This window comes from Psychrobacillus sp. FJAT-21963, from assembly GCF_001420585.1.
Lineage (GTDB): Bacteria > Bacillota > Bacilli > Bacillales_A > Planococcaceae > Psychrobacillus.
In genome coordinates, this window is sequence record NZ_LJIY01000001.1 from 746,556 (window position 1) to 802,835 (window position 56,280).

The 56,280-nt window shown below is 36.4% G+C and carries 76 protein-coding genes and 1 pseudogene (1 of these 77 cut by a window edge); 10 read left to right on the forward strand and 67 right to left on the reverse strand.

Features of this window, described 5'->3' with window-relative positions:
- From AN959_RS03490 to AN959_RS03765, 60 genes are all read right to left on the reverse strand, one after another.
- Positions 1-141 carry the 5' portion of a hemolysin XhlA family protein gene (locus AN959_RS03490; RefSeq protein WP_056828301.1) on the reverse strand. It extends 111 nt beyond the left edge of the window, so the window shows 141 of its 252 coding nt (coding positions 1-141); the start codon lies at positions 139-141; the stop codon falls past the left edge of the window.
- A gap of 69 nt (positions 142-210) precedes the next feature.
- A complete protein-coding gene (locus tag AN959_RS03495) occupies positions 211-678 on the reverse strand; it encodes a hypothetical protein (protein ID WP_056828303.1) in 468 nt (155 codons plus the stop codon).
- A 106-nt stretch (positions 679-784) separates the two neighbouring features.
- A complete protein-coding gene (locus AN959_RS03500) occupies positions 785-1,384 on the reverse strand; it encodes a hypothetical protein (protein ID WP_056828305.1) in 600 nt (199 codons plus the stop codon).
- A 277-nt stretch (positions 1,385-1,661) separates the two neighbouring features.
- Positions 1,662-1,826: a hypothetical protein gene (locus tag AN959_RS21230; RefSeq protein WP_216598627.1), complete on the reverse strand. Its 165-nt coding sequence runs from the start codon at positions 1,824-1,826 to the stop codon at positions 1,662-1,664.
- 42 nt (positions 1,827-1,868) lie between these two features.
- Positions 1,869-2,009: a hypothetical protein gene (locus AN959_RS21235; RefSeq protein WP_172794307.1), complete on the reverse strand. Its 141-nt coding sequence runs from the start codon at positions 2,007-2,009 to the stop codon at positions 1,869-1,871.
- Positions 2,010-2,459 carry a hypothetical protein gene (locus tag AN959_RS03505; RefSeq protein ID WP_082460739.1) on the reverse strand — a complete coding sequence of 150 codons (450 nt, stop codon included), beginning with the start codon at positions 2,457-2,459 and terminating at the stop codon, positions 2,010-2,012. It lies immediately after the preceding gene.
- Positions 2,460-2,470: 11 nt separating this feature from the next.
- On the reverse strand, positions 2,471-3,634 hold the full coding sequence (locus AN959_RS03510) for a hypothetical protein (protein ID WP_056828307.1): 1,164 nt from the start codon (positions 3,632-3,634) through the stop codon (positions 2,471-2,473).
- Between the two features lies 1 nt (position 3,635).
- Positions 3,636-4,187, reverse strand: a complete 552-nt coding sequence (locus AN959_RS03515) for a putative phage tail protein (protein WP_056828309.1) — start codon at positions 4,185-4,187, stop codon at positions 3,636-3,638.
- Positions 4,184-5,239, reverse strand: coding sequence for a baseplate J/gp47 family protein (locus tag AN959_RS03520; protein WP_056828311.1), 1,056 nt, complete (start codon positions 5,237-5,239; stop codon positions 4,184-4,186). The genes AN959_RS03515 and AN959_RS03520 overlap by 4 nt, the downstream gene beginning before the upstream one ends.
- Positions 5,226-5,648, reverse strand: coding sequence for a DUF2634 domain-containing protein (locus AN959_RS03525; protein WP_056828313.1), 423 nt, complete (start codon positions 5,646-5,648; stop codon positions 5,226-5,228). The genes AN959_RS03520 and AN959_RS03525 overlap by 14 nt, the downstream gene beginning before the upstream one ends.
- A complete protein-coding gene (locus AN959_RS03530) occupies positions 5,648-6,010 on the reverse strand; it encodes a DUF2577 domain-containing protein (protein ID WP_056828314.1) in 363 nt (120 codons plus the stop codon). Before AN959_RS03530 ends, AN959_RS03525 begins: the two co-directional genes overlap by 1 nt.
- Position 6,011: 1 nt before the next feature.
- Positions 6,012-6,971, reverse strand: coding sequence for a hypothetical protein (locus AN959_RS03535; RefSeq protein ID WP_056828316.1), 960 nt, complete (start codon positions 6,969-6,971; stop codon positions 6,012-6,014).
- A gap of 10 nt (positions 6,972-6,981) precedes the next feature.
- The gene (locus tag AN959_RS03540; protein ID WP_056828318.1) at positions 6,982-7,665 is read right to left on the reverse strand and encodes a LysM peptidoglycan-binding domain-containing protein; all 684 of its coding nucleotides are present in this window, start codon (positions 7,663-7,665) and stop codon (positions 6,982-6,984) included.
- Positions 7,662-9,965, reverse strand: a complete 2,304-nt coding sequence (locus AN959_RS03545; protein ID WP_056828321.1) for a tape measure protein — start codon at positions 9,963-9,965, stop codon at positions 7,662-7,664. Before AN959_RS03545 ends, AN959_RS03540 begins: the two co-directional genes overlap by 4 nt.
- A 209-nt stretch (positions 9,966-10,174) precedes the next feature.
- The gene (locus tag AN959_RS03550) at positions 10,175-10,576 is read right to left on the reverse strand and encodes a phage portal protein (RefSeq protein ID WP_056828323.1); all 402 of its coding nucleotides are present in this window, start codon (positions 10,574-10,576) and stop codon (positions 10,175-10,177) included.
- A 17-nt stretch (positions 10,577-10,593) separates the two neighbouring features.
- Entirely contained in the window at positions 10,594-11,058 is a 465-nt protein-coding gene (locus AN959_RS03555; RefSeq protein ID WP_056828324.1) for a phage tail tube protein, read from the reverse strand.
- A gap of 14 nt (positions 11,059-11,072) precedes the next feature.
- Complete coding sequence (locus AN959_RS03560) at positions 11,073-12,389, reverse strand: phage tail sheath subtilisin-like domain-containing protein (RefSeq protein ID WP_056828326.1); 1,317 nt, start codon at positions 12,387-12,389, stop codon at positions 11,073-11,075.
- Entirely contained in the window at positions 12,389-12,595 is a 207-nt protein-coding gene (locus tag AN959_RS03565) for a hypothetical protein (RefSeq protein ID WP_056828328.1), read from the reverse strand. Before AN959_RS03565 ends, AN959_RS03560 begins: the two co-directional genes overlap by 1 nt.
- Positions 12,588-12,998 carry a DUF6838 family protein gene (locus AN959_RS03570; RefSeq protein WP_056828329.1) on the reverse strand — a complete coding sequence of 137 codons (411 nt, stop codon included), beginning with the start codon at positions 12,996-12,998 and terminating at the stop codon, positions 12,588-12,590. The genes AN959_RS03565 and AN959_RS03570 overlap by 8 nt, the downstream gene beginning before the upstream one ends.
- Positions 12,991-13,386: an HK97 gp10 family phage protein gene (locus AN959_RS03575; RefSeq protein ID WP_056828331.1), complete on the reverse strand. Its 396-nt coding sequence runs from the start codon at positions 13,384-13,386 to the stop codon at positions 12,991-12,993. The genes AN959_RS03570 and AN959_RS03575 overlap by 8 nt, the downstream gene beginning before the upstream one ends.
- Positions 13,386-13,778: a hypothetical protein gene (locus AN959_RS03580; RefSeq protein ID WP_056828333.1), complete on the reverse strand. Its 393-nt coding sequence runs from the start codon at positions 13,776-13,778 to the stop codon at positions 13,386-13,388. The genes AN959_RS03575 and AN959_RS03580 overlap by 1 nt, the downstream gene beginning before the upstream one ends.
- Before the next feature lies 1 nt (position 13,779).
- On the reverse strand, positions 13,780-14,130 hold the full coding sequence (locus AN959_RS03585) for a hypothetical protein (protein ID WP_056828335.1): 351 nt from the start codon (positions 14,128-14,130) through the stop codon (positions 13,780-13,782).
- Between the two features lie 11 nt (positions 14,131-14,141).
- Positions 14,142-14,483 (reverse strand): hypothetical protein, encoded by a 342-nt coding sequence (locus AN959_RS03590; protein WP_056828337.1) that lies wholly within the window; start codon positions 14,481-14,483, stop codon positions 14,142-14,144.
- 16 nt (positions 14,484-14,499) lie between these two features.
- The gene (locus AN959_RS03595) at positions 14,500-15,543 is read right to left on the reverse strand and encodes a major capsid protein (protein ID WP_056828339.1); all 1,044 of its coding nucleotides are present in this window, start codon (positions 15,541-15,543) and stop codon (positions 14,500-14,502) included.
- 16 nt (positions 15,544-15,559) lie between these two features.
- Positions 15,560-15,919 carry a hypothetical protein gene (locus AN959_RS03600; protein ID WP_056828341.1) on the reverse strand — a complete coding sequence of 120 codons (360 nt, stop codon included), beginning with the start codon at positions 15,917-15,919 and terminating at the stop codon, positions 15,560-15,562.
- Positions 15,920-15,932: 13 nt separating this feature from the next.
- Positions 15,933-16,538 (reverse strand): phage scaffolding protein, encoded by a 606-nt coding sequence (locus AN959_RS03605; protein WP_056828343.1) that lies wholly within the window; start codon positions 16,536-16,538, stop codon positions 15,933-15,935.
- Positions 16,539-16,637: 99 nt separating this feature from the next.
- On the reverse strand, positions 16,638-16,949 hold the full coding sequence (locus AN959_RS03610; RefSeq protein ID WP_056828345.1) for a hypothetical protein: 312 nt from the start codon (positions 16,947-16,949) through the stop codon (positions 16,638-16,640).
- Positions 16,950-17,271: 322 nt separating this feature from the next.
- A complete protein-coding gene (locus tag AN959_RS03615) occupies positions 17,272-17,490 on the reverse strand; it encodes a hypothetical protein (RefSeq protein ID WP_056828347.1) in 219 nt (72 codons plus the stop codon).
- A gap of 17 nt (positions 17,491-17,507) precedes the next feature.
- Positions 17,508-19,280 (reverse strand): minor capsid protein, encoded by a 1,773-nt coding sequence (locus tag AN959_RS03620; protein ID WP_056828349.1) that lies wholly within the window; start codon positions 19,278-19,280, stop codon positions 17,508-17,510.
- Positions 19,273-20,703, reverse strand: coding sequence for a phage portal protein (locus AN959_RS03625; RefSeq protein WP_056828351.1), 1,431 nt, complete (start codon positions 20,701-20,703; stop codon positions 19,273-19,275). Before AN959_RS03625 ends, AN959_RS03620 begins: the two co-directional genes overlap by 8 nt.
- Before the next feature lie 9 nt (positions 20,704-20,712).
- Positions 20,713-21,987 carry a PBSX family phage terminase large subunit gene (locus AN959_RS03630; RefSeq protein WP_082460820.1) on the reverse strand — a complete coding sequence of 425 codons (1,275 nt, stop codon included), beginning with the start codon at positions 21,985-21,987 and terminating at the stop codon, positions 20,713-20,715.
- 224 nt (positions 21,988-22,211) lie between these two features.
- Entirely contained in the window at positions 22,212-23,069 is an 858-nt protein-coding gene (locus AN959_RS03635; RefSeq protein WP_056828355.1) for a terminase small subunit, read from the reverse strand.
- 109 nt (positions 23,070-23,178) lie between these two features.
- Entirely contained in the window at positions 23,179-23,643 is a 465-nt protein-coding gene (locus tag AN959_RS03640; RefSeq protein WP_056828357.1) for a hypothetical protein, read from the reverse strand.
- Between the two features lie 230 nt (positions 23,644-23,873).
- Complete coding sequence (locus AN959_RS03645; protein ID WP_056828359.1) at positions 23,874-24,365, reverse strand: hypothetical protein; 492 nt, start codon at positions 24,363-24,365, stop codon at positions 23,874-23,876.
- A gap of 36 nt (positions 24,366-24,401) precedes the next feature.
- Complete coding sequence (locus tag AN959_RS03650) at positions 24,402-25,160, reverse strand: hypothetical protein (RefSeq protein ID WP_056828361.1); 759 nt, start codon at positions 25,158-25,160, stop codon at positions 24,402-24,404.
- 120 nt (positions 25,161-25,280) lie between these two features.
- A complete protein-coding gene (locus tag AN959_RS03655; protein ID WP_056828363.1) occupies positions 25,281-25,703 on the reverse strand; it encodes a hypothetical protein in 423 nt (140 codons plus the stop codon).
- Between the two features lie 5 nt (positions 25,704-25,708).
- Positions 25,709-25,870, reverse strand: coding sequence for a hypothetical protein (locus tag AN959_RS20930; protein WP_156350718.1), 162 nt, complete (start codon positions 25,868-25,870; stop codon positions 25,709-25,711).
- Between the two features lie 19 nt (positions 25,871-25,889).
- A complete protein-coding gene (gene ssb / locus AN959_RS03660; protein WP_056828365.1) occupies positions 25,890-26,336 on the reverse strand; it encodes a single-stranded DNA-binding protein in 447 nt (148 codons plus the stop codon).
- A gap of 797 nt (positions 26,337-27,133) precedes the next feature.
- Positions 27,134-27,904 (reverse strand): hypothetical protein, encoded by a 771-nt coding sequence (locus tag AN959_RS03670; RefSeq protein WP_056828369.1) that lies wholly within the window; start codon positions 27,902-27,904, stop codon positions 27,134-27,136.
- A 34-nt stretch (positions 27,905-27,938) separates the two neighbouring features.
- Positions 27,939-28,259, reverse strand: coding sequence for a MarR family transcriptional regulator (locus AN959_RS03675; RefSeq protein WP_056828371.1), 321 nt, complete (start codon positions 28,257-28,259; stop codon positions 27,939-27,941).
- 107 nt (positions 28,260-28,366) lie between these two features.
- The gene (locus tag AN959_RS03680) at positions 28,367-28,882 is read right to left on the reverse strand and encodes a Holliday junction resolvase RecU (protein ID WP_056828373.1); all 516 of its coding nucleotides are present in this window, start codon (positions 28,880-28,882) and stop codon (positions 28,367-28,369) included.
- A 45-nt stretch (positions 28,883-28,927) separates the two neighbouring features.
- A complete protein-coding gene (locus tag AN959_RS03685) occupies positions 28,928-29,638 on the reverse strand; it encodes a hypothetical protein (RefSeq protein ID WP_056828376.1) in 711 nt (236 codons plus the stop codon).
- Between the two features lie 51 nt (positions 29,639-29,689).
- Complete coding sequence (locus AN959_RS03690) at positions 29,690-30,085, reverse strand: hypothetical protein (protein ID WP_056828378.1); 396 nt, start codon at positions 30,083-30,085, stop codon at positions 29,690-29,692.
- Positions 30,069-30,257 (reverse strand): hypothetical protein, encoded by a 189-nt coding sequence (locus tag AN959_RS03695; protein WP_056828380.1) that lies wholly within the window; start codon positions 30,255-30,257, stop codon positions 30,069-30,071. The genes AN959_RS03690 and AN959_RS03695 overlap by 17 nt, the downstream gene beginning before the upstream one ends.
- A 13-nt stretch (positions 30,258-30,270) precedes the next feature.
- On the reverse strand, positions 30,271-31,269 hold the full coding sequence (locus AN959_RS03700; protein ID WP_056828382.1) for a hypothetical protein: 999 nt from the start codon (positions 31,267-31,269) through the stop codon (positions 30,271-30,273).
- Complete coding sequence (locus tag AN959_RS03705; RefSeq protein WP_056828384.1) at positions 31,269-31,535, reverse strand: hypothetical protein; 267 nt, start codon at positions 31,533-31,535, stop codon at positions 31,269-31,271. Before AN959_RS03705 ends, AN959_RS03700 begins: the two co-directional genes overlap by 1 nt.
- Positions 31,532-31,972 carry a YopX family protein gene (locus AN959_RS03710; RefSeq protein WP_056828386.1) on the reverse strand — a complete coding sequence of 147 codons (441 nt, stop codon included), beginning with the start codon at positions 31,970-31,972 and terminating at the stop codon, positions 31,532-31,534. The genes AN959_RS03705 and AN959_RS03710 overlap by 4 nt, the downstream gene beginning before the upstream one ends.
- 160 nt (positions 31,973-32,132) lie before the next feature.
- On the reverse strand, positions 32,133-32,357 hold the full coding sequence (locus tag AN959_RS03715) for a hypothetical protein (RefSeq protein ID WP_056828389.1): 225 nt from the start codon (positions 32,355-32,357) through the stop codon (positions 32,133-32,135).
- A complete protein-coding gene (locus AN959_RS20935; protein WP_156350719.1) occupies positions 32,354-32,494 on the reverse strand; it encodes a hypothetical protein in 141 nt (46 codons plus the stop codon). The genes AN959_RS03715 and AN959_RS20935 overlap by 4 nt, the downstream gene beginning before the upstream one ends.
- A gap of 12 nt (positions 32,495-32,506) precedes the next feature.
- The gene (locus AN959_RS03720; protein ID WP_082460741.1) at positions 32,507-33,421 is read right to left on the reverse strand and encodes an ATP-binding protein; all 915 of its coding nucleotides are present in this window, start codon (positions 33,419-33,421) and stop codon (positions 32,507-32,509) included.
- A complete protein-coding gene (locus tag AN959_RS03725) occupies positions 33,318-34,220 on the reverse strand; it encodes a DnaD domain protein (RefSeq protein WP_056828393.1) in 903 nt (300 codons plus the stop codon). Before AN959_RS03725 ends, AN959_RS03720 begins: the two co-directional genes overlap by 104 nt.
- Positions 34,221-34,250: 30 nt before the next feature.
- Entirely contained in the window at positions 34,251-34,952 is a 702-nt protein-coding gene (locus tag AN959_RS03730; RefSeq protein ID WP_056828396.1) for an MBL fold metallo-hydrolase, read from the reverse strand.
- Positions 34,952-35,674, reverse strand: coding sequence for a phage recombination protein Bet (bet, locus tag AN959_RS03735; protein ID WP_056828399.1), 723 nt, complete (start codon positions 35,672-35,674; stop codon positions 34,952-34,954). The genes AN959_RS03730 and bet overlap by 1 nt, the downstream gene beginning before the upstream one ends.
- 46 nt (positions 35,675-35,720) lie before the next feature.
- Positions 35,721-36,029, reverse strand: a complete 309-nt coding sequence (locus tag AN959_RS03740) for a hypothetical protein (protein WP_056828401.1) — start codon at positions 36,027-36,029, stop codon at positions 35,721-35,723.
- A 3-nt stretch (positions 36,030-36,032) separates the two neighbouring features.
- Positions 36,033-37,985: an AAA family ATPase gene (locus AN959_RS03745; RefSeq protein WP_056828403.1), complete on the reverse strand. Its 1,953-nt coding sequence runs from the start codon at positions 37,983-37,985 to the stop codon at positions 36,033-36,035.
- Positions 37,986-38,078: 93 nt separating this feature from the next.
- The gene (locus AN959_RS03750) at positions 38,079-38,300 is read right to left on the reverse strand and encodes a hypothetical protein (RefSeq protein WP_056828406.1); all 222 of its coding nucleotides are present in this window, start codon (positions 38,298-38,300) and stop codon (positions 38,079-38,081) included.
- A complete protein-coding gene (locus tag AN959_RS03755) occupies positions 38,297-38,512 on the reverse strand; it encodes a hypothetical protein (RefSeq protein WP_056828408.1) in 216 nt (71 codons plus the stop codon). The genes AN959_RS03750 and AN959_RS03755 overlap by 4 nt, the downstream gene beginning before the upstream one ends.
- A complete protein-coding gene (locus AN959_RS03760; RefSeq protein WP_056828410.1) occupies positions 38,505-39,233 on the reverse strand; it encodes an antA/AntB antirepressor family protein in 729 nt (242 codons plus the stop codon). The genes AN959_RS03755 and AN959_RS03760 overlap by 8 nt, the downstream gene beginning before the upstream one ends.
- Before the next feature lie 162 nt (positions 39,234-39,395).
- On the reverse strand, positions 39,396-39,560 hold the full coding sequence (locus AN959_RS21240; protein ID WP_172794309.1) for a hypothetical protein: 165 nt from the start codon (positions 39,558-39,560) through the stop codon (positions 39,396-39,398).
- An 89-nt stretch (positions 39,561-39,649) separates the two neighbouring features.
- Complete coding sequence (locus tag AN959_RS03765; RefSeq protein ID WP_056828412.1) at positions 39,650-39,865, reverse strand: helix-turn-helix transcriptional regulator; 216 nt, start codon at positions 39,863-39,865, stop codon at positions 39,650-39,652.
- Positions 39,866-40,055: 190 nt separating this feature from the next.
- On the opposite strand from AN959_RS03765, the gene AN959_RS03770 reads away from it, so the two are divergent.
- The 3 genes and pseudogenes from AN959_RS03770 to AN959_RS20940 all read left to right on the forward strand — a co-directional run.
- On the forward strand, positions 40,056-40,691 hold the full coding sequence (locus tag AN959_RS03770; RefSeq protein ID WP_056828414.1) for a LexA family transcriptional regulator: 636 nt from the start codon (positions 40,056-40,058) through the stop codon (positions 40,689-40,691).
- 43 nt (positions 40,692-40,734) lie between these two features.
- Positions 40,735-42,171 carry a recombinase family protein gene (locus tag AN959_RS03775; protein WP_056828416.1) on the forward strand — a complete coding sequence of 479 codons (1,437 nt, stop codon included), beginning with the start codon at positions 40,735-40,737 and terminating at the stop codon, positions 42,169-42,171.
- Positions 42,172-42,180: 9 nt separating this feature from the next.
- Positions 42,181-42,399 (forward strand): annotated as a pseudogene (locus AN959_RS20940) (manganese catalase family protein); the annotation flags it as partial.
- Between the two features lie 54 nt (positions 42,400-42,453).
- Here AN959_RS20940 and AN959_RS03785 read toward each other — a convergent pair.
- The 4 genes from AN959_RS03785 to dacB all read right to left on the reverse strand — a co-directional run bounded on the left by AN959_RS03785 (position 42,454) and on the right by dacB (position 48,595).
- On the reverse strand, positions 42,454-44,010 hold the full coding sequence (locus tag AN959_RS03785; RefSeq protein WP_253278863.1) for a histidine kinase N-terminal 7TM domain-containing protein: 1,557 nt from the start codon (positions 44,008-44,010) through the stop codon (positions 42,454-42,456).
- 185 nt (positions 44,011-44,195) lie between these two features.
- Positions 44,196-46,289, reverse strand: a complete 2,094-nt coding sequence (locus AN959_RS03790) for an MMPL family transporter (RefSeq protein WP_056828419.1) — start codon at positions 46,287-46,289, stop codon at positions 44,196-44,198.
- A gap of 100 nt (positions 46,290-46,389) precedes the next feature.
- Positions 46,390-46,965 (reverse strand): TetR/AcrR family transcriptional regulator, encoded by a 576-nt coding sequence (locus AN959_RS03795; protein ID WP_056828421.1) that lies wholly within the window; start codon positions 46,963-46,965, stop codon positions 46,390-46,392.
- A 142-nt stretch (positions 46,966-47,107) separates the two neighbouring features.
- The gene (gene dacB / locus AN959_RS03800; protein ID WP_082460743.1) at positions 47,108-48,595 is read right to left on the reverse strand and encodes a D-alanyl-D-alanine carboxypeptidase/D-alanyl-D-alanine-endopeptidase; all 1,488 of its coding nucleotides are present in this window, start codon (positions 48,593-48,595) and stop codon (positions 47,108-47,110) included.
- A 311-nt stretch (positions 48,596-48,906) separates the two neighbouring features.
- On the opposite strand from dacB, the gene AN959_RS03805 reads away from it, so the two are divergent.
- Both AN959_RS03805 and AN959_RS03810 read left to right on the forward strand, forming a co-directional pair.
- Complete coding sequence (locus AN959_RS03805; RefSeq protein WP_056828423.1) at positions 48,907-49,251, forward strand: PadR family transcriptional regulator; 345 nt, start codon at positions 48,907-48,909, stop codon at positions 49,249-49,251.
- Positions 49,163-49,903, forward strand: coding sequence for a DUF1129 family protein (locus AN959_RS03810; protein WP_216598628.1), 741 nt, complete (start codon positions 49,163-49,165; stop codon positions 49,901-49,903). The genes AN959_RS03805 and AN959_RS03810 overlap by 89 nt, the downstream gene beginning before the upstream one ends.
- 10 nt (positions 49,904-49,913) lie before the next feature.
- Here AN959_RS03810 and AN959_RS03815 read toward each other — a convergent pair whose 3' ends face one another.
- Positions 49,914-51,194, reverse strand: a complete 1,281-nt coding sequence (locus AN959_RS03815) for an erythromycin esterase family protein (protein WP_056828427.1) — start codon at positions 51,192-51,194, stop codon at positions 49,914-49,916.
- Between the two features lie 131 nt (positions 51,195-51,325).
- Between AN959_RS03815 and AN959_RS03820 the strand changes: the two genes are divergently transcribed.
- The gene (locus AN959_RS03820; RefSeq protein ID WP_056828429.1) at positions 51,326-51,811 is read left to right on the forward strand and encodes a hypothetical protein; all 486 of its coding nucleotides are present in this window, start codon (positions 51,326-51,328) and stop codon (positions 51,809-51,811) included.
- Between the two features lie 42 nt (positions 51,812-51,853).
- Here the strand turns inward: AN959_RS03820 and AN959_RS03825 are convergent, their stop codons facing one another.
- Both AN959_RS03825 and AN959_RS03830 read right to left on the reverse strand, forming a co-directional pair.
- A complete protein-coding gene (locus AN959_RS03825; RefSeq protein WP_056828431.1) occupies positions 51,854-52,585 on the reverse strand; it encodes a bifunctional 2-polyprenyl-6-hydroxyphenol methylase/3-demethylubiquinol 3-O-methyltransferase UbiG in 732 nt (243 codons plus the stop codon).
- Positions 52,585-52,899 carry a YdeI/OmpD-associated family protein gene (locus tag AN959_RS03830; protein ID WP_253278864.1) on the reverse strand — a complete coding sequence of 105 codons (315 nt, stop codon included), beginning with the start codon at positions 52,897-52,899 and terminating at the stop codon, positions 52,585-52,587. The genes AN959_RS03825 and AN959_RS03830 overlap by 1 nt, the downstream gene beginning before the upstream one ends.
- Positions 52,900-53,125: 226 nt before the next feature.
- Here AN959_RS03830 and AN959_RS03835 point away from each other — a divergent pair, with 226 nt between their 5' ends.
- From AN959_RS03835 to AN959_RS03850, 4 genes are all read left to right on the forward strand, one after another.
- On the forward strand, positions 53,126-53,815 hold the full coding sequence (locus AN959_RS03835; protein WP_056828433.1) for a TVP38/TMEM64 family protein: 690 nt from the start codon (positions 53,126-53,128) through the stop codon (positions 53,813-53,815).
- Positions 53,816-53,937: 122 nt separating this feature from the next.
- Positions 53,938-54,684, forward strand: a complete 747-nt coding sequence (locus AN959_RS03840) for an SDR family NAD(P)-dependent oxidoreductase (protein ID WP_056828435.1) — start codon at positions 53,938-53,940, stop codon at positions 54,682-54,684.
- Positions 54,685-54,818: 134 nt separating this feature from the next.
- Entirely contained in the window at positions 54,819-55,556 is a 738-nt protein-coding gene (locus AN959_RS03845; protein WP_056828437.1) for a metallophosphoesterase, read from the forward strand.
- A 172-nt stretch (positions 55,557-55,728) separates the two neighbouring features.
- Complete coding sequence (locus AN959_RS03850) at positions 55,729-56,238, forward strand: hypothetical protein (protein ID WP_056828439.1); 510 nt, start codon at positions 55,729-55,731, stop codon at positions 56,236-56,238.
- Positions 56,239-56,280 lie beyond the last annotated feature (42 nt).

A 56,280-nucleotide genomic window follows, 5' to 3' on the forward strand; every position in this document is an offset into this window, starting at 1 on the left:
GATATCTTCTTTTAAATTCTTGATATCGTGCCCATCCAATAGCTGTTGGTCACGAATTTGTTGTATAAGAACATCATGACCATCAAGTCTTTTATTTACTGCATCTTGCCAAATATCCATTGAGTTCCCCTCCGATGTCATTGACACATCCCCCTAGTATCTCTATATCTAGCAAAAATAAAAAGAACGCCCGGTGTGGACGTTCTTATATTAATGTCTTTCTTTTAATATACTTTTATAATCAACATGCTTAGCCAATCCTTGTAACAGAGTTATATCTAAACTACGTTTCTTAAAAGCATATTCTTTATATTCCATTACACTTTGAATTAATTCTTCGGCTATCTTTTCATTACTCTTATTTATTATAGATATCTCTATCCCACTAGCTTTGTAGTTATCGCGAAAGACAGGTTTAAAACCCCTTACAAATCGCTTTTTATCAGCAATGAATACTCTACCCTTGACCTTATTAAAATCTAAGTGTAGTTCAAGCCAAGCAACTACATCATTATATTTATAATGATAAAGTTCTCTGTTCCTATACCGCTCTTTTCCTCTTTCTAACGATATATTATCATCGTATAAAGGACTAAGTTCAGCATGCATTTTATTCTCAAATTCTTTTTCCCACTCGAAAGCGGAAACACGATATATCGGTAAAACAAAAAGCAACATATTTAGTTCCTCCCTCTTTCATTCACAATTCGGCAAAAGAGGAGGGAATCCTTCTAGACTTATAATAATCTTCAAGACGCTTGGTCCCTCTGTGAATAAAAAATAATTAAATTCTCTCTATTTCTTTTTGCCAAATTAATGCCCATTCAATGATATTTCCGTGCAGTGCAGGGCTATAATTAATAACTTCCACTGTAACCCCTTCAGATCCTTCTCCAACAACTTTATGCAAAAGTTCAATACCATCTTTGGTTGTAATGGAAATTTTTGTGGTTGGAATACTCCAATTAACTTGGTCTTCTCCTACATGAATTTTTAAGTACTTTCCTTTATCTAAATAAATGCCTGAAATTGCACCTTTTGCCCACCTTATCGGATAATTCTCTTTAATTAGTTTTATTACCTTTTCATCTAAATCAGACATAAATCTACTATTCTCTGATTTGATTGACTCGATTTCCTTTCTTACTGTTCCTTCGATGTCATTTATTCCTTTTTCAATACCTTTACCTACTGCAGTCTTTACTAAAAAATACAACGCAACTCCGACAGCTCCTAATAGTGCTACAAATATACCAATTACTGAATAAAACCAATAAATATTATTATTAATATTGTCTTGGAATATAGACATTGAATCTTTTAAGCCTTCAAACCTTAGTTCCAATTCACTTATTTTTGTTGAAAGTTCCTCTATTTTGTTCATATATTCCCCTGCCTTTTGATTTATAAGGCGAGTATATCATTTTGACTAGAAAATAAATAGTTGGGGAAAAACACAACATCATATATAGAAACATTACCACGAGCGAAATACCAAAATAATTATTTAATAAATTCATTTTGTGCCTCCTTTATCATCTATAGCATCCTATCTAAAAAAGACATAAAAAATACACCTATTGAGGTGCTTTGATGTTATATATTCATTTCTTTTTGGCGACGCATTAGGTTACTCATACGATTTAAACCAAAAAAACACCTTACTGTGCAGGTGCTGGCTCTGTAATATCGTATCCCATATCAGTTAATTTCTTACCCACTTCTTCACGAAGATTTGATAATGCTGGTACCTGGGCATAAGTGTATGTCCCGTTTAAAACTGCACCAAACCAAATTTTTACTAATCCACTATTTTCATTAAACATAAATATCCTCCTAATTGTATTGTTTATTAAATGCCACATGACTTATGCTTCTCTGTCTAAAATAGCGAATACAACTTCACGTAAGTTCGATAAAGCTGGAACTTGTTCGCGAGTATATCCGCTATTTGGATCATTCACATTCTTTACCCATAATTGAACTAACCCACTTTTTTCATTGAACATTTACATACCTCCTGCAATTAACATTGATAGTTCCATAACTGCATTTTCTTGTACTTGTAGTCTTTCATCTTGCGAAGCTGCATATGATGATAACTCCATGACACTCATTTGCAACATTGCATTTTCTTGCTCGAGCAAAGAAACAGATTTGCTCAAGGGAGCTTGATATATAGGTGGTGCTTCTGGCTCACTTGGATCAGGGTAGCTAAATTCTAGCCCTTTTGTTACTAAATTCACTCTAACGCCATTCGATTCCATAAAATCTTGAGCAAATTCGCCAAACTCTAATTCTATTACCCCTAAAAGAGAGGGTACTCTATCCTTTAATGCGGTATAACTTTCGTAGTCTTGTTCTATCGTTGTCGGAACAACTGAACCTTCTTTCTCCCCTGTATCTAAAATTAAATTTCCAGTACTAGCATCATAGTAAATTCTACGACCTATTTGCATAAAAGTACCCCCTATCCGAATGCAATCCAGTTATATTGTGAATTATAATAAACCAAAAACTTAAACCCCGAAGGACCTACATAGTGACCTATTTGAGGAATATCCGCAAACGGTCTATTCCAAAAAGACGTACTTTGTGATGTATCAATTTGTATATAATTAGCGGGGTTCCAATCACTATTGTAATAATGCAATACAACATAAGAAGTCCCTGCAACCCAAGTCATAATATATTTAGGCGCAAAGCCTAACCCTGTAACTTCTATAGTGCGATACGAACCACTTAAAATACCGGATACAGTACCTGTTGCGAACTTTTTACCACCTAAAGAGGCTATGTCAAGTGTACCGGAAAGACCTATTTCCGGGATTGTTACTCCGGCTCTAAAATTAGAAGGTATAAGGTTTGTTAATACTTGATGGATTTTTGAGTTTAAATCATAATATCCGACTACTGGAGGGATAACATCATATTCAAACTTACCGGGATTAGTCATGCCGTTAGCAGTACCGCCTGCACCTACATTTAAACCGGATCTATTAGGCATTGTTCCAGTTACTTTACTCTTTGCATTTGTGTTATAAAATGTTTTCCCGGCCAATACTTGTGAGGCTATAGCATCACCTGTAAGTGCTAATGTTCCGGGAATAACGCCGTTTTCTGTTCCTATCGTTGTTCCACTGAGTACATCCCCGGCGGTCGCGGTTCCATATTCCCCCCCTTCACCCTGTAAGATAAAAGCCGTTCCATCATAAGTTAACGTGTAGATACTTCCTGCCTTAAGATTACCTGCAGCAACGTCGTTTCCGTTCGACTTCTTGATAGACTTGGCACCCAGCCCATTCACATTTAAGGTAGAAGCCCCTGTATTTGTGGCACTTATTTTCACACGTATTGAAACACCCTCGGCATATGTTGTGAGTGGGGGATTTAAGTTTGCTATTAATACATTTGCTGATCCTGTTGTAACCGCATATCCAGTACTGTTCAAATAACTTGAGTCAACCTCAACTTGATCAGCAGGTATTTTGCCAGTCAATGGATCCAGTAGCGCTACTTTTTCATCTATTTTGTCCCAGTTCTCATTTAGCATTGTTTGGATATTAAAAGTATCATTTCCGTCTAGTATTGGATCTTTCTTTAATAATCCTAATTTCGGTGTGTTACTTGCCACATCATGCACCTCCTGCAAATTTATTCAAAGTTAAGGTTCCCATTTCGTTTAATGTTTTCACTGCATGAATCTCTTTAATTAGCAAGTAAGTGAAAAGATATTCAATCATTAAATGCGCAGGTATAATCTCTCTCAAAGCTTTTTGTACATCCACTAAATTAGAAGGAACTCCATAGTTTGAATTAAATTTAATACCAACTTTTTCTGGCTGTTCTAACACTTCAATTTCTCCGTTATACCACGATTCAGCAACTTCCTTTACAAGTGCTGCAGTAGTCACTCCTGCACCTCTTACTTTTGATTTTAAAACGGAGCGCCTTTGTTCGATCGGTTTAGACAGATCCGTTGAAATACCAAAAATCTTCTCCCATCTTGCTAATCCCCATGTAGCAGTCTCAATGTATAACTGATCAACGATTTCGTCCAAAAGGTTATCAAGTTCTGCAAATATTTTAGCCTCTGCATTAATCAACTCATTGAAATCTTTTATCTTGTCATAATAGCGCGGTAACTCTTTCTTTAACTCCGCTTTCATGTCCTCAACTGTCTTCATGTGAAAATCACCGTCCCCGCTATTCCTACTTGTTCTGCTGTTGGCTGGATATTAGCTGTAGATCCATTAACAAGTAAATTAGAATAATCTATAATAGGTGGGATATCTAACAAGACATTCGCTATTCGGTTATACCGAATTATTTCAGGCTCGTTTGTGATCTCGTTAGTTTTAAAAGCAATCGATTCTAAATATTCTTCTAGCCCTATTTTAAATTGAGCCTCTACTTCTTCTATTGTTGTACCTGCCGCTAAGGTTAAGGTAGCAGTCACATTAATAGGAAGCTCTGTAGCAGAAACAACAGTTAAAATTGCCCCTATAGGTCTTTCTTTTTCAATAAACTCAAACACTGCATCTACGACTCCAGGGGTTACTGGAGTTTTTTCGTTGCTTACTAAGATAACCTTGACGGTATTTGGGCCATCCCAAACAGGAATAACTTTTACCGCGCCAACTCCTGGAACTGATAACGCCCATTGCTCATAATGATAAGCATTTCCACTAGTTGCTTGTTTTTGAACACGAATAGCAAGACGATCACGTAAGTTATCATCAACTTCATCATCTGTTCCAGCAGTAAGAACTTCGGTTATTTCAGCCGAGCCTAAATTGTTTATAGGTTCAATTGGTAGGATAGTGCCGATTCCCATATTTCCTATTGTTCCTGGCGTTTCAGATGCAATCTTATATTCACCTAAGGAAATCTTCTCAGTAGTCACGAATGTTAGATTTTCAAAAGAAAAACGGCTACCAATTGGAATGTCCATCAAGGCGCCATTTGTATCACGAAATATTCCTTTTCTTACAGAAGGAGTAGCATATTTTTTGTATACTCCAAACTCAGAAGTACGTCTTGATAAATATTCATCTGGAGCTGTATCTGCAAAAACTAAATCTAAGAAGACATCTAAATAGCTATAGAACTCAGCAAGCTTAGGCATAGTATGAATAGTAGCATCATATATGATTGAGGCTTCTCTTTTATCTACATCGTCTGGAATACTGTCCAGCACCTCTTCACGTAATGCTTCAAATGACTTATGTTCGAACAAATGGAATCACCTCTCTTAGCACTCTCACATCTCCATAAATGGTAACAGCAGTTAAACTGACAAAGGCTTCATCTTTTACGAAGTCCAATATAAAATCATCTACTGAAGTAATGCGCTCATCTTGCAATAACATTTCTCTAATTCTTCGAGGCAAATCACCTCTTACATATATTTCGTTTTCACCGATCATATTTTCAAAGCCGTAATTGTCTGAATAAATGAGGTGTGCAAAACGTTTTGTATGAAACATTTTATAAATCGCTTGCTCCATTGCTTCCAACCCATCTATCATTCCAGCACATCGTCCACTATCAAAGTCGAGCTTATAGGTTTTAGTTGGTAAATTCGCAGAATCCAAGACCTCTGTTTCTTCCTTAATCGCTATATTTTCTGATAAAGGTAAGACCATCAGGCATCCACCACCTTATCTAACACCAAGTATTTATTTCCGCCTTGTACTTTTGCCAGCACAACTTTGTCGTCCTTTTTCAAGCCTGTACGAATAGGAGTTTTCGCCAAAAGATTTGTGAGTGCCTTCCCTGTTGAAGCTGAAGCCCCATTATCCGTATAAGTATGAGAGTGTTCTAAATCTACTTCATAACGGGTTACTGATTCCGTTAGTACTAGAAATTCACCTTTCAATATAAAGTTTGAATTAATTTCAATTTCTAAAGGTTTTGCCTTGGATACCGTTCCGAATAAAAATTCTACTGGACTCCCTGCACCTACTGCTTGTACTCCAGCTTTTTTCACTATGTTCAATAGGCTCATCCTAAATCACCATCACTTTCAAGGACATCGTATGGATGCCTTCTTTCCATTTATGAGAGCATTCATCTACCAGGAAATATTCGCTAATGCCTATTTTTTCGATATATACGTACACAAAAGAACCTGCACGAATTCGCCAATCTCCAATACAATCCAAATCGAGCGTTTTCGTTTCTCTGTTACGTAGTCGAATGAATTTAGTGGCAAGGTCTTTTATTTGTGCTTCGGTCATGTTTTCATCGACTTTTCGAAACTCTTGAAGCTGGCCCCAATTCTTTATACTGTTGCTATCTTCGACAATGAACACTTCACGTTTCCCGGTTTTTTCGTTGTCCTTCACAAACTTCACTCGGTTAAATGTTTCTTTATCGATAGATTTTTTGTAATCATAATCAAAAAGCAGACTGTCTTCCCCGATATAGAAGACGTCTGCTGGAATCAGCATATTATTAATATTTTTCAAAGCTAGTGAACCAAAATCGTCATAAAGCACAAAGTTTCGATTCGTCGCGATCAATGTGGCATCCAAAAATTTCGATACTATATCAAACGCCTTTTTATCATCTTCAGCAATACCTGGAACTGTATAACCCGTATCTTCAAATTTTCCTACCTTCAATTTTAAACGTTTCGCGATGTTCTTGATTGCTACCGATGCAGTAGAAGAAGGCATCACGAAAGTATCGTTTGCCATCATGTACCGTAATTGGTCGTAGCCTTTAATGGATACCGCTGCATCTTTCTTATAGCCATTATCAAATAGATAACCATAAAATATTTTGTGTTTACCATCCATTACACGAATAATGGCTCCGTTGTTGGTTGGATATTTTAATGGTTCTTCGATAGCTAAGGTAGCATCTAAGGTGCTTGCTTTTCCTATTCTCGAAGTTTTCCATTCGATTTCCGACACAGGCATATCCCATACGGTTCCATCTTTATTATCTATTAGTAGTTCCATGCCTCACTCCTCATTTCGCTGGGAGTTTCAATTTCAAGCCAATCGGTAATTTCCGATAATCGCTTGCTTTAATTCCATTCAATTTCGCAATTTCATCAAAACGATTCCCGTTATCCAAAAACTTCTGAGCCACTTTCCATAGGCTATCTCCTTTTACAAGAGAATATGTTTGTGGTTGAGGCTTAGAGTTTTGTCTAGGTGGTGTGTTTTTTTTCACAACTGCAGGTTTATTGGTTGTTACACCTTTTACTGCTTTTGGTTTCTTTATTTCCATTTTCTTTGGTCCAAACGGGACATACTTTTTCAAGGAAAGTTTAAAAGGAACATCCTCACTTCCGAATGTCTCTTTATACGTGAAGCTTTCAATAGTCGTCATTTCATTGATAGTGAAAGAGCCCTCTACAAAGATGTACCGAACAGGCAGCTTTTGTTTCTGCCATCTTTTCAATTTCTCTATGTAGAAAATAGGCTCCCTAAATTCTGCTACTAAAAAATGATAATCTTGCGCAGGAAAAAAGGACTCGAGTGGAAACTCTTCCAGCTCCACATCTTTTGGGATGTTTATGCTTCCAAGCTTCGCAATCTTGAATCCTTCTCCATCACCTTTTATAACTACTTCTACTTCTTCTGGATTGACTGGTAAACGAAAGCCTTCTGAATCATTCTTAACGCTTAGGTAGATGCCCCGTGTCATACTCCGTACACCCCTTCTGCGCTTTGTGCCATTTCATCTTCCAATACTTTTTCAATGGCTTTCACTATTTTTGGAATATCGGCTTCTTCACGTATATGTGTATCCCCAAACGTTACTTGAGGTGTCAGCGTGATAATATTTTGAATGGATTTAATCTCTGCTAGATCGCGCATTAATTTAATATCTTCATCCGCAATATTAATATCCTTATCAATCTTTCCAACTGAATCTAATTTACCGCCTGTAGGGTTTTTAGCATTAGCTAAATCACCGAGTCCTTTCATTGGATCTCCCATATTAAATGCATCCGGATTAAAAGGGTTATCGGTAGCAGATGGACCCTTCATAAATCCTTTTACCTTATCAATAGCACCAGTTAGCTTTTCACTAGCTGCTAGTGACATCTTTTTAGCAAAGTCATTACCGGCATTAAAAGCTGCTGGAATACTTCCTAATGTTGCTCTAGGAATACTCACAACATCTTTAGAGCTAGTTGGGGCTTTTAGATTGTTCGCCATTGCTTTTAATCCATTAGATAAGACATTTGTTGTGGCTTCAACGTTTAGTTTTCCAACCTTGCCTATATCTACACCTGGTATCAAGTTCATGGCACTGATTAGAGCATTAATACCACCAATGGCAATGTTTGCTGCCGTTACAAATACTTTTGCTAAAATATCAGCTGCAGAATCAAAGGAGCCAGCTAGAGAGGACATCATATCTATCCCTGATTTAACTAAATCATAGATAAGTTTTTTTACTGCATAAGTAGGATCTATAAATAGATTGATAAAGAACTCTGCAAACATTGCTAGGTAGTTCCATAAGTGTGCGAACATGTTCCATACAAACATTCCCAGTGCAGAAAACAGCCCTGTGATAAAACCAATTACGGATGCTGTTTGATTTCCCCAATTAACCATGGCGTATAGAACTAGGGCTATAACCGCCACAAAAGCTAATAGAATCCAAGTACCTGGGAAAGCTAGAAGGGCTGTATTTAACCCCCACTGTGCTGCAGTTTGTAAAGAAATAGCACCTGCTGCTAACATTGTCGCAACTGTCATTACCCCTAGCGCAAAAGCCCGTGCTGCTTCAATGCCTGCGATGACTATTAAATAAGCTCTATAGAGGCCCAGAAGAGTTAGGTATGTGCCAAGTGCAACAGCTGCACCTATTATCAAGGGTCCTACCAACGCCCAAGAATCAGAAAGGATTTGACCAATTGCTCCAACTTCGGTATAAACAACTTCAAGAATATCGAACATAAGCGACATACCTTCAATAAACACACTAACGAACCACATCACATGACCTGCTAAAACCTGAAAGGCATCCGAATTTACAAATTGATTTAAACGAATAAGTAACGGTTCGAAAGCGGTCAATCCCCAGTTTTTCATCATTGTCATTGCTTGGGCAAAAGTTAAAGGCATATTCTTAAAACTTTCTTCTATATCTCCTGCAGCACCAAATAAAGCACTTTTAATGATGTCTGCAGTAATTATTCCTTCAGAAGATAATTCTTTTAACTCTCCTTTACTTTTACCCATGGCATCTGCAATAGCTTGCGCTAACATAGGGGCATTCTCCATAATAGAGCGGAATTCATCCCCCATTAATTTTCCTGCTGCCATTGCTTGAGTCAACTGATACATACCTGCTTGCCGTTCTTGTGTGGATGCTCCCGAGATAGTAAATGATTTACCCATTAATTCACTAAAACGTAATGCTTCGTCATTTCCTGAAAATGCATCTTCCGCTAGCATATTTAGTTTAGCTACACTACTAGCAATATCCATATAACCAGAACGGCTTCTTTGAGCCGCGCGATATACTTTGTCCTGCAATTCTGCTTGCGTTTGAGTTTGATCATTAATTAACGCAAGACGCGCAGAAGTTGAAACATACGCATCTGAAGAGTTCACAAAACTTTGAAACCCATTTGCCAAACCTTGTATAGAAAGATAAGCGGCAGCGGCCCCAACGAAAGAAGAGAAGAAACCTTTTACGGCTCCTGTAGCACTTCCGATGGGACCAGGTAAGCTAGTGAACTGTTCTTGTAATGGCTGCATTCCGCTTGCTCTCGCAGTTCTTGAGGCAGACAAAAATCTCTCCATTTCCGCAGTTGCAGATTGTAAACCACTTCTTGCTTTCATCAAGCCTCTTGTATCGAGGTTAGTTGCAGAGTGGTCCATCTGTTCCATTACGCTAATAGTCGCATCCATCGCTTTCATTATTTTCATTAGAGGCCCAGTCATACGATCTTGTAAAGCTAAGGAAGTTTGTTGTCCTGCCAAATTCTCACCTCCGTCTTACTTCTTGGTTAATCTTGCGTTTTCTTTTTTACGTCGAGCCATCTCAACTTTAATACTAGCAATAACTAAAGCTTTTTCTTTTCTATCTAGAGCTAGCCATTGAGCAGGAACCCAATTAAAATTGTGGAGAGCAAAGTGATAGTAGATGAACTCAGCGTCTGCCTCTTCGTCTTCACCGTGCTCTCCCTCAATTAGTTTTTTGCTTCTTCGATGTCTTCGTTGATGTCTTGAACAATACCGCTAATCTCTGTTACCTTCTCCAGAATTTGATTAGCTTCGCCCGCTAAAAACATATTGGAATATAAATTATCTGCCCCGCGCACTCCGTAATCTTCTTGTAATTCAGCAGAATTCAAATCAGGATGAACAAAAGAAGCAACACATATCTCACGATTATATTTAACAACGTTGAATACTCTCTCTTGCTTTCCCTTTTTACCCGCTTTGTTTTGGAAACATCCTTCTTGGATTCTTTCCGATTCAGCAGATGCTAATGGACGCAAAATAATAGCCTCATCGAAGCGATCAAGCTTCAAAGAGGCATTCTCAACTTGTTTAACATTTCCTTTTAAAAACGCTTTTAATTTACTCATGAATAATTTCCCCCTAATTAGTTAACTGGTACAAAATGCTCTAGAATTTCTAGGTCATCCCATGTGAAGTCACTCTCATCTGTCAATAGATCTTCTGAATCCGCATCAAGCGCTGCAATCAAAGCAGAATCAGGAATAAGATTTTTTAGTAAGACAGTTTGTGTACCTGCACGACTAGTAATATCCGCATTAGTGATCATTACATCAATAATTGGAATTTCACCTGTTTTGATATAGTTGTACACAAGTGCTCTCATTTCTGGACGGTGATAGTGAATTGTCCAAGAGCCTACTCCTTCTGCACCTACAACTTTAGCGCCCTTCATTCGTTTACCAACTGCTTTTACGTCTGCTTTAATTAAGTTGACGCGCGATTCAATTTTCACAAGTTCTGCAAATTCAAGAACTTGTCCTTTGATAGTTGCAAATACTGTACCTTCTTTACCACTAATGGCATCATTGTTTTGCAATACATTTACCATTCATTCCACCTCCATTATTTACAATTTACATTTACATAAGCTTTTTCGAGAGCATCAATAAACTTAACACCTATTGTAACTACCGAAGCGTCTTTTTCTACTCCCTGAGTGACTACGATTTCATCTGGATTATAGGGATCTATTTCTTCTCTTCTGACCATTGGGTCCAAGACATTTGTCATAATAGCACCTTTAAATAGATTACGACCGTTTCGTGTACCATTCACTTTACCGATAAAGGAGCGATTATGAAGATGTTGAATATTGTTATCCATAATATCTCGCTCACGGATTATTTTATTTTTACGGAAGTCTTGATTTTTCTTTACAGTGAAAGAACGGAATGTATTAATGTCTTGCTCGACTACTACCTGATCTATTCCGTCTGCCCCTTCGTTATAAGTGAATACTATATGGCCATCTCTTAGTGCTTGCTTGATTTCTGCGTCAGTCAAACGTTCGCAATCTATCGCACCTGGATATTCTGCATATGTTAAGGATTTAGAGCCAGCTGCCGCATATGCTGCCGCATACCAATACAAAGATTGTTCTGCAGTAAGTTCAGTACCATCATCAAGGGTAACCCCGTTTTTAATGGACACTACTCCTTCATGATCAGCGGTATTGTACTTACTCGTTACAAGTGTTACATTTTTACCTTCCTCATCTCTCCACATTTTTGCTTGCAAAGAGAGGATGAGTTTAATTTCATCATCCGTAGTGCTAAGTGCAACAGTTTTGAAGTTTTCCGTAGATAACGCAACAGCCAAATCGGAATAACTTTCATTTGTAACAGCTTCAGTTGTTCCTCCGGTTAATGTTAGAGTCGCATCCGAAGTAGGCAATGCACCACTAAATGTTACATAAGCATTTGTCACTAAATCTGCTACAGTCTCCACTGTTTGAGTATCAGCGATGATTCCACCAAAGTAAGTTCTCACTGTGGATGTACCATTTAGCCCTACATTTACTGTCACAGATACTTTATTGCCATCCGTTCCTGCATGTTTAGCTGTAACGACGAATGTGCCACTTGTAGCAGTTGCTTTAACTCCATTTGAACCTGAAAGGTTATATACAAGTACATTTCCGTTTGCTTTAAATGCTTCCCTAATCGGAATTAAATCAGCTATCTCTTTTCCGAAAACTTCAAGGAAGTTCGTCTGAGGACTCACCTTTATAAACTTACCGACCTCACCCCAATCAAGTGCTAAGGGAATGACTACGGCTCCTACAGAATCTAAACCAGGAGTTGCTAGGGTGTTTGTTTCATAATTGGTGTAAGTACCTGGACGTATTTTATTTTGATCTTCATGTCTTCCGCCTGCCATTATTTAACCTCCTTCTTTTTCCACACATCTACTTTGCTCGCCACTTCATCTCGTGTGTATAATTTTTTATCCTCTAATACAACTTGAAGGATTAATCGATCTTTATTGCTATCAGCTGCATCCAAGAAAGCTGATTTACTAAATCGTTGTGCACTTTGAACTTCAACCTTTTCTGAGGTATCTGTTTCTTTAATTTTCCTAGACAATTTGTTGCACCTCCAACGTTCGCATTTTCACTTCTTCAACAATTTCTTCCAATGTCGTTTTTACCGTAAATGTAAATATCAAGGTACGATCATGCTTAATCGCTTCGATGTTAAAAACATGGAACTTATTCGCTATGTAGCGAAAGTTTGTTTTAAACTGAAAACTTACTTGGTCACTTTCCGTATAGAACATTCGTTCATCCGAAGGGAAGTACGTAATATTAAACGTAAATTCCTGGACCATTCTTCGATTTAGCTTTCGTTCCTGAATATCATTAATAATAAGCACCAAAAAAGCAGGAACTTGTAGCCCCTGCTGTACTGGTTCGTCATATACTTTTTTCACTTGTGGGAAAACAACTCTTAATTGCTGAATAACAAGAGATTTTAGTTCATCAACCAAATAATCCCCTCATTCCTTTTTCCACTTCATTCTTCCACATGTTAGGTGCAAGACGTTCCATCTCATCCATCGTGAGCTTTAGCATGAACCTTCCTTCTACCCATCCAACTGTCACGCCACCTATTACAATCCGATGTCCGTTTTCAACGTAGGAAGCATACTCTTTTTGGTTATAGATCACAATATAATAAGTATCGCCTTTTTTCATAACATAATGCTTCCAGTTGTTTCGTAAGTCACCAGTATCAACAGGTGTCATTTTCTTTACTTTACGTATAGCAAGTAAGCCAATGCGATTTGCAACTCTCATGTGGATAGCTGCAGACTCTTTCGTCAATTTGATCACCTGTTGTTTGAGGAGTTTCATCTCACTGAACTCAAATCCCATTACGCATACCCCTTAAACTTCAGGAGCACTTCTTGATGGGAGACATAACGAAAAGGCTTACGAGCTGATTCGTATTTCGTCGAATTTAGTACAACTCCATCCACTACTTCACTGACAATAACTTCATCTCCAGCTCGAATCTCATATGCACTAGACAGGATAAGCTTTTCATCATAACTTATTTCGTTTGCATCTTCTTGATCTGTGTTATTCAGTGTAGAGGAACCAACGGTCGATAAGCGACAAGGTACATCGTTATGCTTTGTTACCCAATCCATTCCATCTGCACCATTAGGTTTTTCAATCTCTTCATAACGTTTGATTATAGCTGTTTTATCATACATAAATTCTACCGCTGCAGTAGCTTTGGCCATAATACTTTGGATGTTCAAGCTACCACCTCAATTTCCGGAAACGATTTAACTGACTAGCGTAATCGAAGAGAAGTGCTTCCATATGAGCTTCTCGAGTACTTGTTCGAGCCGCTTCAAATGTCACTTGCACATCTCCTTCCTTGATGGCTTTCACAGAACCAGGGCTATCCGTATCACTACGTCTCGCATTTCCTGTAATCAAGTCTATAACCATATTTGCATGGACAAATACCAATTCTTTCGGAATATCAGATCGATTGCAGTAAGTGAGGATGGATTGCCCCACCTCTGCAACGTCCATAGCTAGTGCGGTATCTTCAGGAAGTAAGTCAGCAGGTAATTTAGCTTTGACGATTTCAAATACGTCCATGAAATACCACCTTACTCTCCTGGAGGAGTCTGATCGTCATCACCGTCTGGGGTGTTTCCTCCATTTAGCGATTCCACTTCTTCAGCTGCTTGAATAGCCTCCAAGATCTCTTTTTGCTTTTTTGCATCTCCAAGATCTATTTCATTATCCTTTGCATACTTTTTCAATTCCGGTACAGTCATTTCTTCGATTGACTTAACTTTTTGTTCAATTTCTTCAAATTTCGGCTCAATCAATTTCTGTTTCTCAATTGACTCAAATACCTCTTCAGAAATAGTTGCTGTATCGCCTTTTCGATAAACTTCTGTGCCGAGTTTAACATTGCTAGCGAAGGTTACTTTATAATCTGGCATGTTTGTTTCTCCTCTCTTAGTTAACTTTGGCAGCAAAGATATTATCGATTGTTTCAAATGAAGGTAAAACAATTTCAGAAACAATCGTATTCACATTTACTGGATGAGGCTCTTTAACAGTGGTAATCGCCACTCCTGTATTTACGATAGACACATCAGCGACTGATTGGCCTGTCATTAAATCAGACTCTTCTGGAGTTGTTCCATAATAAGTGCTACCTAGACTTCCTTCAGGAATAAGCGTGAAATAATCATCCGGGAAGAAGTTGTGTAAAACACCATTTTCATCACGATATTTTTTATTGTAGATCGCTACCGAAAGACCAAACTTAGTTTGTAAATACTGTTTTAAAAGAGCATCTGTCATGATTACGTTTTGTCCACCAAGTGGATTCATATCCAAAAGAATGCTCTTATGCTTTAACAGATAACCAAACGTTTTACGAGTCATAATAGCGCTAGTTGGACGAGTGCCTGTATTTTCTTCCACAGTATCCTGCCATCTTAAAATATCTTGGATTGGCGTAGAATCTACGGAACTCCATTGAGCTCCTGCAGCTAATACTTCTTTATGATCATTTTGCATCTTGTAATCGTAATCGTAATCCAAACGATCAGCAGTGATGCGAATTTTCCCAGTTGAAAGCAATTGCATAATCATTCGCTCCGGTTGAACGTTTGCACCATTCACAAGAGTCGTCACATCATCATAGATGTTAGCAATTACTGTCTTTGTCATTTCATCTAGATTTGATGCTAGCAATCTGTTAATTTCCTGACGCTCCTTCTCTCCAACTCGCATAGCTTCACGGAAGAAAGGCATTTCTGTTTGTACTTTGCTAAATCCGATACGGTCACGAACAGATGCTTTTGTATCAAATTCAGCAGGCTTTAGTGCAACTGGTAATCCTTTAGATCCTTTAATCCAACTCAAGTCCAAACCAAGTTGTTTTTTAGACGGGAAAAGAGTTGCCCCAAGGTATGGGATATTATTTGATGGGTTGTTTTGGTAATAAGCTGCAATATTTGGTGCATTAACTAAATCATAAATTGTTGGCATTAATATTCATCCTCTCTTATTTCAAAAATGTAATTTGTTTTAGTGCTGCAATTGCCTCTGCAGTTGGAGCTTCTGGAAGCTTATCTAAATCAATGAAACCGTGAATCAAAGCTGCACCAGGTGCAGGACCAAATGTTACGTCTGTATCATTGAAAAGAACACCCTCTGCACCGAGGCCATTAGTTTTAACTGCTAGTTTAGATTCATCACCTAAGAATCCTCCACCAAGGATGGTGCCAGCGGGAACAATTTTCTTTCCTTCTCCATTAGCTGCAACACCTGTGTCCGATACAGTAACCGCTAGATTCACATAGTGATCTGGGAACTTTAAAATTTCTTTTTTGTTTGTGTACGTTGTTTCTACAAATTTACTCATTCATTTTTCCTCCTCATTCAAAATAAGTTTTTCGTGCACTTTCTAGCCCTTCGGTTCCTTGAGAACGTTCTTCGGCTATTTTTTTGCCGTAGTTTTCGGCAGGTGGATCTTGTTTTCCTTTAGGCGTTGCTGGAATAACTCCTGAAATGTTAGTACCTTTTGTTTCTGGGACAAACAAAAAAGGTTTTGATTCTTGCAGTGTTTTTAACTGCTCATCTAAACCTTTAGCGACGTTTCCGTCTTCACCTAATTCAATTTTGGATTTATCGATTTGAGAAATAGCGATATCCGTATCATGCACCTTCCCGGCAAGAGATAGTTTAATGGCACTTGATAGTTGCGTCTCTTTTAACTTTGTTTCGTACTCACCTTTTTCGGTATCGTACTTTGTTTGAAGGTCTGCAAGTTGCGTTTGAAGGTCTTCGCTTCCTTTTGCTTTTTTCTTCAAATCGTCTAAATCCGTGTCACGTTGTGCCAGTTGACCTTTCAAATCATCTCGTTCTGTAGTTAAGTCTTTAAGCTTCGTTTTATTCGTTTCTACAGACTTCCCATGCTCGCCCATGATTTTATCAACTGTATCTTTATCCAGCCCTAAAGCTTCTAAAAATGCTCTATTCATTTATTTTTTCCTCCTAATTGGTCTACGATTGTTTTACGAGGTTTTCATCCTCTAACCGCTTTGTTCTTTTACGTCTTCAAATGCCAAAAAGACTAGCGTTCATGACAAGGATGTATTTTTATTAATTTCTTCTTGAAGTGATTTTTCAATTTGGTTTATGAGACTATCAATATCAGATGCTTTAGCTACAGGTACATTCACAGTAAAACTTATTGTTTTTTCTTGCTTCTTTTCACTATTGGCCATTTTTCGCAAATAACTTGCGATTTCTAATACTGATAAAACTATTACGAAAATACTTAGAACAAAGAAGTATCCCCACTCTTGTTCAAATACTAAATATAAGAGCGCTAACACTATAATTGAATTCGAAATAAACATAATTACATTTGATCGTTTAATATTCTTCATGGATAATCCCACCTTTCAAGATTGCCATTAACGCCTGGCTGCGAGATACTGGACCACCTATCCTTTCCTGCGAGGGCGCATGAATGTATGTGTAAACCAATGTGAGTTCTTAATAGATCTTTTCGGTAAATCAGATAAGACAGGTTCGATAGATACGAATTGTTCTGGATTAGTAAGATATGCATTTTGTGGTTTCTTTTTAAACATCTAACAGAATAGGATAAGAAGACCTACTAGCAATAATTGAGTTAGTACCATCACTTCTCACCACCTTTTAGACATAATAAAAAGCACTCCCTACCAGTTAAGGTTGACAGTACTTTTAATCAAGCATGTTTTCAATTATTTCTTTTGCTTGCTTCTCTGAAATTTCATCATACTCCCAGTCTTCGCCAATGAATATCTTGCATTGCTCAGAATCAGGTTTCCATTTGTTTTCGACTTCGTCATACCGATCGAATTCACCGTTTATAAAACGATACAATCTGGAAGCACTTTGACTATTTTCATCATAGTTATAGGCAAAATAAAAATCATTCATCAATCGGCACCTTCCCTTCATTTAATTTCATTAATATTTATGGGCTTTGTAAGATTGGACGAAAGCTGGAACATCTCATGTGTAATTTGTTTTTTTCTTTCACTAGAAGTTGTATCTAAACGATACTCTTCATAAAGCTTATGCATAATACCATTTTTCAACTCAAAACTTTCAGGAGTGTGAAATTGCAACTCAAACTTTTGATTATCAGGACTAATAAAAATACAGTTGATACCTTTGTATGGATTACTTTTATTATTCCAAGAGTTCTTGATTTTATAAATGGAGTAGCCTTTTTTTTGCAATTCTATTATTACATCATTAAATGACTTAACTAAACTATTTACATCAGATTGATACGTGTATCTAATTACATCATTAGTATTAGAAATAGTATCACTGATAACCTTTATGTCTAAGCTTCTCTTACTATCCGTTTCCACTTTTCGAAGATAAGATTCCATCGTCTTAAGTCGATATTCAAGCCCAACCATTTGAACATTGGTGGTTTTAGCAATACTTTTTAAGTCAGCCGTAATTTTAGGCTCATGTAAGGCAATCTTATTGTAGGCATTTCGCTTCCTATAATCACCCTTAATGTTCCTCCATCTTTCAAGATTATTATACTTCATATCTTGGAACTCGGCAAAAGATGGTAATACACTTTTACCTAATACTTTTATATATCTACTGTATTGCTCCTTGTCAGTAGTACGATTAGAAATTTGTTTACTCAATATCTCTGGTGAGCTTCCCTCATTTTCATTTACTACATACTTATTAAACCATTCTTCAAATGTCAAAGAATCAATTGGGCCGTCCAATGACTCACGCTTTTCATTTTCCATATATTCCTCATCATCAAAATAAGGGATTGTTGTTGTTCTGCATCTCGTATGAAAAGGATTCGCAGTAATACCCGGCTTATAATCGCTTACGTTATAAATCTTACCATCTTGCCCTCTACATTTATCAGATGTTCTAAAGTCCAACGTAGCAAGAACCTCATACTTTTCCATTCCTGCATCCACATAACTATTTTGTGCAGCAAGACCGTGAAAGAAATTTGATTCAGTACGAACCAATGCTTCCGCTCGAGAACGAGCAACATCTGTAACCTCAACAATGGCTTTAGTTGTTTTCTGAATGGATCTTCCTGAAGCAAAACTTTTCTCCAATTCTTTTCGTAAAGCTCGCTTGGTCTTTTCTTCATGCCCCCAAATACGTTTGGAGAACTCTTTACCACTCCAGTTATATGTGAGTATCTCTTGCATGGTCTTATCGGATATGGCCGTTACTGTTCCTGAAATAATACCTGCTTGAGCCATTCCAAACATCATTTGATAATAAGAAGTTTGGTACACTTCCGATAAGCCTGTATATGTGTATGCTTGTAATCCATTCAAACCGTTATACAATTCAGCCATTTGCATTTCAATTTGGAGGTTGAGTGCTTCTAAACGAGAAATACGTACACGAAAACTAATAGCATTCAGCAAGTTTTCATATTCAGCTTCGCCTCTTAACGACATTTCTTTGAATCGTTTGAGGTTAACTTCTTTAAACTCTTTCAATTCCTTTGCAGTTAGATACTTTCTTGCTTCTGCTAAGGTTATCTTATTGTCATTAGCATAACGTGCGTAAAAGACTTCGATTTGTCTAAGAATGTCCTGCTGTGTTTCTCTTAAACTCTCGTCCATTCTTGCTAAATACTTACTGGCAATGAGCTGCGACTCCATTTCACGTTGTGCAGCACGGTCCGTCCAATAAGACTTTGTTGGTTTAGCCATCTGCCTTCACGTCCTCTGGAAACGTGCTCTTATATTCTTCTATTGCTTTTTGTTCTTCAAGTTTTTGGGCTTTTAATCGTTCTTCCACTTCATCTGTATACCATGGATGGTTTTCTCGAATCGTCTTATCATCCAGGATACCAACAGAATTAGCGCAGTCTGTAATAACTTCTGATTCAGAGATGATGATGTCACGATTGAAGATGAAATCTACTGTTTCATTGGAAAAATCGCCTAGCTTCTTTACTTGTAGATACTTATTAACAAACCAAATAACCTGTTCTAAGCTAGCTTGGAACTCAGTTTCGAGAATGTTACAGTCCATATCTAAATCGCCATATTTATGCCTCATAGCTTTCCCAGAAGCATTACCTAAATCTTTATCTTTTGAATCAAGGCCTCTACCAAACTCATATATATTTGCTCGAGTACGTTCTAGCTCTTTTTCATTTGCTTCGGTAGCAGGATTGACTTCAATAGTTCCTACATCTCCGCCTGTTTCTACATTGATTACTCGGTATTTGTTAAGCTCATAAATAAATTCTTTCAGATTAGCTCCACCGTAATTCTCAAGCTTGTAAACAACCTTTGGTATATCTGCTAGTAAATCTGCATTCGTTGAAGCCTGCATATTGTAGTTATCTATAAGTGACTTGATACTTTCAATCAATGGTTGTTCTTCCTCGTTATATTTAAACGGTATAAGCGGTATTCGTTCCCACAAAAAAGGTTCACCGTTAATCACGAAGTTATGGCCAACACTAAGACCAGCAACATCGTCAGGAACTAATTTAGCCCCATCAAAGATATAATAGTCGATACCTTTCTCATGATGATACTCCACTTTCTCTATAACCTTTTTAATTTTATTCTCATAGATGATCTCCGAATAAAAATAAATAAACGACTGGATAGCCGTATGCTCGCTGTCTTTCCAAAATGGGATGACTTGTTGAGAAGGTAGCTTCTTGAATCCTAGATTTCCTTCATCATCAAAGTATACATACATATAAGCTTTACCTTTGTTAATTGCTTCTTTACCAATGTTCTTTAAGGTCCTTAAAAACTTGTGATTGAACACCTGCTTTAAATGATCTGCGTAAGTTATGTCTTCCGTAGCAATGGTTGGTTCCTTAGATAAAAGATAGCCTACCTTTTGGTTAACCAGCTTCTTAGCAAAGCCATGTTCTAATTTAATATTAGATTTCCAGTCGATTTCTTGACTCTTATTTTCTCGAATATCCATTTTCTCTAGGTAGTACTTTTCACCAGTAAGCATACTTTTATAGCTTTCAGAAGCTTTCCAGTCTTTAAGTTCTTGGACCAATACTTCATTGATTGTTAGTCCTTCACCTACCATACGTCGGATAATATCGTTTAGATATTCGTAATAAGGTCTCTTGTATAGATCTTCAACTAACATTTATTCACCTCATTTCAATATAGAAACTGCACCGCCTTTTAAGTCTGATACCTCGTAACCATCCAGTCCGTACCAAATGGCGCTAAATGTATGAGGGTCAATCTTAAATTCGTCGGGGATAATGTTCCCATTTTTATCTAATTTGTATGTTAAGTTTTTCAACTCTCTAACTACATCTGGACAGTTAGAAGAACAAATAACTTTTTTAAACCGTTTTACTTTTTTCGTATTAGCAAGACGTGAACCTGGAAACTTCTCAGCACCTTTGATGCGAAAGCCTGATTGTTTTAAGTATCGAATTGCTTTGGGCTCTGCTGAATCTGCAATGATTAATTCTCTGGTTTCTTTGAACTCTTTCAATTCTTCTGCAGTTTTATCATCCGTCATTTGATTTTTATAATATTGCCAGTAGATATACAGGATTTTTTCTTTATGATCTATTGCCATACGAATAACAGCATTAAAGGAATCCTCAAAACCAAAGTCCATTCCAACTCGCTCGATTGGTCGATAAACATCATTGATCGCCTGCATGACTTTCTCATGTTGCCACTCTTCGAACTGTGGCAGCACACGTTTTCCGTTTATTCCAAAACGGCCATGCCTTGCTATACGGTGTAAATCAGGATCATATGATTCCATATCCTCCAATTGTTCAATATAGCTTTGCGGGAGGAATAGATTATCATCAGCAGTGGAGTGGTGATAATAAGTATCTCCGACTACGATTGTTCTTTGCTTGTATAGATCTTGGTCATCCAGGATATAAATCTTTTTCACATCATCCTTAAAAAAATGCAAATAAGTCCAGTTATCCTCCCCGACTGGATTGGTCGATAAAATCATATGGAGTTTTAAAGTTGGATGTCTCAAACGTCCAAGTAGCTCTTTAAACCCTGCATATTTAATCTCCGAACATTCCTCCAGCCAAACAAGTGATATGTTGTTAACCGATTTCAACTTAGCTGGTTTATCCATCCCTTTGAAGATGATTTTCGAACCGTTTGGAAAGCGAATCTGCATGGGTGAACTAACGCATCTGATTTTATCGTCTAGTTTTAAATCATTAACAATCTCCTCAAATAAAGAGAAAGTGGAATCCCTATGCGTATCGTATACCTCACGGACAACTAAAGCTGTTCGCTTTTCAGTCAGTAGCTTAAGGATTATTTTTAGTGCCACATGATAGCTTTTACTAGATCCATAGCCACCAACTAAAAATTGAAACTTTTGGTTCCAATCAAATAAAAAATCCTCAAAGTGAGGATTGACTTCTTTCTGTATGGCAACCAATTGCGCTCATCCTTTCATACATTTGGTGCATACGCTATTCAAATTGAGTTAACATAATACCAATTTTATGAAGTGCACGTTATTTACACCTAGTGTACTATAAGGGTTTTAGTACTACTGATTTTTATTGATTATGCATAGTTTTATACATCGTTGATTTGATAGGCTTTTGTGGCATGTACCAAAATTATTTCCCAGGATTCAATGCATAAAATTTATTTGGATTTTTTACTACTGATCACTATTTCAATTGGTCCATCATCCTTGGTACCATTTTGCAATTTATCGATTTCTACATTCGCTTTAGCGATATCCACTTTAAGTTTTTCTTCTTGCAGCTTCTTCTTATCATTTTCTGAAAGCAAATCAGTAAACTTTGCTAGCATCTCTAAGGCCTTCATTTTATCAGCGAGCTTTACTGTTATGCCATCTCTACCTTGTTTGACTTCAGTTACTATTGTTCCATCTATCTCGCTTGAATCATTTAGGTGGACGTAGTTATATGCCTGAGTTTTAATATTGCTATTTGCATCTAACTTGGGATCACCGTTTTCGTTATAAACGATTTCTTCTTCTCTACCGAACTTTAAGTAATCGGTAACATCTGCAAAGGCGATATCAATGTATTTTTGCAAAACGTCTCTGATATCAAGCTTAAGTTCGGTTGTTTGTTCAGCTTTCATCCTGTCAATTTCGCTATTAATGTTAGCATTTGTCAGCAATCTATTGCCGTTTGTCTTAGCTGTTACATAGTTACACTCATAAGCTTTCTGATATGCCTTTGTTGCATTGAAGTACTTAATGAAATAAATACAAAAAAGCCGTTGTTTTTCAGTCAGTTCATCCGACTCAACAACAAGCTCTTTCTTTACTTTATTAATTGGAGTACTCCGTTTATTTGTTTGGAGTACTCCGTTCAATTTTTGATTCCATTTATCTTTAGATTTCCAACCACTGATGGTCTTTTCTGGGACATCTAACATCTCAGCAATCTTACGGTTAGTTATGTCGCTTTTATGCTCTTTCCATATCTCAAATGCCTTATCCCTATTTGGATCTCGTGCTCGTGGCATCTCACATCACCACCACTCCTTTATAAATTTTCATGGTTGTAATCACCCCCATTTATGCTATTTGCATTTAAATACATAAAAAATGCACCTCCTAGAGAGATGCTTAAATTCAACCGCCATTTTCTATTTTATTCTGTATATATGCTTTTGCTGTGTGATAAAACAACTTACAATAATCCGTTAACTTGTCCATTGTTTCTACATCTTGAATATTAGTATTTATTTTATTCATAACCGTTCTGTACATACTTTCTGCCTCATCGGTGGTAGTAGAAGTACCAATAGACATAATATTTGTCATGATTTCTAAGATTTCATTTTGTTTTCCTGAGTTTTCATGTAAAAGTGATACCAAACTGCTTATATCACCTGTATTTTTTTCGATATTCTTTAGAGTATTCAATGTTTCTTGTTTGTACCTTTCTTCTTCCATATACCTTGCGTACCTTTCCTCTTGCATCTCTCTATCAACTTTTAAATAATGTTCATTTAATACTCTTACATCTGGTGTAAAATCAGGTATATTTATATTTGGTAAATGTGATAAATCAACACCCTTAAATTTTTTATCCATATCCATCTCTCCTTTAAACTATATAGTTCAACAAGTTAACGGATATCCCTGCAATAAAATAAAAAAGACCCCCACAAATCGTGAGCGCCTTATATAAATATATTAAGTTAGTAAATTACTACACCACCACTACGCGTGCACGGTGTCTCTTTGTTTCAATTATAATTATGTTTTCTTATTTTGCAACTTGATTGTCATGTTGTTGTCATATACCTTAAAGAACCCTTTGATTACTTTATAAAATTTACTTCAGCAAATTTCTTAATTGACTCCCCATCTAGTACCTCAATTAATTGCAATCCTTCAATATTGAACCACCATGTACAATCGCATGTCCAAAATAAAAAGTTCGACTCTATTCTATTCTTCCTAATATATCTTACGTAATCACTTGTAACGTGAATACAATCAAACCTCTTTGCAAGTTGATTAAAATCATAATTGTATTTTTCCTTCAAAATATATTCATCCTCTTGAGAGCTTACACAAAATACATTAACTGTAGGATTCACTTGAAACACATAGCCATTATAAACATGTGCATAAGGCTTAAATATTTTACCGCTATGTAGATATTCACATCCAAATGTCTCACTGTAAGTGGAAGTCCAAAATCCACCTATCCTATCTCCTAGTGGATCAGGTTCCTTAAAGTCATGAATTACTTGATTAAAGTCCAGTTGTTCTATTTTATTTCTTAGGTGTAACTGTCTTTCTAACACATAATCACTCCCGTGAACATTATAGGATAAACGAGGTTATTTCTGTTTTTTAACTTCAATAACAAATCTTCCACTAAAAAAATCAGTAATTTTGAATGGCGTAGTTATATCTGAGATATCTCCAATCTCTAAAACATAAGGTTTATCACTATTGATGTTTTCGAGAATAATTCTAAACTCGTTCTGAGCCGCCAGCTTGTCATCCTTTATAAAACATATAGAAGCACTGTCAAGATCTTCATAAAATCTTAATCTCTCACTAGAGTTAATACTATAATCATTATAAATTACTTTACCGTATTTTACAGTGATTCCTAATTCTTCACATTTCGCATCTATTCTTTTTAAAAATTCTACAACATTAATGATAAGCATGTTATCACCAAAATCTTCTATAAGTTTTTCTAATTCTTTTGCATTTATTTCAGGTATTACTTGAAACGAATCATCTTTTTCATTCGTGATTTTCAGTACATCTTTGTCAACAGCATAGGCACAAAATACTGGAGTCTTCACTCTTTCATTTGAATGAAAATTTATCCCTCCAGCCTTACCAGTCGCAACAAGGACATTTGTCCCGTATTCATATAACTTAAAATCTAAATCATTCATCACTGCGCTTGCTTCATACCTATCTCCCATTCCTTGGATTCCAGTGGATTTTTCTAGTTCCATAAAATACTCTAGTGTATTCATATAGATTTTCCCTTTTCGAAAATCTTCTACATATTCTTCTTTAATAAACTTCAAAAGAAATAATGTCATATCTTCTGGTAATATACTTTCATTTATCATTTATAAATCCCTCCCAAATACATTATAAACCTCAAGGTAAATGGTAGCTTGAACATCTTCCCGACAAAAATCGACAAAAAAGGCATCCACACCCCATGGATACCTTCCAGTAATACAGGTTTAATCAAGATCTAATGATCCACTTTGCTTTGTACAGATACTTCCAAACTGAGAAGCCACATTCCTTATATACCCATAAGACTTACCTAACTCTTCAGCGATTTGTTTATACGATTTATTCTCCATATACTTCATTCGAGCAATTTGATAATTCAACCCTTCAAGCTTATTAATTTGTTCTTCTGTCTCTTTTTTTATATCTTGATAGAATTCAAGCATCTTCTGAAGCCTGTGCTTCTTGTCATGGTAAACCTGAATATTGCCTACCGATGCAATAACTCCAAAGTCATCTGCACCAGTACCAGTGAATGGAAGCTTGCCTCTTCCAAACCAATAGTCCAAATCAATATCCACCTGTAATAATTGCGTTTCGATGATATCAATCTTTCTACACAGATCAACGTAATTCTTTATGATTTCCATTCACTTCACCCCTTTTGAAATTCTTTCCCGTAAGCTTTGTGATAGTAGTGAAGAGCCATTTCAAAATGATACTGTCGAACTACCGATTGATTAGCATTAAAAGAATTTCCTTTTCTAATGTGATAGTCGGCAAATAACCCATACCATAGAGCTTTAATCAATTTCACATTTTTCACCCCTTGTTATTTAGAAAGGTAGTTCATCATCCGACACTTCAAATGGTCCTTCCCTGTTAGCGAATGGATCTTCATCAACCCTCGTATAATTCTGTTGAGATTCATACGTATTGCTGTTGTTTTGTGAAGCTTGTCCATTCCTTGGTTCTAAGAACTGAACACTATCTGCAACAACATCAGTCGTATATACACGCTTGCCATCTTGCCCTTCGTAACTACCAGTTTGGATTCGACCTTCTACTCCCGCTAAGCTACCTTTACTCAAATAATTTGCAGCATTCTCGGCTTGTTTTCTCCAAACTAAGATGTTTATAAAGTCGGCTTCTCTTTCCCCTTGTTGGTTAGAAAAAGTACGATTGACTGCTAATGTAAATCTAGCCATTGCTACACCACTTGGAGTGTATCGGAGCTCTGGATCCTTTGTTAACCTTCCGACTAGTACAACTCGGTTAATCATTCTTTCACTTCGCTTTCTTTTTCAGATTCTGATTACTTCTCATATGACTTGGATGCTGTACTACATATTGCTGATTATTGAATCTAATTAGCGTTGCAACGCCCTTCTTTTCCTTGATAATTTCCACAGGACTTTGATAAAGAAGTTTTAAAAAATGTTTTTCTTGTTTATTTGTATAGTCAGAAATTATCAACTTTTTGCCACCCCTTTTAACTAAAATGATTTTTATTTCATACAATGATGTAATGCACAATCCTTATGAGGAGGTGGGCATAAATGCGGAAGGTTATTGTTGTAAAACTAATTTTTCTAGTTATCGAAATAATAACTAGAAAACTGTTGCAGTAATAATCAATAAGTATTTAGCAAAAAGGTTTCGACCAGTCGTTGATTGGTTGAACTGACGTCAAAAGTAAACTATTATTAAATCGAATTTTTACCACGTTTTTTATAAGTTGATTTATAACCAATCAATACTTGTGTTGATTGGGAGCTGTCATATTATAATTAAATTTTTAAACATACATAAGCAACATCTTTTTATTTCGCATTATGTTCGAAACGTGTCACTCACTTTAGGCGTTTGCCTTACATACCTTTCTATTTTGGAATAAGCTATAAAACAACTGTTAGGTGGGCATTGTCCTCATTGTTCTGCCTTTAGTTGGAATCAATTACTCGTTTAAAACACCTTTTTTCTGTTCATACTTTACAAACTAGATCCAAATCAGTCGGGAAAGTCTGATATTGGTTCTAGTCTTTTTTGTTTTTTAGACGTACTATGCTCGAACTGATCATCAACTTATGAAACAACCACAGCCACCCATATCGTAAAAATCAAGCTGTTTAGAACCTGTTTCATATTCTTCTCTAAGTTGTTGTAACGATAGGTTTTCTGGAATATTGTCACGAGTTCTTTTTAAAATAGTTACCTCTTGCCCTAAATACTCCTGCATTTCTTTTTCGTAGTTCTCCATCCACTCAAATCTCTCTGGAAAGTGTCGAAGTAGATTTAAGAAATGCCCTTGTCCACCTTTTACACACATTCCTGCACAATTGTTATGAGAGAATCCAAGGTCGTACAGCCTAGGCGTTGCAATACCCAATTTGTTAAGTTCTTTAAGCATTTCATCTTTATTAATTAATGGTTCTTCACACATCGGGAATTCAACTTTGTATGGTGCCCAATTCTCTACTGGCTTAATTTTTCGATGCTCTTCTGTCCAATCAATACCAAGATATAAGACACATTCACCTGGCTTGAATTTGTCCTTTATCCACTTATCAGCAGTCTTTTGCTTTAAATGATGTGAACATTGAGCGAGTCGGCTATTACCTAACCACCTAACATCTTTGAATACTTCCCAAGGGGTTCTTCCGTCCTCGATACGGACATATTCTGCCCCTATTTCTTCGACTGTTTCATCTATGAATCTATATAAATCTTCATCTTCTATGAGAGTATCGGTGAAGAGGAGAATGACGTTTTCTTTCCCATGTTGTTCAACTACTCTTTTTGCAGTCATCCAGCTACCAATCCCACCTGAATAGAAAACTATATGTTTCATGTTTTGGCCTCCTTTCACTGTTTGGTCGAACTGTTTACCATCCGAACGCTTTTGCAAATGCCTCTTCTTCTTCCTTTTCTAATGTTGAATATAATTCTAATGCATGTGCTTTTGCCGTTAAACAATACCCCTTTAATGGAGGATATGGCTTATAAGATAACTCGCAAAATCCGCCTTTGCTTATTCCTTTAACAAGATAACCATCCTCAATCAATGTTTTTATGCGTTTCCTTACATAATAAGGCGTTGTGTTTAACCTCCTTGCCAACGCTCCAATATGTGCTACGCCATCACTTTCATAATTTAGGGTTATTCTTATTACTTCTTTAAAAACTTCCATTTTACTTACTTTCATATGGATCTCCTTCCTACACATTTTGTGTCTAGTACGTCTTACAAACAATTTTTTAAATATTTCCACATTTTATCCACAATGTTGATAACTCTTCTAATCCTCTTAAATCACACTGATTTTAAGAAATGCAGCACATACCCTTTATCACTCTTGACTAGATCGCATTGCATCACAAAGTCCTCATAAGGGATGGATTTACGACCATCCCCGATATAGTTTTTCCAAGCTTGCTCTAGCATTTCAAAAGGTAGAAGGTATGTCTCGTACTGCCTTTTCGTAAAAGAAACTAGTAGAAACGCTTTTGCCCCTTTTTGATGCCATGATTTTAATATGTTGAACTGGTGCTCGTGTACATTTTTCAAAGGAAAACTTGTGGTGATATTAGTTTCTTTCGCATCGAATACGATTGCTCGTCCATCTTTCACCCCAAAATAATCGACTAGCTCACCTTTAGTAACATGACCTGAGATTTTTCCTTTCACATTGCTAATGATCTTTACTGGTGTTGGTATTTTGCGTATATCCGCAAAACCCTTATTTCGATACTGCGTATTTGTCATATCTATTAATTTTTCAAGTCCTGCACCTCTGTTAGCGTGGGATTGATTGTAAAGTTTTCTCATTTTGCCACTCCTTATATAGTGAAAGGGGCATGAAGCCCCTCACCTTTAGTCGATGATATAAACTTTTTTTGCTTCAATTTCTTCCGATAGTTCATTACTTAAATACTCCGCAATGTTTGCCATTGCATTAAGCTCCCAAGCACCACCATCAGCTTCAAATAATCCAACTCTACCGCCTTCTTTAAGTCGTAAAACGAACTCTGATTCTGGTTGTGATACTTCTGCAAATGTGCGGAATGGTTTGAGTGTTACTGGATTTGGGATGTTTATATTTTCTACTGTCGCAACCCCTGTTTTCGCAGTAACACGTTGGCTCAATCCATCATCGATGGTTGTAACAGCACTATCTTCAACAATTGAACTGATTACTTTTAGGACCGTTAATTTGTGCTCGTTTTGAACAAAGCAAGCCTGCAGCATGATTTGGAATTTTTCACGGTCGATAAACTGTTCAAATGTAATGGATGGAAGTAATGCCCCCGCTTTGATATATGTGCGACGATCATTTACATCATTCAGAGAATCAAAAACATTCACTTCCGTTGGAGATTTAACGTGAATCATTAGCGAGCGTTCATGGTCGAAGTTTGACTTTACGTAATCAACTAGACCCGATAGACTTCGAACATTAATTTCACCAACAGGTTGCTCTTTATCCAAACGGTACAGTTGGTTTGTAGAATAAATTTTCCCTGAAGCTTCAATTGTTTCTGGACGTTTTAAATCTAATAAATATTGAACGAATTCTTTTAACATGTAATTTTCCTCTTTTCGGTTTTTAGTTTTTGGTTGATAGAGTAATAGATCTTATTTGAACTGGACTACTTTTTGATTTACTGGTTCTTCTGCAGGAAGTGGCTTTCCTTTGTCGTCCAGGATTTCCCCATTGTCACTTATGAATGCTTGTCCTGGAATACCGCTTTTTAGTTCAGCACCAGTGATTTTTCCATCTGGTGTATAATCAATGATTAATTCAGTTTCAACACCAACTGCAGGTACTAATGTAGATTTTGTATCTACAATCACATTTGCAAGGTTACGCTTTTCATTTGCTTTTAACGTAATGCTTACAGTAACCTTTCTAGCTTTTTTGTGGTCCGTATTTGGATCTGCGATATTATCAAGTGCTTTCTGCAGCTCGATATTTACCTTTTCAGCTAGAGCACCACTTGCGAATGTGTTTAAATCAATGATTGGTTTCATGTATATTCCCTCCGATTTTTGGTTTTTGTAATGGAATGCCGTTTTTATTGACGTTTGGCTGTTCTTTTCTCCAACCTTCCGCCTTTAAACTGGCAATCTCTTGTTTGGTTAAATGTCCACAAACTACTAAACTATGGCGGTCGATAGATTTGAAAAGTGTAGTAATTAACAATGTAGATCACATCCTAATTTCCGATAGCTTGACGTTCAACCAGTTCATCCAGCTGTGCTACAAAACCGACATGTTGCTCCATCAACCAAACATTAATTTGTTCCGTGCGTTTCAATTTATAGAGCATTGCTTTAACTCGAGTGAGTTCGCTTGATTGGTTGCGTTGATCTACTTCTAAATTTCGGTAATCTGCCTGGAAAGCAATCAGTTTATCGATAGCTTGTCTTTCTGCCTTTTGTGCAAGTTCTAATTGCATTGACATTTTGTTGTTATGATCTTTTAATCCCTCTACTTCAACTTCAAGAGCCTTAATGTACAAGTTAGCTTCATAAAGTTTTTCGACGCTATCATCTTTTTCTACTGCTGCCACTTTTGTTTCTTCGGAAAATGCAGTATGTGAATCAACATTTTCTTTTTGAGCTATTTCAACAACTGGAGTACTCGGCTTAGCCTGTTTAGTCAAATGGTTTAAACTCTTAAATTGATAAACTGAACCAACCTTAATATTTAAGCGTTCTGCGATTTGCTTATCGGAAAGTCCTTTCCCACTCAATTCCTTATATACTTCAACCGTCAGCTTCACCAAGTTAGCCTCCATTTCTTTTTGTTTCTTGTGTTTTGGAGTACCGCCAGAAAGAACTAAATCAGTAACACCATTTGCATTCTTCCAAGCGACTAACTGATTGGTATTCAATTTGTATTGCTCTCGAATCAATTTATCGCTTACCCCTTTAGTTTTTAATTCGCGATATTTATCAGCTGTTAGATCCGTATCTACTTTTAAAGGCTGTTTCTCTTTGTCATCTGCCTTACCAGGTTTAAGGTTTAACCCCTTGTATTTTGCTTCGTACTTTTCAGCTTCACCACTTTCGAAAAAGCGGATTATTTTATCATTGTTGCTCCATAGCTCATTAATGTTAGGAACAACGTCTTTTAGAATCATCAAACGTACTCGATACCCTTTTAAATTCTTACGCTGTTCCTCTAGTTTTTTCCGTTCAGCAGGTAACATCAATTCCACCCCCTAAAACATGATTCAAGAAGATTTTCACTATATGGAGTAAGCTTTAACTTCGGACCTTTCGACCTTGCATCATGCCTACTCACGTGCTTGTAATCTTCAAAACTACGAACCTTTGAAACTACAAATGCTATTTCATGTTGTTCTTTTAATGTGATGTCATTAGATGTAACTACATTAATGATTCGTGCATCTTCCTGAATAACTTCTAGAGGCTTGGATGATGTGTTTTTGTATGCTTCGCCACTCCATCTCATTGGGCTACCTCCAGTAAGTGAGGATGCTCGTATATGTTTCCGATAACTTCACATCTATGAGCGAATAATTTTATGCCACTGCATTTCTTTACAAAATTTCCTTCCGCATCATATTTACGGCACTTATTTAAAACATATAATCCACTAGGAGTCTGACTAACTACCCCGATGAAATAACCTTCTTCTATACACTCATCACCTAAAGGAGAACCATCGTAAGCGTATTCTGTTTTCCAAATATCAAATTCGCGTTTAGCGATGTCACCCTTGAAGATGTCAATATAGTTTTTGTCTTTTAGGCCTGTGTATTGCATAAGTTCTGAAACGTGTTTTTCGGTATCCCAAAGTCCTAAAACGTAAGTTACTGAACAACCTTCAAAACCATAAACCATCTCTTTAACTTTGGTTCTAAAAAATCGAAACTTAATCTTACTCATGACTCCACCGCCTTCTTAACAGCCAGGATGCTCAACAGTGTGAAGTAATCCAACGAGCTTAATTGCTCTCCTTTGCTTCCTTCATGGATGCCATAGCAGTTTAATTGTTGGATGAGACCCTGTCTCTCGGATTCTCTAGATAGTTTGATAGATTTACCAATCATGACTTAACCTCCAACTCTGGAGCTTTGTTCATGATGTTATGTGCGAACATAACTTCGTCTCCTAATTTGTATATCAGAATGCAATCTCGATCCATGCCATACCGCAAAGCAATGTAAGTATTGCCTTTGTTTCTGTATGTTTCTAATCTAGAATTGTTATTAAATGCTTGTTTTGCTTCTTCAAGAAAATCTAAATCTTCTTGGTATATTTCTCCTTTCATGGTTTAACCTCCAGTCTTTTTTTAGCTTCTTGGAGCTTCTTTTCGATTAGCTCCATGCGTTTCCTGTTCGCTTCGTGATCAATCGGTCCACTTGGTTGGACAAAATAAAATCCTTGCCCTGGTATCCAATTAGCCATTATCAATCGCCCCTATCCAAACAATATTTTTTCTAATGCCTCATTCTCAGCATTTGCTTCTTGATCTCTAATCGATTCCTCAGGCATGTAAATTTCAATACACATTTTTTGAATACGACTTTGCACACGGCCTTCTTTATAAATATCTAACAATCCCTCAATCGTTTTGTTTGATGTAAATAAGGTCGTCTTTTTATTTTCTAATCGGTAATCAGTGATATCGAAAAATATTCTTTCCGCAAAATCACTTGGCTTTTCTACCGCGATGTCATCAATTACAAGTACTTCAACATTTCTGAACATCGTTACAATTTCACTTTCCGATGTTTCTGCATTATCTCCAAAGGTTTTTCTGATTTGAATAAGTAAGTCATTTGCTTTCAAGAAAGCCAAATCCACTCCATGAACCTTCATTAAAGCGTTAGCAATACTTGAGACTAGTCTTGTTTTACCAGAACCTTTTACTGCGCTAAAAAGGTATAAGCCTTTACCATGCTCTTTCATAGATTCATAGTTTGTAACAAAGTTACTTGCGGCCTTTTTAGCAATCGTTGCTAACTCTTTATCTTCTCTTGAACTGTATTTATTCACGTCAAACGAAGCGACTGTCGCGTCTTTAAAAATTGTTGGGATGCTTGATAAATCCAGTTTGCTGTTTATTTCTTTTTGTTTTACCAGTTGTTCGTAGCAATCACATTGTTCTTGCCATTCGTCGATTTCTCCTGGGATCTTGGAATTTCTTTTTGACCAGTCTTTAATCCATATCCACCCTGTACCGTCACATTTGTGATAAGGGCACTTTTCAGAAGGTTTAGTTAATACCTCAATCGGATTTGATTCCAGCGATTCGTTTACGTCTTTCATTCGCTTCGCTAATTTTGGATTGGCTTTCATCATGTCCTGCAGAACTTGGCTTATTGGTTGCATTAGTTACACCTCGCTCTCGTTTGGGATTGGTTAAAATCTTTTTGGTGTAATTCAAGCTGTTAGATCCATTCAATCTAGTTTCTTTCATAGCTTGGATTACTTTTTCTTCGCCAAAATCATCTATCAATTCACCTAGTTGATCTCCAACAAAAGAGCTTAATGTGCCAAATCCCTCTTGTTCATAAAATAGAAATGGATTCATTTTTTTAAATGCCTTATCATCATCTTTATTTTCTTTATTAGCATTATTAACATTATTGTTTGTGTTCACTTGTTGTTCATCTGTTGTTCGTTTGTTGTTCATCTGTTGTTCACTTTCGCTAACCGAAAACTCTGTATCCGTTGATAAATAAGGACTTATTGAGGTATTTTGTTGTTCAACTTTTGAAGATTTTTTTACAAACCCTTCATTTTGTCGTTCAAATAGCTCATTTTTGTTGTTCACTTGTTGTTCATATTGTTGATGTTCAGTCCAGTTAGATATTGTAACCACGCTGTATTTGGTGGTGGTTTTGATGTTCAACATATGCCATTCTTCAAAATTCTTCAGCCATCGCCACAGCGTTATCGATGACACGACTTCATCTCTCCTTGCACCCTTATTAAACTCATCTGCAAGTGCATGTCGACCTGTAACAAATTGTCCTGGTTCTAATTTCACCATTTGATTACCAACTAAATGTTTGTGTTCTTTATGCGAAGCTTTCATCAGGCAATGAATCCAGAGTTTCAGCATGAAGGCATTTGAATAGATAGGGTTGTCCATAAGTTTTCTGTGCAAACTAATCCATCCTGCCATACCGCTTTCCCTCCTTTCTCCTGCAGGACTTCATGGAATATGAATCAATTTACCGGTTACTCTAGCTACCTCTTGTCTAATTAAAAACTCATCGCTATTTGAATCCGATAGATGCAGCAACCATATTTCTTGTAACTTAGAGAGGTCATTTGCTTTCAAAAATTCAAGTACATTTTCTAAACTAAAATGCGACTTCATCACTCGACTTCTCATTGATTTATGAATACGACCACTTTCTACATTTGCATCTAACACTGATTGGCAGTAATTACACTCCACCATTAAGTGTGTAAGCCCTTGAAACTTGTATTTGATGTAATATGTGTCAGTTGCAAACAAGAGCTTGTCCCCATCTTTATTTGCTAATAAGAAGCCAAATGGTTCCGAAACATCGTGTTGTACATCAAATGGCAAGATGGTCCATGTTCCCACTGTGAATTGCTTTTTGTTCTCAACTGTTTTGATTCGATGATGATCGATTCCAATAGCATCTTTCGTTCCTGTACTCATGTAACATTTGATTCCTGCATTTAATAAGGCATTTAGTCCTTTGCAATGATCTTGATGCTCATGTGTAACTAAACATGCAGCTATATCAGTTGTTTCAAAGTTTAATTTCCGTTGAATCTGTTTGAAGGAAATACCGCACTCGATCAAGATGGGTGTAACCCCATCCGTCACGTAGTAGCAGTTACCTTTACTTCCGGTTGCTAATGTTTGGATCTCTATCATTAGAATCCGGGTCCTTGTTCTTTATCAGGGATAATTATTTCTTGTTCATATCCCTCTTCTGGAAGTACTTCTTCTGCTTGGATATCAATAATTTCTTGGTTAGCATTTTGTTCTATCTCTTTTTCAATCACACGTTCTTCTGCAGGTTTATTGGATACTTCCTCTTCTGTATGCATTGCACCAAGTGACTCTGGAAAAGCTTCTCTTAGTCCATTCACAACAGCAGATTTTCGAATCATATTCATGGGCATTTCTTTCCAAGTAGCTTGATTTTTACCGAACTCTTTAAAGTCAATTTTGGTTACGATAGGCACCTTTCTATCTGAGCGATATACTTTGCACCATCCTCCAATAAGCTTGTCCTTTTCAAGCTTTACTGCACCCTCAATTTCGAGCAATTGACCTTCACGCTCTACAATGATTCCAGCCTCGAAACCTTCATACATTTCATGACCTTCTGCACGTTTCATGAACGCTTCTTTTGATACAATTATTTGCGCTGGACTTGAACCAAACTTGATTAAATAAGCTTCGTTCAAGAAAGGATTCAGCTTTTGGAACTTACACAAATTCATGAACATAACCGTTTCTTGGTCGCTTACATTCCCGTTACCGCGTACTAGGTATTGTTTGATTGTGTTACCTGATAACTTAACTTCTTCACCATTAACCTCGAATTTGATTGGATGTGTCATTACTTCGTTTTGAGTTGCATTAGTCATATTTAATTCCTCCTGTTGTGTGTTATAAGATAGATTAAGTTTTAATTTATATAGATGATAATGCAGCGCTTATTTCTTCTTCTGCATCTTCTTGTGAATATCGCTTTACTATGCGAATTGGATATCCCATTTCAAGCAATGTATTATGATCAGATGAAAAATGAGATGGTAATTCTACTACAGTTTTCAAAGTAGTTATTTCGTTAACATCTTTGATATCAGTTTCTTTTACTTCATTTTCAATCGAATGAGATAGTATTGTTTGAAGACGTTCTCTAGCTTCAACTTCATTTGAAGCAACTACAATACTTGGCACTTCTAAAGTTAACGTGGTTTTAAACACAAATTTTTTCATTGGTTATTCCTCCACTCTCAAAGTCTTGTCTTGCTCTGAAACTACCAAACTAATAATCTGTGCATCTATTGCATTCAACTTAGTTACGGCCTCAGCATTGTCTACAAAGATTGGTGCTACAATTCCGAAATGATTGGAAAGCGTTTCGATGATATCTAGACCTACATTGATACGCATTGCGTTATTCAAAGAGCTGTAAGGAACACCGTTATAAGTTGTTTCACAGACTTCTTGAAGTCCTCCGTTGATTTGGTTATCGAACAATTTGAAACGTGCCAGTTTGAATTTGGAGTTGATTTTTTCGGTTAGGAGTTCCACTTTTCTGCGGATGAATTCTTCTGTTAGGAACACTTGATGCTCGAGTTTTTGATACTCTTTTGTGAGCATTTCTTCTTGATCTTCGTATTCTTGGATGCGAGCTTTCAAATTGTCGATGTTCGCATATTTCGCGATTTCAGCATTAAGCTCTCGCTTCTTAGCTTCAAGTTGTGCATTAGCTTCTTTAATATCTTGGACAGCTTGTACAGATTGGTTTTTAATAGTTGCAATTTCTTGTTCTAAAGCTTGTCTTAGATTCATAAACTTAATGTATTCAGGTGATTCAGAAACGTCTTTTATACTCCTGTTTAGCGCTTCTATTTCACCAGTTAGTTTCTCTATTTGTTTTGTTTTATCGCTTCGGATAGCTTCGATTTTTTCGATATTCGAAGCGGTCCCTTTGATATCTTCAAGTAACTGATTTTTCTTTTGAACAAGGGACTTACCCTTATCATCAATTTCCGATAACTTAGCAGCCTTCTTTGAATTAAATGATTCAAGGGCTTTTTGTCGTACAGCTTCTACTTGTTCAACAGGTAAGTCCTGTTTACAAGTTGGACAAACACATTCCTCGATATGTTGGAATTGAGTGCTATTTTCTTCAGTCCATTCATTACGCAATTTAACTAGGTCTTCTTCTATTCGTTTGATGTTACTATTTGAATATTCAGTAGCTCGATTTTGTTCATCTATTTGCATATCCAATATTTTTTTATTGCTTTGTTCTTCTTGGAGCTTTGCTTGTAGTTGGTATAGCTTATCTTTTGAATCCGATTCAAAAGCACGTTTAACAGTTTCCAAATCATTCTCGACTTTCTTGAGCTCCAGTTCTTTCGATTGCAAGGCTTGTCCGTTTTGAATATTGTTGATCAGTGTTTTGTTTGCATCGATTTCAGTATCAATTTGATTTAATTCGTTACGAATTGCATCGATGTCTATGGATCCTTCTGGAATCGATTTATTGATTTCGTCAATACGAACCGGAATCATTCTTAAGTCGTCATTAATTATTTTTCTACGTTCACCAATGACTTTTCGATGATCTTCCAATGAGCGACCTTTTAATATAAGAGCTAGGCCTTTCAATTGGTTATCAGATGCAAATACTTCATCATCAGAAATATCACCACAAATATCAATTAACAGCTTTCTTCGGTCCTGCCATTTAATTTGTTCATTGAAGAAAATAGGACTGGTGATTAATTTGAATAGCTCCTCTTCCACAATTTCAGCAACAAAGTCCATATACTCTTTCTTCTTTTTAGGTACTTCATCAATGTAATATTTAGTCTTGTGCCCGCTAAATTCTTTTGTTGCAGATCCACGTTTCTGAACCCAATCCTCTGAGTACACCTTTTTCAAAGTCACTTCTGTTCCATCAATTTCAAAAGTAGCTTCAACCGTATGGTTCAGGTTATGGATTTCATCCCCAGTAGACTCTAATAATTTGATAGCAAAGTCTTTTTTGTTTTGTGAATCCTTATCGAATAGCAACCAAAGGAATGAATCAAAAATACTTGTCTTTCCTGTAGCATTGTCACCAAAAACACGGACACTAAGTCCATTAGTAACAAGCGAAAAATTCTTTACTCCCTTGAAGTTATCAAGGTTCATTGATAGCAGCTTTACGTTCTTCATTGTTTTCCTCCTTTGACATTATGGAGGGTCCTCGTTTACACTGTAGGTAGATTATTGTGTAAGAACCCGAACTCGTTGCGCCAACAACGGGTTTTATTTTTTGTCTTCATTTACTTCTACTACTTCACTTTCCATTTCAACGAATCGCATAGCTTCCATAATTGCATCCACTTTAGTATCTTGAATTGCATAAGCTTGTTTTGCTGTTACCATGTCCTCGATAGTGTCTGAAGTTGCTACATCATGGGCAAGTTCATCTAGTATTTCTTGTTCATCAGCAAACCACTGAGATATTTTTATTAATAGTTGATTCATGCTTTTAACCTCCCTTCAAGTTCTTTGATCTTGCGGTCGTAAATTTGAATTTTTCCTCCTAGTTTTTTAATTTGTCCTTTCATTTGAATTGATTGGTCCATTGTTAAATAAGGTGTCAATTCCAGTTTTACTGACAGTTCAATGAGCTTGATCCTTGCCTTATGTTGTGTAGCCTTGAACCGTTTAAGTTTCTTTGTTTTGCTTTCAGCCACTCAAATCACTCCTACTACCAAATTCACTTAGCAATATTTCTGTAAGCTTGACCTGGCCTTTACCAGTAATTAATGTTGTGTGCGATTGAACGTCACCTTCAGAGCGGGAAATGATGGTAGGTCTTAGCTCAAATAAACCTTGTTCAATGAATTGCTGTTTAGGATTGTTTTTCTCTCTACCACTCTTGATGAGATAACCTTTATCTCTCAACCAATCGAACATTTTATTTCGACCGATGTTAATACCATGTTTGTCATAAATGATTTTCACGAAAGCCCCAATATTTACTGCAGCTTCACTCATCTCAACTACTTTCCCAAAATCGGTATAACGCTTGTCTTCTTGAATTTTATTTTCAAGTTCAAGAATTTTTTTGTCTTGGATTTGCATAGCCCGCTTGATAATCATTTCTGGACTATTCCATGCTTTTTCAACCTGAAGGAAATACTGACGCGCTTCTTTTCCTTTATCAGTGCGTTGAATCATTGCTAACTCTTTTGCCATGTCTAACTTCATAGAATAATCGATTAGTTCTTGTTTATTTTGGGGGTGTACCATTTGGTACGGGGTATAATCAAGACCATTTTCAAAGCCGTAACCAGTCATTCTCTCCCACCATTTTGAAAACCGTTCCGCCACTTCCAAAAACTCATGAAGCTCTCGGCCACTAACAATGATTTCCCCTTGCTCATTGTTTTGTGTAGCGATTAGTTGATTCATTTTCACTTCAATCCTTTCGTTTGAGATTTTATAAATGCTTGATGAATTAACATGTAGCGTTCAATAGCAACTAAGGATAAGTATTCCTTTGGTTTTATCTTCATATCTATCACCTTTCTTCTCTCACAATATTTTTTGATAGCTTGTCCACTGTGGCGACTCTTATTGAGCCACCTTACTCACAAGCGTGTGTTCTTTTCCTGTCACCATGTTTGCCCATAAGATTTTGCATTGCTCGGAAATTCCATCGACTTTAGAAGGATCAATTTCTTTTCTTTGACCGTCAACAACTACAAAGTGTTTAAAGGTGTATTTTGTTTTTTCCATATCACCAACCCCCTTATTTAAACTTATGCTTGAGTGTTGATAGGACGACCCTTATAAAAATATTTTCATAAAGTAACGTAACGTTCGTTTTAACTACAGAAATTCTGTAGTTGACCAGCAAAAAAAATAATACTATCAAATGGCACGTTTACGTTTTGAGCAAACCTATAACCTTGATCCATTCGGAAGACACGACGATATTTTTCATATTGAATGTAAGTCTTCTCTGACATCCGCATATTCTTAGCCATTTCGCGCTGAGTTAAACCTGAGAGTACTCTAGACTGCTCTAAAGTGTATTTCATAGTTTTTCCACCTCCTCCATGAATTGAATGTTACTACAGATAAAATGTAGTTTCAAGAACAAAATACATAAATTCTGTAGTTTATTATAAAAATAAGTCTAAAGACTCGTTATAACTGTACTTTTCTACAGTTATAATGTATATTAAATACAGCTAAAGTGTATATTAGAAAATATAGAGGTGAGATCCATTGAAAGTTGGACAGAAGATAAAAGCACTTAGAAAAGAAAAAGGATTGACACAACAAGATCTTGCAAAAATTTTAAAACTTGCCCCGACAGCTGTTTCTGCTTGGGAACGTGATGCGAATAAACCAATGATGGACAAAATTGCGGTTATGTCTGAGTTATTCGGAGTTCCGGTAACTCATTTCTTTGATGTCGGGGAAAACCCTATAAGTATAGTAAGTGAACCGTCTAACATCTACAAAGTCTCACCACGTACAGTTAGAATTCCCGTGCTTGGAGAAATTGCCTGTGGGGATCCTATTCTTGTAGAAGAGAACTATGAAAACTATCGCGACGAATTAGTCGAAAGTCTCCCAGCCGGTAATCTTGTTTACTTACAAGCTAAAGGTGATAGTATGGCTCCTACAATTCCACACGGGTCATTTGTTTTAATAAGAGAGCAAGTGGACGTAGAAAACGGAGAAATCGCTGCAGTATTAGTAAATGGAAATACCGAAGCAACTTTGAAGAGAGTAAAGAAACAAGGTGACGTTATTATACTTATGCCGGACAATTCGGCACACGAACCAATTCTCATTGATAAAAATAACCCAGCCAAAATAATCGGAAAAGCAATTAGATTTACTCAAGATCTTTAATTCAAAATTCTACTCTTTTCACAAATAAGGAGTGATATGAACCATGAGAGTAGCCGCTTATATACGTGTCAGCACTGACGAGCAAGCAGAAAGAGGTAACTCGTTAAATGAGCAACAGGAAAGACTGGAAGCATACTGCAAAGCTATGGGGTGGCCAAAACCGAATATATATCCAGATGATGGATACTCAGCTGGGACTTTAAAACGCCCATTTTTAGAAAAGCTACTTAAAGATATAGAAGAAAATAAAATAGATGTGTTATTAACAACGAAGCTTGACCGACTAACAAGATCGTTGTTTGATTTGTTACAACTGATAAAATTCATGGAAAGTAATAAATGTAACTTCGTATCAGCAACCGAAAATTTTGATACAACTACCGCTGCAGGAAGAATGGTTTTACAGTTGTTAGGAGTATTTGCAGAATTTGAACGTGGTCGAACAAGTGAACGTGTACAAGACAATATGATCTCACTTGCAAAGAATACGGATATAGCACTTTCACGTCCATGTTTCGGATACGACGTTATAGATCGCAGGTATGAGATTAACGAAGAAGAAGCTAAACACGTAAGACATATGTTTGATTTAGCTGAAAACGGTCACGGTACACGAACAATTGCTAAAGAGTTAAATGCCAATAATGTTTTAACGAAACAGGGTAAGTTATGGGATTCGACTAATGTGAGAAGGATATTGACGAATGAAACGATAGCAGGTATGCGGATTCATAACAAACGAAAAAAAGTGAATGGTAAAACAGTGATTAGACCAAAAGATGAATGGATAATTAAAAAAGACAATCATCCAACTATTATCGAATTAGAACGGTTTGAAAGAATCCAAAGTATTTTAGACTCTCGTAAAAGAAACAAACGGCATGCTGAAAGTGAAACATATTTATTAACAGGATTATTGAAATGTGGTCATTGCGGAACGAATATGAAAGGTAGTACTTCTCGTATTAATCGAGCAGACAAACATTATATTTATCATCGCTATATATGTGCATCTTATACTTTAAACTATAGCTGCAAACATCACTTCGCACATCGTGATGAACTTGAAAGTGACGTTATTAATATGATTAAACAAATTGCCGATACTTCTTCATCAGAATTGACAATCAGAATTACCTCAAAATCAAAAACCGATGAAATAAAAGAAACGGAATTACTTTTAGACCGATTAAATAAACAGATGCAACGACAAATAGAAGCACACTCAAAAGGTTTAATTGAAGATGAAGATTTAAAAGCGTCCACTGATAGAGTGAAAGAAGAAAGACAGTTACTTAGATCCAAATTGGAAAAGTTGAAGTCGGACAAAGGTGATACAGACACCGTGAAGAAAAATATTCAGGATTTGATTGATGATATTACTAGTGTGGACAGATTAAAAGCTAAAACTGGAATAATGAAATTAATCGATAGCTTGGTTCTCAAAGATAACAATATCGATGTAATTTGGCGTGCCTAATTTATGTCTATAAAAACAAAAGGAGATCCAATTGCAGATTTATATGAAGACATTGCAGCTGAGGAAAAAGCACGCGCAACCTATCAATGGTTAATCGATATCTCCGATGACCCTGGCGTTAGTGATGCTTTAAGATTCTTAAGAGAAAGAGAAAATATTCACTCGCTCCGCTTCCGGGAAGCAGTAGAGATGATAAAAGACGAAAGAGACCGCAAAAAAGTATTCTAAATTGCTACAGGAGTATTGCAGGTGCCTGGCACCCGTAATACTCCTGTAATACCCCTAACTATATGAATAGATATTGTTTTCCTCATAAGATTCTACGCAATTTCTTCCATTGTTTTTTGCAGTGTATAAAGCCATATCTGCCTGCCGAATTAGGTCTGAAAGAGAATAACGATCCTCCCCCTCTTCAACAATAGCATTAGAGACTCCAAAGCTTGAAGTTACCATAATTTTTTCACCATTAAAAATCGTATAGCTTTCCTCTACTGCCGTTCGAATGCTTTTAGCACGAGCACTAGCTTCTGCTAAAGAGGTTTTTGGCATACATATGATAAATTCTTCTCCGCCATAACGGCCCATAAATTCTGTATTATGTAATTCTTCTTGGACAGTTTTGGTAACTTGCGTTAATACTAAATCCCCTGCTTCATGTCCAAATGTATCATTAATTTTTTTAAAGTAATCGATATCAAACATAATTACCGAGATACTACCACCATTCAGTATTAGATGGTCCATAATCATTTCCGATTTTCTCATAAAAAAAGTTCGATTCAATACTTGAGTCAAGCCATCCAAACTAGCTAGCTTCTTTAGTTTGTCCTGCATATTCACTCTCTCTGTCACATCAATAAAGGTAATAATTTTCCCAACATGTAATCCATTTTTATTCAGAATCGGAGAAAAGTTTATGCGGTAATGTAAAACTTTCTCGTCTAAAGGCATCGTATAGTCGCACTCCTGCTCAGCCTTTATTTTTTCTGAAAGGCTTGATTTATTTCCTAAAATCTCAATAATTGTTTTACCTATTTGCTGCTCGCTCAATGCAGGAATAATAGTTAGCGCCGCTTGATTGAAGTCGACAATTACTTGGTTTTGATTAATAACAATAACTCCTTCCTTCATACTTTCAAATACACTATCTCTGGCAATTGGGGCTACATTGAACATTTTCAAGGAAATAAGAGCCACACCATGAAAGAGAAAGGTGATACTTAAAGAGACAGGACCTAAATCGATACCTTTGCTCCACCCATTTAAATAAAAATAGTTCGCTATGATAGGAGTAAGTAGTCCCGCAACCATCAATAAAATCTGCATTCGAAACATAAATAAGGCATTTCTAAATTGTCTAAGTAATACAACGATAGATATGATTAAGCACAAGAAAACAAAGATAGAGTGAACATAAAACCATGGACCCCAATCAAGTTTTAGTATAGGAGAGGTACTAGTATTCTCTAAATTTAGGGATGTGTAGTATAGATGATGTAGATTATTTGTCTGCATCATGAATATAGTCGTGAAAGGAATAAGAAACAGAACATAGTATACCCAGTGCTTCAGCTTATGCCCTACATACTCCAAACACATCAATAGGACAAACACAGGGATAAAAGGCATAGCAAGATACTCGACACTAAGCCAAAACTTCATTTGTTGTAAAGTGGAGCTTGCTAATTCAAAAGCGTAGGCGAAAGTGAAAACTGATGACAAAAAAGTAACTATAACATATGACTTAGCACCCGGAGCATCCTTAATTTTTATTTGCACGTATAAGCTTAAAAACAAACTGAGCGTGCCAGCCATTATAACGATGAATATGTATGTCAAAATGATAGCTCCATTTCCATTTAATTCATTTTGTTGAATTAATTATATAGCAGAAAATCACCTCCTGCCTAGAAATTTTTATCAACACAAAAGTGTTACTGGTGCCAGGCACCCGTAACACTTTTGAAACATCCATAAAAAATCACTTGGTAGTTTGAGGTTGCTGCTACCAAGTGTTTTGTGTTTTATTTTTTATCTTTTTCAAACAATACGATTAATGCTGGCAGTAGTATTCCTCGAATCAAGAAAGTATCGAGTATGATTCCAACTGCTACGATAAAGCCAAATACAAATAGTAATTGTATAGGTTGTGTCATTAACACGGCGAAAGTTGCTGCGAGGAGGATACCCGCGGAAGAAATAACTCCTCCAGTATGAGAAACTGCTATTTGTACCGCTTTTTTAACCGAGTGTTTTTCCCTTTCTTCCATAAATCTAGAAATTAGAATGATATTATAATCAATTCCTAATGCTACAAGGAATACAAACGAATAAAGAGGAACTCGGTTACTAATTGTATCAATGTCGAAGAAAAGGTTTGTCAAGAACATACCTAGACCAAGTGCTGCCAAAAATGATAATAAGATAGTTCCCATCATGTAAATAGGCATTTTAATGGATTTTGTTAACAAGATCAATAAAACAAAAATCAAAAGTGTTTCTAACAATACGATGACGATTAAATCTCGATTGTTGATTGAGCGGTCATCCACTTGGGATGCTGTTTCACCTGCAAAATAAATATCACCTTGAACGTTGCTATCGCTAACAATGCTCTCTGCGTTCCCTATCATCTGTTCCAATGCATCCATTGATTCCGAAGAATATGGATTTTCTTTAAAAGTTAATTGAAATTGCGCTGCAAGCCCATCTTCGGAAATTCCTGATGCACGTACACTACTTACTAAGTTCTGCTTTGAAAGCTGTTTTATTAAATTTGCCTGCATTTCCTCTGTTATTTCATTTTCAGATTCAAATAGTACTGTCGTTGGTGCGAGATCTCCTTTTTCAAATTGTTCTTCAATAATTTCATACCCTTCACGTGAAGCCATATCACTTGGGAAAGACTTCATCGTATCAAACTCATATTTTAAATTAAACAAGTTCAATGAAGAAATTACTAAAATAGCAAGAATGGAAAGAGCTGCTACAACTGGCTTATTTACAACAAATGAACCGATTTTATTCCATAAAGAGTTTGCTTTTACTTCTTCCTCCCCAAACTTTGGAATCTTCGGCCAGAAAGATTTTCTTCCGAAAAGCGTGAAAAGTGCTGGAATCAATGTAACAGATGCAATCATAATGACGAACATCGTAGTCCCAAATATCGGTGCAAAGTTTTTGTAATCCCCAAATTCAGCAAAGAACAAAACAAGCATTGCTGCAAGAACAGTTCCCCCAGCGAAGGATACTGGAATACCAGTTTCACGCATCGCCCATTTCATCGCATCGAACTTACTTTCATAGTTTTTTAATTCTTCGCGGTATCTTGAGAACACGAATAATGAGTAATCGATTGTCGCAGCAAACAATAAAATAGACATAATAGAAGTTGATTGGCTAGCAAGATCTAATCCTGCTTTTCCAAACAAACCAAGGATTTGATTTACTACTTCGTACACAAATGCTGCGGCTAGTAATGGAATTAAAGCAAGTAATGGAGAACGATAAATAATAATTAGTAGAACCAGTATTATTCCTACAGTAGCCAGTAGTAATACAATATCTGCACGTTCAAATAGCTTTGTTGTATCTACTGCAATTCCAGCGGGTCCTGTCATATAAACAGTAGAGCCTGTTTCCTTTGCTACTATTGTTTTCACTTCTTCTAAACTTTTTTCAAGATCTGAGATTTGCAAAGAAGTAATAAAACTAAGCGGAATGACTGCTGTTTCTTTATCCTCTGAGAAAAATCCTGCAAGCGCTTGAGGAGGTAAGCTACTAAATGGAATGACTTCCTTTAGCCCGTTAATATTAGAAGCACTTACCTTATCTAAAGCTACCCCTATTGCATCTATATTTAATTCAGCCTCTTCCGATTGCAAAACGAGAATAGCTGGAAGACTTTCTGCATCTTTAAAATGCTCATCCATATTTTTTTGCGCAATGACAGATTTAGCATTCTCCGGTAATGATGCAACACTGGAGACTTTGTACTCGCTTGCACTCGGAGCCAATACTGCAAGCAATACAGTTATAACTAGCCAACTTCCGAGGGTAATCCACATTCCTTTTTTACTAGATACAAAATCTGTAATGTGTCGTAAAACGGTCTTCATTTAATCACTCTCCAGTATAATTATTTTAGTGACACTAGTGTCACTTTTAATAAAAAAATATCTGTCTCTTACAATACTTCATAAGTGACAGATATGTCAATTACTCTCCACTGAACATTCCATGACTTAATATTTCTTTTATGGATGCAATCCATTCATCTTGTGGAATGGCAAAATGGTTTGGAATTGCAATTGTTTGAAAGATCATTCCCAACATAACCGCTGTAGGAATATGACTTTTTATCTTATTTTCTTTTCGTCCTAACTCGATAAAGCCTTGGAATTGCTTATACATATCCACATGATATTCACTTAATTTGGATTTGTTATCTTCTACTCTTTTTGTTGTGTTAGAAGGTATTTGATGAATTATTTCCAACACTTGATGGATATTATTATGTTCAAATATGAAATCAATTAATAAATTAAATTGACTTTGAAAATCACCAGTTTTGTCTAGCGCATTAAACTCAAGTAGGAAACGATTCATTTCGTACATAAGAAATTCCGATATTAGTTCGTCTTTATTTTCGTAATACTTATATATACTACCTCTTGAAACATTTAAGACCGCCGCTAATCGACTAAATGTAAATGCTTCGTATCCATCGTGGATAATCATAGATTTTGTAGCATTAAATAATTCTTCATCTGTAAACTTCCGATCTCTTCCCAACGCACTCACCTCGTTCATAACTCAAGTATAGTATACCAAGACTAAACCGAAAACTAATCCATCCAAATAAAAAAATTACAGTAGTGTTACTGGTGCCAGGCACCAGTAACACTACTGTAACATTATCTCTTGATTTTAATTGTTAGTGTTTGAAGTTTGTGATGGCTGTTGCGAATTGGTCGATGACAGGTATTGTGCTAGTCTTTGTGTCTTCGGTTAGTATTGTAAAGATCAACGTTTCACCATTTTGGGTCTTCGCATAGCCGGCAAGTGATTTAATATTTTCGAGGCTTCCTGTTTTCGCCATTATATTCCCTTTTGCAGGGAATCCTTTCAATCGATTTCGAAGTGTTCCCCCAATAAATCGATCTGATGATCCCGCTATTGGAAGGCTCTTTTTATATGTGTTATACCAAGGTTCAGAACGTACAACATAAAGTAATTGAGATAATTGTTCGGAAGTAATTTTATTGGAATAAGACATGCCTGACGCATCCTCGAATTTCCACTGTCTACCATCGAGACCGATAGAACTTGCGTAATCACGCATAGCTTTTAGACCTGCATCCCAACTACCTACCCCATATTTTACTTTCCCCATCTCTTTGGCTAATATTTCTGCATGTGTATTATTACTTAACTTCATAAATGGAATGATTAATTCTTTTAATGGCATCGATTTTCTTGATACGAGCGCTTTAGCATTTTTTGGCGCCTTTCCTTGGGCTACTTTGGAGGTAGATACAAATGTAATACCTTTTGCTTTTAATGAACTTTTAAAAACATCCAATGTATATAAGGCTGGATTTGTCACTGAAATCCATTCTTTTTTCCCAGAAGTGCCTACTGGTGAATTCCCTGTAATAATTACCTTATTAGAACCGACTTGACGAGTAATTTTCAGTGTATTTTTATACCCCTTCGGAACTGTTTTTGATCTATTGACTACTTGTAGCACACTTGTTACAGGTGATAATGTTACTTTCGTAGCTTTACCATTCACTCCTGGCTTCGCTTCCACTATGACTGATCCTGCATCAAAATCTCCATTTGGTGAAAGTGTTAAAGCCGAAATCGGAGCTGCATAATAATAGGGCTCGTCCTCTGCTAAAATCCCTGCGGATAATCGAACAGAATCAAACCAAGTATCATCACCAATTAAATTACCCGAAACTTTTTTAATCCCTTGTTTCGCTAATCCATCCGCAAATTTATCGAGATGTGATTTTAATAAAGTCGGATCTCCTTGACCTCGTAAATACAAGTTGCCATATAACGTTCCCTTTTTCACGGTACCATCAGTTAAAACAGCTGTAGAAAAACGATAATTTTCACCTAGCGTATCTAGTGCAGCTGCACCAGTTAACAATTTCAACGAGGAGGCTGGTGTTATTCCTTTGTCTGGATTATGATGAAAAATCACTTCTCCAGTGGAGGCCTTTCTAACTGTCACACTGGTATTTGCATTTTTCATCCTACTATCTAACATAATATTATTAAGCGTACTTGTTAATTTTGAATAAGTAGTAGCAGCTTCAACACTTGAATTATCTGTTACTGGGATAATTACTGATCCAGCTATCATAAAAACAACAACGACACTAACAAAGAATTTTTGCCAAATATTCACCGTATACCTCCCAAATTTTAATATGAAATACGCTTTTGCGTATAACCCTTAATGAGTTCGTTCAACCCAATTTGCTATTCAGTTGTGCTTCATGCACCCACTGAATAAGGTTCAAAATGATATAACTATTCTAACACCAAATTATCAGATAATACCGTATTTTTTTCAAAAGAGACAAAATACGGCATATTTTCCTATTAGACTTTTTCTCCTCGTTCGTATATACTCTTATTAACTACTTTGCAAAACAAGGTAGTTAATTTTTATCTAGCTATTATGTTTTACAAGTTAGCTATAGAGGAGGCTCACTTATGTCAATTAGAAGTCAACTCTTGAAAGGAATTCTAGATGGATGCGTGCTTGCTGTAATAGAGAGGGAAGCTGTTTATGGATATGAACTATCCCGAAAACTGCAAGAAATCGGTTTATCGGATGTTAGTGAAGGCACAATTTACCCTGTTTTATTAAGACTTCAAAAAAACAAACTTATTATAGGTGAAATGAGACCTTCCGATTTTGGTCCAAATCGAAAGTATTACTCGTTAACAGCAGCAGGCAAAGAAGCTCTTGAAATCATTTCAGAGGAATGGAATCAATTATCTGTACCGATTAACACCCTATTATCAAAAGGAGGAAATACGAAGGAAAGCAAGTGAATTAATAGAGCAAAACAATCAAAAAAGAGAATTGCTGACAGATGATAACGAAAAATATTATTCCGGAATGCTTCTTTATATACGCACTAAACTAAGTCTATCTGAACAACAATCGGAAGAAGTATTAATGGAGATGTTAGATCATTTAATAGAAGGTCAACAAGATGGCAAAACAGCGAGAGAAATATTTGGCGATGACCCGAGAGGTTATGCAGACGAAATAATTAACCATTTACCAAAGGAAGAAAGAAAAAGCACGTCTAAATTTCTTAGCCGAATAGGAGTGAATTTGCTTGGATGGTTTTTAGTCATCCGAAGCGTTGCTACTCTATTAGTAGGGCAAGAGAATGTTTCTAGAGTTTATATTGTCCCCTCTCTTCTAATTTTCTTATTAATTGCACTATTGATTGCTATTGGAGTAAAAGTAATTTTTGGTTTAATTCATAAAACAGCTTTCAATCAAAATTCAAGTGATAAGAAAATGATGTTGCAAGCAGGTTTATATGGTGCTGGAAGCTTCTTATTTATTTTTATAGCTAGCTATTTTATCAAGGATTTCGGTCCTTCCTTTGTGCTTCCATGGACTGTTTCACTTGGAATTGGTGCAATTTTATTGCTAACTTCATGGTTAATGAAAAAAGCAGGCAATTAAAAATCGCTGCTCAAAATCTTTGAGCAGCCTTAGTCTTATGTTGCTCTCTATCTAAAGGAGAAAGCGCCTTTGTTTTGTCGATGTAAATAAAAGCATCATATCTTCTTCCTATTTTTGATGGTACATAATTGGCATATGCATCATAATCCGGATTGTATTCAACCCCTATTGCTCGATGACCTATCCAATCATTAAATAAAGACCTGTTTTCTTCATTAAAAATCAATACCTTATCAAATGCTCCTGCGTCATGCAATGCATCTTCCCAAGAGTCTTTTCGTGCTTGTGGAACATCCATAATTTTATAAGGAAGTCCCCATTCATCTGCTGCAATAACAGTTCCTCTATGAGTACCAAAACCTACTGCAAAAACGTTTTCCTTTCTATTTTGCAGGCGGAGGAGCTGTCCGACATTGATCATATCGGAATTTTTCATGTCCGTAGCAGATGCATCTCCGATATGGGTATTATGCTCCCAGACGATTATTTTTGCATCTTTCCCATGATAGTCCATTATTTCATTGATTGACTCGACCATATGCTCATCACGAACATTCCATGACAATTCATCACTACGAACCATTGCGCGGTAGTATTCCTCCGCATTTTTAGCAACCATTGCATTTATTTTTAAATTTAAGTCAGACTCTACTTCATCCTTATAATTGTCCTCATGAGCACGTATGGAAGAAACTAATTTGGCAACTTCCTCTATACATGCATCCGAAATATTTAAAGATGAAAATGCATAGGTTTCGGGATGGCGATTAAAGGGTTGGAAACATGAGAGTGCTTTTTTGGCAAATGCTAAATCCGTTCCTTCGGGATTCGTTTGACTTAAATACTTCACTACTTCATCTAATGACTCCCACAAACTATATATATCAATTCCATAAAAACCAACCTTATGCTCTTTTTGCTCGTTGTACACCTTTAACCAACTAACAAATTCAGCAGTTTCTTCATTTGCCCACATCCAAGTTGGCCAGCGTTCAAATGCCTGAAGAGCTTCCATTACATTACTCGGTTCCTTCGTATAGCCCTTTATAAACCTATTTATACGCTGAGTGGATGGCCAATTTCCTTCAATTGCAATCAAAGAGAACCCTTTCTCTTCTAATAATCGTTTAGTCAATTCAGCTCGGACGGTATAAAATTCTGATGTACCGTGACTAGCTTCCCCTAGAAGGACTATTTTCGCATCACCAATGGCATCAATTATTGGTGTTAAATCGTTTTTTGTTTCATAACGCAATGCATATTTTTTTATAGATTCTTCAAGAGAAACCAACGAATTCACTCCCTTCTATTAAAGCTTGAGTCATTTCACCTATTTTCATTCATAACTATCCGTACCGTATTCTTATTGACTTGCATATGCTGATTTTAGTGTTTGAATCCAATCTTGCCGTAGGAGGTACAATGATAAAGCGACTTCTTTTTGTAATTTTAGCTTTTATTCCTATATTTGTTCTAAGTGCGTGTGGTGACCCTGTTCAAGATGATCTACTTCACTATATAAACAATGAGATAAAGGCATTAGAAGAACTAGAGACTGAAGCTATCTCAGAATATGAAAGTGTCATTGGTGAAAATTTTGTGAATGATGAAACAACATACGTCCATATACAAGATGTTGTCATACCGAAATACAGAAAGCTTATTGAAGAATTAGAGGAAATTAGACCAGAGACTAAAGAAGTGAGAGAGATACATGAACTTTATATAGACGCAAGCAACTCACAATTTAATGGTATAGTAACCGTTTTAGCCGCAATTGAAGCCCAAGATTACGATAAAATTAACGAAGCCAACCAAATGCTTAATGAAGGAAGAGCATTAATGCGCCAAGCTTTAAATGAAATAGAAGATTTGGCAAAAGAACATAATGTAACTTTGACTGAATAAAATTTAACTAGGGGAAAGATTATTCTAATCCATCCCCTTTCCTTATTTCACACAAGAAAAAGCCAACACAACAGGAATTCTTAATCTTCTTTTAAATTCCTCTTCGTTGCTAAAATGTTCAATCTTTGGCTCACCTTCTCGTAAGTCGACTATTTGAAAGCCTGCTCTAACTAAAGCTTGAAAGTATTGCTCAATTGTTCGGTGAAATTTGATAACCACTTCATCCATCCATGGTTCTTTTCGTTCCCCCACGATAAAATAGTCATCCACAATCCAGTTCTCCCGTCTATCTCCTGCCTTTTTACTTTCAAAGGATGACGTGGTAAGTGGATGTTGAACGCTAAACACAAACTTTCCATTCTCTTTCAATGCATGATGCACGTTATTAAACAGTTTTTGAATATTATCTACATAATGTATGGCAAATCTTGAAGTTACTAGATCATATTCATTTTGTGGATAATGAAAAGACTCCATTGATTCCAAATGGATTTCCCCATTCATGCCTGAAATTTGTTGAATAGCAGTTGCCGCCATTTGTTTGGAACCTTCTAAGCCAGTGTATTGCTTTGCTCCATTTTCCAATAGTTCTTTTCCAAACCTAGCATCTCCACAACCTAGGTCAAGTACCGTTCTATTAGTAAAATCTCCAATTAGTTCATATATAATTGGTCCTTCAATCGCGTTATTGGGACTGTCCTTTCTATCTCTTCTTTTCAAATAGTTTGAGAAGAATTCCGATTGATCGTAAGCACTAGAGCCTCGGTAGTTCATTATATTCCCTCATTTCTTCTATATAAATCCTTTGACTTATAACCTTCCCCAAGGATTTTCTCCATTTCAAGCAGTCTTTTTTCTTGTGTTTCTTTACGCTTTGCACTATAAACATAACGAGCCCAATCCTTTTGATAACCAGGTTTTAATTGATTATAAAAATCGAGTAATTTCTCATTCCTCTCTAAATACTTTATAATATATTTAACATTCTGAATATAATCGTCTACACATTGACTGTTTGGGGTTGTAGTACTTTTTTTCTTTTTCTTTGGCACTGATTTTAAACCCACAACAGTAAATGTTTCGTTCATACTGACCATTCTTGAAAATTTCAAATCACTACCTGTAACGTATCCATCCTCATCTGGTGAAATCGAATTGATCATATCGTCACGATCAATATATTCCCTATACGTCGGATTATTCTTTTTGGGATAAGCAAAGAATAAGTAGCCATTACAATGCCCAAAATTTTTTACAAAGACTAAAGCATGGTAGGATAAAATTAACGACCTTTATCGAAAGAACAGGTGACCTATGAAGACAATTATAAACAAACTCCTAAAAAAACAATGGATCATATGGATCGGGCTACTTCTATTAATCCTGTTTTTTATATTAAATAAAGATTTAATCTCATTGCTCTTAGATGGAGATGTCGAAGGTATTCGCAGCTTCTTAAATAAAAATTTAGGATTTGCCCTATTCTTCCTATTCATCGTTATGCTCATACAAAACTCTTTTACAGTATTCCCCTTAGTCCTTGTCATTACAATAAATATTACTTTATTTGGATTTATGAAGGGTTTTTTATGGAGCTGGTTTACAAGTGTCGTTGCCTCAGTAATTGTCTATTGCTCTGTTCGCTATATTTTCCAAGATATAATTATGAAAAAATTTAACCCGAAGTTAATTGAAAAAGTTGACGCAAATGGTTTTACATATGTATTCCAAGCAAGAATTTTCCCCTTCGTTCCAACAAGTATCATAAATATTTTAGCAGGGCTGAGTACTATAAGGTTATTCCCATATTTATTAGCAACCTCCATTGGAAATTTTCTTTACTTCTTCGTTTTAGCTTTAATACCTGCGGGGATATTGTCTGCAGAATGGGATGAATATGTCATTTGGATCGTTATTATAGCTGCGATTGCGCTATATTATTTCATTAAAATAGTTCGAAATAAAAGAAAAGCAGTTTCTTTAGAAAAGGATAATATCGATTAACTTCATCCATATTACAATTGTATGTTTTCATAGCAAAACAGATATTTTGAATTCGAGACATTAAAGCGTTATACTAAATATGTAAAGAAAATGTCAAAATTTCATTTGAGGAGGAACATTAAATGGCAACAGAAAGTAAAGTAATTATTGTTACAGGTGGCGGTAGTGGAATTGGACGAGAATCAGCGTACAAATTGTCAGAAGCAGGTAACACAATTGTAATCGCTGATTTTAATGAAGCTGGTGCAAAAGAAACAGTGGCTCAAATTGAAAAAAGTGGTGGTAAAGCTACATCCTACAAACTAGATGTTTCGAAAGCCGAAGAAGTAGAAGCGCTAATCAATTTCACAGTAGAGACATACGGTACATTAAATGGAATATTCAACAACGCAGGTATTGGTTTAGTAAAACCATTTTTAGAAATGGACCCTGCATCTTATCATAAAGTAATAGATGTCGATCAACATAGCGTATATTATGGTATGTACTATGCAGCGAAAAAAATGGTAGAAATCGGCGCAAAAGGAGTATTTGTTAACACTGCTTCTATTTATGGTACAATGGCTGCTAAAGGTAGTTTCAACTATAATGCTGCAAAAGCGGCAGTAGTGATGATGTCTAAATCAGCAGCTTTAGAACTAGCTGAATATGGTATCCGTGTAAACGGAGTTGCACCTGGATTTATCGACACTCCTATTCTTGGCGAAGATAAGGAAATGAAAGACTATTTAGCTGCGCAACATATGCACAATCGATTAATTAAACCACAACAAGTAGCAGAAGTTGTTGCCTTCTTGTTTTCCGATGCAGCAAGCGCGATTAACGGTCAAACAGTTCCTGTGGACGATGGATTCTTAAGCTTTAAATAAAATTAGTAGGTTGAAGATACTTGTATTAGACGAGCACGCAATGAAGAACGAAAGCATTTGTCAATAGTCTGAGGTTGTCCTATAAAAGGACAACCTTTTTTATACATATAGATATAAAAAAGGAGCGAATACATTTGAAGCTTGCAATCATAACAGATGTTCATGGAAATGAAATGGCATTAAAGGAAGTTCTAAAAGAAATTGACCTAAATGGAGATATAGAAGAAATATGGTGTCTTGGAGATATGATTGCAATGGGGCCAGAAACAAACGAAGTATTAGATTTACTGTTTGCTCGTAACGATGTTCGTATGATTACTGGAAACCATGATGAAGCTATTTTGTCCCTATTGGCTGGTGAAGGTCATCCAGAAAGTTATAAACATACACGTGAACATCACGAGTGGATTGCAAACCAATTATCTTCTTACCATATCGAAAAGCTAAACCAACTTCCCCGAATAATAGAAAAAGAAATTAATGGTATCAAGGTCATTGGTATTCATTATCATATTGAATTTAATAAGCAACACGCACATATTAAAGATGACCCTTTTTACAGTATATTAGAGCCAAACTTAGAGAATATGGAGAAGATGTACGAAAATTATTCAGCTGATATTATTTGTTTTGGCCACCATCATCCAGAACATTTTTTTCAAAATGAACGCCAAATCTATTTAAATCCTGGGGCACTTGGGGTTTCAAAAGGAAATACTGCTCCTTATGCAATCATTGATTTTAAGGAAAGGAAGCCTACTGTTCAAATTAAGCAAGCTACCTATAATAAGGAAGCCTTTATCCAAAAGTTTAAAACACTAAAAGTTCCTCAAAGAGAGATACTGTTTAAGCTTTTTTACTTAGAAAACTAGATTATGATTTCTCTCTTTTTCTGCCCTTTTGTTCTCAAGTATTTAAACAGTTCAAAGATGAAACAAAATGTGCCTTTAGAACAACAAATTGAAAACAAAAACGAAGTAGTTCCCAACCCCTCCTTTTATCTCTACATATGCTAATTTGAAGAATAAAAAGGAGGAAAATTGAATGTTTGGGAAGTTTCGAAGAGGACGAATGCAACAAGGCTATCCTTGGATGCAAGGCCAGTATGGTCAGCAAGGGTATCCATGGATGCAAGGCCAGTATGGTCAGCAAGGTTATCCATGGATGCAGGGTCAGTATGACCAGCAAGGTTACCCTTGGGGGCAAGGCCAGTATGATCAGCAAGGTTATTCTATGGGGCAAGGCCAGTATGGTCAGCAAGGGTATCCTATGGGGCAAGGCCAGTATGATCAGCAAGGGTATCCTATGGGGCAAGGCCAGTATGATCAGCAAGGGTACCCTATGGGGCAAGGCCAGTATGATCAGCAAGGTTATCCTATGGGGCAAGGCCAGTATGATCAGCAAAGTTATCCTATGGGGCAAGGTCAACAAGATCAGCAAGGGTATCCTTGGGGGCAAGGTCAACAAGATCAGCAGGGTTACCCTTGGGAGCAAAGTCCTCAGAATCAGCAAGGTCAGACTGATTGGCCATACGGGTATAGGATGCCAGACTGATCCTCCACTTGTTAATCAGAGAGACATTTTATTCATATAAGT

Excerpts from the sequence above, each read along its gene's own strand:
- AN959_RS03550 (WP_056828323.1), bottom strand. The coding sequence starts at position 10,576 with ATGAGTAAATTAAAAGCGTTTTTAAAAGGAAATGTTAAACAAGTTGAG.
- AN959_RS03625 (WP_056828351.1), bottom strand. The coding sequence starts at position 20,703 with ATGTTAGTTGAAGATCTATACAAGAGACCTTATTACGAATATCTAAAC.
- AN959_RS03765 (WP_056828412.1), bottom strand. The coding sequence starts at position 39,865 with ATGAAATACACTTTAGAGCAGTCTAGAGTACTCTCAGGTTTAACTCAG.
- AN959_RS03615 (WP_056828347.1), bottom strand. The coding sequence starts at position 17,490 with ATGAATGATTTTTATTTTGCCTATAACTATGATGAAAATAGTCAAAGT.
- AN959_RS03850 (WP_056828439.1), top strand. The coding sequence starts at position 55,729 with ATGTTTGGGAAGTTTCGAAGAGGACGAATGCAACAAGGCTATCCTTGG.
- AN959_RS03760 (WP_056828410.1), bottom strand. The coding sequence starts at position 39,233 with ATGAATCAACTAATCGCTACACAAAACAATGAGCAAGGGGAAATCATT.
- AN959_RS03705 (WP_056828384.1), bottom strand. The coding sequence starts at position 31,535 with ATGAGATGGAGTGGCGAAGCATACAAAAACACATCATCCAAGCCTCTA.
- AN959_RS03500 (WP_056828305.1), bottom strand. The coding sequence starts at position 1,384 with ATGAACAAAATAGAGGAACTTTCAACAAAAATAAGTGAATTGGAACTA.
- AN959_RS21230 (WP_216598627.1), bottom strand. The coding sequence starts at position 1,826 with ATGTTTAATGAAAATAGTGGATTAGTAAAAATTTGGTTTGGTGCAGTT.
- AN959_RS03750 (WP_056828406.1), bottom strand. The coding sequence starts at position 38,300 with ATGAATCAACTATTAATAAAAATATCTCAGTGGTTTGCTGATGAACAA.
- AN959_RS03685 (WP_056828376.1), bottom strand. The coding sequence starts at position 29,638 with ATGTTAAAAGAATTCGTTCAATATTTATTAGATTTAAAACGTCCAGAA.
- AN959_RS03835 (WP_056828433.1), top strand. The coding sequence starts at position 53,126 with ATGAAGACAATTATAAACAAACTCCTAAAAAAACAATGGATCATATGG.
- AN959_RS03650 (WP_056828361.1), bottom strand. The coding sequence starts at position 25,160 with ATGATAAATGAAAGTATATTACCAGAAGATATGACATTATTTCTTTTG.
- AN959_RS03790 (WP_056828419.1), bottom strand. The coding sequence starts at position 46,289 with ATGAAGACCGTTTTACGACACATTACAGATTTTGTATCTAGTAAAAAA.
- AN959_RS03530 (WP_056828314.1), bottom strand. The coding sequence starts at position 6,010 with ATGAGCCTATTGAACATAGTGAAAAAAGCTGGAGTACAAGCAGTAGGT.
- AN959_RS03720 (WP_082460741.1), bottom strand. The coding sequence starts at position 33,421 with ATGCAACCAATAAGCCAAGTTCTGCAGGACATGATGAAAGCCAATCCA.
- AN959_RS03680 (WP_056828373.1), bottom strand. The coding sequence starts at position 28,882 with ATGAGAAAACTTTACAATCAATCCCACGCTAACAGAGGTGCAGGACTT.
- AN959_RS03710 (WP_056828386.1), bottom strand. The coding sequence starts at position 31,972 with ATGAGTAAGATTAAGTTTCGATTTTTTAGAACCAAAGTTAAAGAGATG.
- AN959_RS03715 (WP_056828389.1), bottom strand. The coding sequence starts at position 32,357 with ATGAAAGGAGAAATATACCAAGAAGATTTAGATTTTCTTGAAGAAGCA.
- AN959_RS03590 (WP_056828337.1), bottom strand. The coding sequence starts at position 14,483 with ATGCCAGATTATAAAGTAACCTTCGCTAGCAATGTTAAACTCGGCACA.
- AN959_RS03595 (WP_056828339.1), bottom strand. The coding sequence starts at position 15,543 with ATGCCAACAATTTATGATTTAGTTAATGCACCAAATATTGCAGCTTAT.
- AN959_RS03560 (WP_056828326.1), bottom strand. The coding sequence starts at position 12,389 with ATGGCAGGCGGAAGACATGAAGATCAAAATAAAATACGTCCAGGTACT.
- AN959_RS03730 (WP_056828396.1), bottom strand. The coding sequence starts at position 34,952 with ATGATAGAGATCCAAACATTAGCAACCGGAAGTAAAGGTAACTGCTAC.
- AN959_RS03740 (WP_056828401.1), bottom strand. The coding sequence starts at position 36,029 with ATGAAAAAATTTGTGTTTAAAACCACGTTAACTTTAGAAGTGCCAAGT.
- AN959_RS03600 (WP_056828341.1), bottom strand. The coding sequence starts at position 15,919 with ATGAGTAAATTTGTAGAAACAACGTACACAAACAAAAAAGAAATTTTA.
- AN959_RS03805 (WP_056828423.1), top strand. The coding sequence starts at position 48,907 with ATGTCAATTAGAAGTCAACTCTTGAAAGGAATTCTAGATGGATGCGTG.
- bet (WP_056828399.1), bottom strand. The coding sequence starts at position 35,674 with ATGACTAATGCAACTCAAAACGAAGTAATGACACATCCAATCAAATTC.
- AN959_RS03725 (WP_056828393.1), bottom strand. The coding sequence starts at position 34,220 with ATGGCAGGATGGATTAGTTTGCACAGAAAACTTATGGACAACCCTATC.
- AN959_RS03555 (WP_056828324.1), bottom strand. The coding sequence starts at position 11,058 with ATGGTAAATGTATTGCAAAACAATGATGCCATTAGTGGTAAAGAAGGT.
- AN959_RS03620 (WP_056828349.1), bottom strand. The coding sequence starts at position 19,280 with ATGGCTAAACCAACAAAGTCTTATTGGACGGACCGTGCTGCACAACGT.
- AN959_RS03640 (WP_056828357.1), bottom strand. The coding sequence starts at position 23,643 with ATGGATAAAAAATTTAAGGGTGTTGATTTATCACATTTACCAAATATA.
- AN959_RS03830 (WP_253278864.1), bottom strand. The coding sequence starts at position 52,899 with ATGAACGAAACATTTACTGTTGTGGGTTTAAAATCAGTGCCAAAGAAA.
- AN959_RS03540 (WP_056828318.1), bottom strand. The coding sequence starts at position 7,665 with ATGACACGGGGCATCTACCTAAGCGTTAAGAATGATTCAGAAGGCTTT.
- AN959_RS03775 (WP_056828416.1), top strand. The coding sequence starts at position 40,735 with ATGAGAGTAGCCGCTTATATACGTGTCAGCACTGACGAGCAAGCAGAA.
- AN959_RS03675 (WP_056828371.1), bottom strand. The coding sequence starts at position 28,259 with ATGAAAGTAAGTAAAATGGAAGTTTTTAAAGAAGTAATAAGAATAACC.
- AN959_RS03515 (WP_056828309.1), bottom strand. The coding sequence starts at position 4,187 with ATGAAGACAGTTGAGGACATGAAAGCGGAGTTAAAGAAAGAGTTACCG.
- AN959_RS21240 (WP_172794309.1), bottom strand. The coding sequence starts at position 39,560 with ATGGAAAAAACAAAATACACCTTTAAACACTTTGTAGTTGTTGACGGT.
- AN959_RS03505 (WP_082460739.1), bottom strand. The coding sequence starts at position 2,459 with ATGCAAATAGGTCGTAGAATTTACTATGATGCTAGTACTGGAAATTTA.
- AN959_RS03495 (WP_056828303.1), bottom strand. The coding sequence starts at position 678 with ATGTTGCTTTTTGTTTTACCGATATATCGTGTTTCCGCTTTCGAGTGG.
- AN959_RS03690 (WP_056828378.1), bottom strand. The coding sequence starts at position 30,085 with ATGAAACCAATCATTGATTTAAACACATTCGCAAGTGGTGCTCTAGCT.
- ssb (WP_056828365.1), bottom strand. The coding sequence starts at position 26,336 with ATGATTAACCGAGTTGTACTAGTCGGAAGGTTAACAAAGGATCCAGAG.
- AN959_RS03605 (WP_056828343.1), bottom strand. The coding sequence starts at position 16,538 with ATGAATAGAGCATTTTTAGAAGCTTTAGGGCTGGATAAAGATACAGTT.
- AN959_RS03840 (WP_056828435.1), top strand. The coding sequence starts at position 53,938 with ATGGCAACAGAAAGTAAAGTAATTATTGTTACAGGTGGCGGTAGTGGA.
- AN959_RS03610 (WP_056828345.1), bottom strand. The coding sequence starts at position 16,949 with ATGAAGAATATTAAACGATCAAATGTAATTATGTTTATTTCGAATTCA.
- AN959_RS03820 (WP_056828429.1), top strand. The coding sequence starts at position 51,326 with ATGATAAAGCGACTTCTTTTTGTAATTTTAGCTTTTATTCCTATATTT.
- AN959_RS03535 (WP_056828316.1), bottom strand. The coding sequence starts at position 6,971 with ATGGAACTACTAATAGATAATAAAGATGGAACCGTATGGGATATGCCT.
- AN959_RS03575 (WP_056828331.1), bottom strand. The coding sequence starts at position 13,386 with ATGGGATTTGAGTTCAGTGAGATGAAACTCCTCAAACAACAGGTGATC.
- AN959_RS03825 (WP_056828431.1), bottom strand. The coding sequence starts at position 52,585 with ATGAACTACCGAGGCTCTAGTGCTTACGATCAATCGGAATTCTTCTCA.
- AN959_RS03585 (WP_056828335.1), bottom strand. The coding sequence starts at position 14,130 with ATGGACGTATTTGAAATCGTCAAAGCTAAATTACCTGCTGACTTACTT.
- AN959_RS03655 (WP_056828363.1), bottom strand. The coding sequence starts at position 25,703 with ATGGAAATCATAAAGAATTACGTTGATCTGTGTAGAAAGATTGATATC.
- AN959_RS03525 (WP_056828313.1), bottom strand. The coding sequence starts at position 5,648 with ATGGTCTTACCTTTATCAGAAAATATAGCGATTAAGGAAGAAACAGAG.
- AN959_RS03635 (WP_056828355.1), bottom strand. The coding sequence starts at position 23,069 with ATGCCACGAGCACGAGATCCAAATAGGGATAAGGCATTTGAGATATGG.
- AN959_RS20935 (WP_156350719.1), bottom strand. The coding sequence starts at position 32,494 with ATGGCTAATTGGATACCAGGGCAAGGATTTTATTTTGTCCAACCAAGT.
- AN959_RS03745 (WP_056828403.1), bottom strand. The coding sequence starts at position 37,985 with ATGAAGAACGTAAAGCTGCTATCAATGAACCTTGATAACTTCAAGGGA.
- AN959_RS21235 (WP_172794307.1), bottom strand. The coding sequence starts at position 2,009 with ATGTTCAATGAAAAAAGTGGGTTAGTTCAATTATGGGTAAAGAATGTG.
- AN959_RS03670 (WP_056828369.1), bottom strand. The coding sequence starts at position 27,904 with ATGAAACATATAGTTTTCTATTCAGGTGGGATTGGTAGCTGGATGACT.
- AN959_RS03700 (WP_056828382.1), bottom strand. The coding sequence starts at position 31,269 with ATGTTACCTGCTGAACGGAAAAAACTAGAGGAACAGCGTAAGAATTTA.